Below are 56416 nucleotides of genomic sequence, written 5' to 3'. Positions count from 1 at the left end.
CTGCGGGAACAGGCGAGCCTCAATCCGCGCTCCGATGCCGTGACTCATCCGCTGTTTCGCGACGGCGACTTCTTCGACCCGCACGATCTGCTGCAGGTCAAGTACGAGATGCTGCGCGCGGTGCACATCGACAAGTGGTCCATCAGCGAAGCCGCCAAGGCGTTCGGCTTCTCGCGGCCATCGGTCTATCAGGCCCAGGCGGCCTTCGAGGACGCGGGTCTGGCCGGTTTGATCCCCCACAAGACGGGCCCGCACAGCGGCCACAAACTGACACCGGCGGTGATGGAGTTTTTGAACCGGGCGCGGGTTGCCGAGCCGGCTGTGCGAGCGGAGCGACTGGCCAGCCTGGTGCACCAGAACTTCGGCGTACAGGTTCATCCGCGCAGTATCGAACGGCAGTTCCTGCGCCAAAAAAAACCGTAACGAAACCGTCTGTGTCATTGCCGGAGCGTGCGCTGTGCAATGACGGACTGGTCTCGCGTTATGAAGATCTGAGACAACAGGCACTTGGACTGCCGTGCGAGATTCCTCGCGGTCAGGGCCTCGTGCTGTTGATGCGCAGCGGCATGAGAGCGTGGATGCAGGCATGGGCGCAGTGCGCGACCACGGTTGTACGGCGGCAGCCGCCGCCGCCGGGTGAGGCAGAGATCGTCCCCTTCAAGCTGCATCAGGAGGCGACGATGATTCTGGCTTCAATGCTTCTATATGGGCGTCAGGAGGCAACAGCATGAAGAGCGATCCTCACCAGAAGGTCCAGGCGAGTCATCTGAAGCGCAACGCCTATCTGTATATCCGGCAATCCACATTGCGCCAGGTGTTCGAGAACACCGAGAGCACCAAGCGCCAATACGCTCTGCGCCAACGGGCCGTCGCCCTGGGGTGGTCCGAGGACCGCATTATTGTGATCGATAGCGACCTCGGCCAGTCGGGCGCTTCGTCGGCGGACCGGGAAGGCTTCCAGCGCCTGGTCGCCGAAGTCGGCGTGGGGCATGCCGGCATCGTGCTTGGACTGGAAGTATCGCGCCTGGCGCGCAACTCCACCGACTGGCACCGGTTACTCGAGATCTGCGCAATCACCGACACTTTGATCCTTGATGAGGATGGCGTATACGATCCTGCCCATTTCAACGACCGGCTGTTACTGGGGCTGAAGGGCACCATGAGCGAGGCCGAATTGCATGTGCTGCGCGCACGACTGCAAGGAGGAATCCTAAGCAAGGCGAGGCGCGGTGAGTTGCAGATGCGCCTGCCCGTCGGCTTCGTGTATAACGCCACGGGCACGGTCGTTCTCGATCCGGACCAGCAGGTCCAGCACTGTCTGAGGTGGCTGTTCGACACCTTCCGCGGTACGGGATCGGCGATGGCCACCGCACGCGCTGCGCATCACCTCGAGCTGGCGTTTCCGCGACGGTGCTGCAAAGGTCCACACAAAGGCGAACTGCTGTGGGGCAGTCTCGGTCACAGCCAGGTGGTGCGCATTCTGCACAACCCGAGGTATGCCGGCGCGTTCGTCTACGGTCGCACGCATACGCGCAGGACAGTCGATGGACGCACGCGTGTGATTCGCGCCCCGCGAGACCAGTGGGATACGCTGATTCTGGGTGCCCATGCCGGTTATCTGTCCTGGGAAGAGTACGAGCAGAACCAGAAGCGTTTGCATGAGAGCGCACAGGTGATCGGAGCCGACCGGCGCCGTGGCGCGCCGCGTGAGGGTCCAGCACTTCTTCAGGGACTCGTGGTCTGTGGTCGATGCGGGAACCGCATGACGGTCCGTTATCACAGCCGCCAGGGCGGCTTGTGTCCCGAGTACATCTGCCAGCGCGAAGGCATCGAACAGGCCGAACCGGTCTGCCAGCGCATCCACGGCGCGGCCATCGATGAGGCCATTGGCGAACTGCTCGTCGAAGCGCTCAATCCGCTTGCCATTGAGGTGAGCCTGGCGGTTCAGCACGAACTCCAGTCCCGCATCGAAGAAGCCGACCGTCTGCGTCACAAGCAGGTGGAGCGTGCCCAGTATGAAGCCGATCTGGCGCAGCGTCGCTACATGCGCGTCGACCCCGAGAACCGGCTGGTTGCTGACTCACTCGAAGCGGACTGGAACCATAAGCTTCGAGCGCTGACTGAGGCTAACGAGGACTATCGGCGTCGCCGCGAACAGGACGCGCGCATTCTGACGGACGAGCAGCGCGCCGTCATCGTCTCGCTGGCGTCCAACTTCCCCCGGCTATGGCGCGATCCCGCCACGCCCGACCGGGAACGCAAACGCATGATGAGGCTGCTTCTGGAAGACGTCACCCTGAACCGCGACCAGCAGGTTACCGCACACATCCGCTTCAAGGGCGGCGCTCACCGGACCCTCAGGCTGCCGTTGCCGCTGAAATCGTGGCAACGATGGATCACCCCCGCCGCGGTGATCGAGGAGATTGACGCATTGCTCAATCACCATACTGTCCTGCAGATCGCGAATATACTGAACGAACGTGGTACGCCGTCGGGCACGGGTAGGCCCTTCAATGCAAAAATGGTCGCGCGCCTGCAGCGTAACTACTGTCTGAAGCCACGCTATGACCGGTTGCGCGAAGCGGGTCTCCTGACGCTGCAGGAGATGGCCGACGCGCTGCACGTCACGCCGACGAGCGTAAAGATATGGAACCGTCGCGGACTCATCCGCGGTCACGCCTACAGCGACAAGAACGAGTGCCTGTACGACCCACCGGGCAATAACGCGCCCAGAAAGGCGATGGGCGTCAAGCTGTCCTGCCGGCGTCGCCACCCCGACGTCGTTTCTGATCGCCGCGAGGAGGTGTAGTGTGAAGCGCAAGCCTTGTCATAAGCGTCGCCGGTGGTCCCCATCGACGGTTGTACGCCGGCGTCTCGGCAGCGCCGCCCGAAGGCAATGGAGGTGTATTGGGCGGATTCAACCGGTCGTTGCAACACCTTTGATCGAGGAGGTGTTGCATGGGACGAAGTGCAAAGCAGGTGTATCGGTTGACAGGGCGAGAAGCGATGTACTCGCCGGGTGCGCCATCACTTGGACATGTGATGGAGCGTCGGTATTGGCAACAGATCGCAACGGGCATTACAAGCGAGAAAGCAGCGGAGGCGGTAGGCGTATCTCAAGCGGTAGGCTCGCGCTGGTTCCGCTATCGTGGCGGCATGCCACTATTCATGTCGAAACCTATCGCTGGTCGATACTTGTCGTTCGCTGAGCGGGAAGATATAGCGTTGCTCTCGGTACAAGGTCTTGGGGTACGCGAAATTGCCCGGCGTCTTGGACGCAGTCCGTCAACCGTTTCGCGGGAACTCACACGCAATGCGGCAACCCGTGGTGGGTGCCTCGAGTATCGTGCTTCGGTCGCGCAGTGGAAGGCGGAACGGTTCGCCAAACGACCAAAGCCAGCGAAGCTGGCGACGAACGCACGGCTGCGCCAATACGTACAGGAGCGCCTTGAGGGCAAGGTACATGACGCTGATGGTCGTGAAATTGCGGGGCCCAGGCAGGCACCGTTCAAGGGGCGCAATAAACCACATCGCGGTGACCGAAAGTGGGTCAACGGCTGGTCACCTGAACAGATTGCCAATCGATTGCAAGCTGATTTCCCGGATGATGAATCTATGCGCATCTCTCACGAAGCCATTTATCAAGCGCTCTATATTCAAGGGCGCGGTGCGCTCAAGCGCGAGCTGGTGGGTTGCCTTCGCACCGGGCGCGCGTTGCGCGTTCCCCGAGCGAGAGCGCGTGCCAAGGCGTGGGCGCACGTCAGCGAGGAGGTGATGATTTCCAGCCGGCCTGCAGAGGTGCAAGATCGTGCTGTGCCAGGCCATTGGGAGGGCGACCTGATTATCGGCTTAAACCGATCAGCCATCGGGACGTTGGTGGAAAGATCAAGCCGCTTTACGATGCTCGTGCACTTACCTCGCGAGAAAGGCTATGGGCTAATTCCACGCACGAAAAACGGGCCTGCGCTGGCCGGCTACGGAGCTGTTACGATGGCCAACGCACTCAAGAAGACCGTGGCGGACTTGCCTGCTCAGTTGTGGCGATCATTGACCTGGGATCGTGGCAAGGAACTGTCCGATCACGCCCGCTTCACGATCGAGTCCGGCGTGAAGGTGTTCTTCGCTGACCCGCACAGCCCATGGCAGCGTGGTACGAACGAAAACACCAATGGCCTTCTACGACAATACTTTCCAAAGGGCACAGACCTGTCCCGGTGGAGTGCTCGCGAGATCCAGGCCGTTGCTAACACATTGAATACCAGGCCCCGGAAAACACTCGGCTGGAAGACGCCTGCGGAGGCCTTGGACGAATACCTAAAATCTGTTCAATAATCTAGTGTTGCGACGACCGGTTGAATCCGCCTTGACAGCCTTGATCGGAATGTAGAATCACACCGTCATGGCGTCGCTGCTGCAACGCCATGTCAAACGCCCGCAACATCAGTTCGGTGTACAGATGGTTGGACATCGCCCAGCCGACGACGCGACGGCTGAATACATCCAGCACAACCGCCAGATAGAGGAATCCTTCACCCGTGGGTACATAGGTCGCGTCTGCGACCCACAGCACGTTTGTCGCCTCGGCACTGAAGTGCCGGCGCACCAGATCAGGCGCACGCCGGGCGCCTGCGCGTGGCCGTGTGGTGCGCGGCCAGCGCCGCCGGCTTGCCCCGCACAGACCCGCCATACGCATGAGGCGCGCCACCCGCTTGCGCCCCACGTGTATGCCTTCGCGCGCGAGTTGCGCATGAATACGCGGTGCCCCATACGTGCCGCGCGAGCTTGCATGGAGCGTGCGGATATGCGCGAGCAGTTGCGCAGTGCGCATCGCTACGCGTGCGCATCGCGGGCTCCCGCACCAGCCATGTGTAATAGCCGCTCGTCGAGACGCCGAGCAGCCGTGCCATCATCGCGATGGGCCAGCGGGCCCGGTTCGCTTTCATGAATCCGTACCGCCCTTCGGTAGAATGGATCCCGTCTCCCTCGCGAACCAGGCTGCCGCGTGAGAGAGTATGTCGCGCTCCATCTTCAGTTGCCGGACTTCGCGACGCAACCGTGTGAGCTCCTGGCGTTCGGCTGTGGTCAGACCGTCATGCCGCACACCTGTGTCGCGATCAGCCTGCGCCACCCAGTTGTAGATGGTCTGTGCAGTCGGCTCGAACTCCTTTTCCAGTTCCTCCGGCCTGCGTCCGGCCTTCACCAGCCCGACCATTTGCGCCCGAAATTCCGCCGGGTACGGGGTACGATGCTTGCCCATAATCGGCACCTCCTTCTCCAAAGGATAGATGTCCGTTTTTGCGGGTCAACTTCAGACGACGTTGTCGAGGGGTTTGCGCAATCCTTAAAACGCGATCAGGGTTTGGCCGTTGTGACCGTTGAGTCCTATGCAAGGTGGACACGCAAATTTCTGGTGTGGCGGTTCGGCCAGGGAGAAGTCTGCTTGCGGGACGTTCGCGTGACCGACGCCAGCGCTTTCGTTAAGAGCGAGGCAAAGCGCATGGCGCCAGCCGCCCTGAAGAACGTTGTCACGGCACTGCGGTCCTTCCTTCGTTACGCCCAGTTTCGCGGCGAGGTTACCGCGGGACTTGCTGCAAGCGTGCCAGCGGTAGCCAGTTGGGCAAGCACACCTCCCATCCCCAGAGCCATTGCAGCCGAGCACGCGCAGCGCGCAATCGACAGCTGCGACCGCCGGAGCGCGGTGGGCCGACGCGATCGAGCCGTGCTGCTGCTTCTGGCAAGACTGGGACTTCGAGCCTGCGAGATCGTCAGGTTGACGCTGGACGACGTCGACTGGGACTGCGCTCAATTGCGTGTGCGTGGCAAGGGTGGCCGCGAGAGTCTCCTGCCATTGACCGCCGACGTGGGCGAGGCGATCGCCGCCTATCTCGAGCGCGGGCGTCCTGCCAGTCCAGATCGGCACCTCTTCCTTCGATCCCTGGCACCGATACGCGGGCTGATGGAAGGGTCGGACGGTATCGGCACGATTGTGCGCCACGCGCTCAATCGCGCCAAAGTCGACGCGCCGCACCGCGGCTCGCACCAGTTCCGGCACGCCTTGGCTGTTCGCATGTTGCAACTCGGTGCGTCGTTCCCGGAGATCGGCCAGGTTCTTCGCCATCGTAGCCCGCAGTCCACGAGCGTTTATGCGAAGGTGGATGTCAGCGCACTTCGGAAGTTGGCTATGGCCTGGCCAGGAGGTGCACGATGAACTCGATTCGAGAGGCGCTCCAAGAATATCTCGACCTGCGACGCAGCCTGGGCTTCAAGATGCACGATGCCGGTTTGCTGTTGCCCCGGTTCGTCAGTTTCATGGAGACGCGGCATGTCGAGCATATCAGCACCGGCCTCGCTCTGGAGTGGGCGCAAAATCCGTCGGTTCAACCCGCAGAATGGGCTAGACGCCTTTGCTTCGTGCGCGGCTTTGCCCGCCACCGCAGTGCCACCGACACCCGCACAGAAATTCCACCGGTCGGCATGTTGCCCCATCGGTCTACGCGAGCCAGACCTTATCTATACACGGAGGCGGAAGTACGGCGCTTGCTGGACGCGGCATTGGAGTTGCCGGTGGCGTGGCCGTCGACGCCGCTGCGGCCCAGGGTGTTCCATTGCCTCATCGGCTTGCTCAGCGTTACCGGCCTGCGTATCAGCGAAGCGCTAAACCTCGAGCTTGGTGACGTGGACCTCGAAGACGCCGTCCTGACGATTCGCGGTGCCAAGCTCTGTCGATCGCGCCTGGTCCCAATTCATCCTACCACCTGTACCGTCCTGGCTGACTACCTCAGGCGCCGCAAACAGTTCCTCGGTCGCCAGGTCTCGTCCAACGTGTTCGTCACGAGTCGCGGCACCCGGCTCGACATAGGTCGCGTTCATCGGACGTTCTACGCGCTGTCACGGCAAACGGGACTGCGTGCCGAAGGCGCAAGCAAGGGACCACGGTTGCATGACTTCCGGCATCGCTTCGCCGTTGAAGTGCTGATATGTTGGTATCAGTCTGGAGAGGATGCCTGGCGCTTGTTGCCGGTGCTGTCGACCTATCTTGGGCACATCTATGTGGCCGGCACGTACTGGTATCTGAGCGGGTCGCCCGAGTTGATGGCACAAGCGATGGATCTCCTGGAACGCCGTTGGGAGAGTCATCATGATTAGGGAGCCCAGCTTCGCCGCCTTGCTGGAGAAGTTCTTCATCCAGCGTCTGATGCACCAGCGCCAGGCCAGTGTGCATACGATCGCATCGTACCGCGACACATTCCGGTTACTGCTGGAATTTGTACAGCGACGCCTGCATAAAGCGCCATCCACTCTGGCACTGGAAGACATCGATGCGCCGCTGGTCGCGGACTTCCTCGATGAACAGGAGCAGGTTCGCGGCGTCACAGCTCGAACGCGTAACCTGCGCTTGACGGCAGTGCACTCATTCTTCCGGTATGCGGCCTTCGAGATGCCGTCACACTCAGCGCGCATCCAGCGCGTGCTGGCCATCCCGGCCAAGCGCTTTAGCCGCGCATTGGTCCCATTCCTGAGCCGACAAGAGGTCGATGCGTTGCTGGCCGCGCCGGACCAGCAGACTTGGGCAGGTCGCCGCGATCACGCTCTATTGTTGTTGGCGGTGCAGACGGGGTTACGCCTGTCTGAGCTGACCGGCCTTCGGCGCGAGGACCTGCACGTTGGCGCCGGCGCGCACGTACGCGTGTTTGGCAAGGGGCGCAAGGAGCGTTGCACGCCATTGAGCAAGAGCACCCGCGCCGTATTGGTCGCGTGGGTTCGAGAGCCACCGCGGGCCGGGAATCAGCCACTGTTCCCAAATGCGCGCGGCGGCCGGCTGAGCGCACACGGCGTCCATTACCTGCTTCACAAGTATGTGTTGGCGGCCTCGGAGAAATGCTCTTCGCTGAAGAACAAGCGCGTGAGCCCGCATGTGTTGCGACACACGACAGCGATGGATCTGCTGCAAGAAGGCGTCGACCCCTCAGTCATCGCACTCTGGCTCGGTCACGAATCGGTGGAAACCACACAGGTCTATTACCGACAGTAGATCGTTATGTAGAGTAGCAACGTCAAACGCATCGTGAGAAGGCATCAGGTTTGAACAACTGCACATAAAATTTCATGATGGGCTCCTGGCGGCCATCGGGATCGCCTTTGTGAGGAGCTCGATCATGGAGAAGTCAACCCATCAAGTTTCAAGCCACCTGCCGTTGCAGCAGTTCGTTGCTGGTGCCGTGGGCGAACTGGAGAGGCTTCATTACAGCAGACGAACGCTCGCGCGCTATCGCGCAGTCTGGCGACATCTCATCGCGTTTTGTCACGAGATGAGCCTGGAAGATCAGTATTCGTACGAGCTGGCTGAACAGTTTCGCACTGCGTATCAGATGTATGAGGGTGAGTGCCTGAACTCACGGCAGGGGTGGCGACGGCATATCGTGTTTGCCCTCAAGGTTCTGGAGGATTTTGCGCGTGACGGACACATTGAGCGTACCGTCACCGACATGCAGAAGATCCAGGTCCCGGCGCCCATGAGCACGACATTGCGCGACTATGAACTGTACTGTCGAGATCGTCGTCATCTTCGCACAACGACCCTTCGCGAGCGGATGCGGGAGATCGCGATATTCGCGGATTTCCTTGGTTCAAGGAATATCACGTTTTTTGACCAGATGCCGCCGGCCGATCTCTGCGCATTTGTGACCTCGCAACATCGCCTGGCGGCCAAGTCCGTCTCACGGATCGTTTCCGATGTGCGTGGTTTTCTGCGCTTTCTTCTGCTGCGAGGAATTCTGCAGCAGGATCTCAGCCATGTATTGCCGGTGGTCCACGTTCCCCGCGATGCGACTGTTCCATCGGTCTGGGATCCGGAACTTGTGATCAGGTTGCTCGAAGTCGTCGATAGAACCTCGCCCAAAGGCAAGCGCGATTACGCGATCCTTCTGCTTGCCTGTCGCCTCGGATTGAGAGCGAGCGACATTCGGACACTAACCATCGACGATCTGAAGTGGGAAACGGCCACAATAGAGGTTAAGCAGTCGAAGACCCTCGCACCTCTTTGTTTGCCATTACCGGAAGAAGTCGGCGAAGCCCTGATTGACTATCTGAGATCGGGCCGTCCTCAATCGGGTCATCGAGAAGTGTTTCTCACGTTGAATGCGCCTTTCCAACCCTTCTGGGAGGCTACTAACCTGCATCACATCGTCAAGCATTGGAAGGCCCTCGCCGGGATTCGTTTCCGGACTCCACAACGCCATGGTTTGCACTCGCTACGCCACACACTCGCGACACGACTGCTTCATGAACAGACGCCGTTTCAAGTCATCAGCGACATCCTGGGGCATGCGACGACGGCCTCGACGTTGATCTACGCGAAGACCGACGTGGAAACCCTGCGCACTGCCGCGTTGAACACCGAGGAGATGCGCCATGTCTAGTAGCGCATTCAAGGGGCAGTTCCGGAGCGTTGTCGGCTCACTTATGGAACAGTTCGTCCAAGAGAAACGGGCGTGTGGTTATCGATATGATGAGCAAGCCCGCTTGCTGGCATGCTTTGACCGCTTCCTGAGCGATGAAGCGCTATCCGAATGCGTGCTGCCGCGCTCGATCAGCCGCAAGTGGCTCGCCAAACAGCCCCACGAGAGTAAGAGCACCCACGATCATCGTATCTGCGCAGTTCGCCAATTTTCCCTGTTCATGTGCCGGCTGGGATATTCTGCTGACGTGCCGGATCGATCGCTGACGGCAAAGCGCTCTGACAGTTTCTCGCCACGCATTCTGACCCACGCCGAGATTCAGCGGCTGTTCCAGGCGGCTGACCAGCTTACACCGACCGCACGATCCCCAATGCGGCATCTCATTATGCCGGAAGTGCTCCGGCTCCTGTATGGCTGCGGCCTGAGGGTGGGCGAGGTGCTGCACCTGCGCGTGGCCGACGTTGACCTTGTTCGGGGAATCCTGACGGTGCGTGAGGGCAAATTTCGAAAGGACAGGCTCGTTCCCCCAGCCTTGCCCCTGGTACAGCGCCTTCGAACCTACGCGCAAGTCATGGGCGATCGCCCGTCCGATGCCTACTTCTTCCCTTCGCCATCCGACGGCCCGTTGAGCCACCCAGCCGTCTACTGGCTGTACCGGGAGCTGCTGTTGCGCTGCGGGGTCCCGCATGCCGGCAGGGGCAAGGGGCCGCGCTTACATGATCTGAGACATGTTTTTGCCGTCCATGCGTTGCTGCGGTGGTGCCAGGAGGGAGCCGACCTCAATGCGAAGCTCCCGGTGCTGGCGACCTACATGGGCCATCGCTCCCTCGCTGGAACGCAGCGCTATTTGCATCTGATCGCCGAGCTGTTTCCGGAGATCACGGCGCGCACCAGCGCTGCCTTCGGTGATGTCATCCCGCGGAGGAACGGATCATGAAACCGACGGATTTCTCCGTGCTCGTGACCAGCTTCCTGACGCACCATCTGGCCGCGCAGCGCAACCTAAGCCCCAACACGATCAAGGCCTATCGCGACGTGTTCACCCTGCTGCTGCGATTCTGTCGAGACGTGCAGGGAATCGCACTGGAGCGTCTGTCTCTGGCACAGATCGACGTACCGCTGGTCGAGGCATTCCTTGATCACCTGGCCAATGACCGGCACGTTTCGGTCAGCACACTGAATCATCGTCTCGCGGCGTTGCACGCGTTCTTCCGATACGTACAATCGGAAGAACCCGAGCGCCTGCTCCAGTGTCAGCAGATCCTCGCGATCCCGCTACGGCGACAGCCGCGCGCCAGTGTCGGTTACCTCTCCAAGGAATACCTTGCACAGCTTCTCGCACAACCGGACCTGCATACGTCTGAGGGCCGCCGGGATGCAGTGATGTTGAGCGTACTTTATGATACCGGTGCCCGGGTACAGGAGTTGATTGACCTGAACGCCGGGGACGTGCGCGTGGATCCTCCATCGCAGGTGCGGCTCATGGGAAAGGGCCGAAAGCTGCGCGCCGTGCCCCTGATGGACTCGACCGTCGAACTGCTACGCCAGTATCGACGCGATAACAACCTCGATCGCCCTGAACATGCCGACAAACCACTCTTCCAGAACCGGCAAGGCACACGGTTATCGCGCTCGGGTGTGCGTTATCTTCTGCAAAAGTATGTGATTCCTGTACGGCGAAGTCACCCCGAATTCACGCAGCGGGTGAGTCCTCACAGCCTGAGGCACACAAAGGGAATGCACTTGCTGCAAAGTGGCGTCCCGCTCGAGATCATCCGCGACTTCCTGGGGCACGTCGATGTGAAGACAACTGAGATCTATGCTCGCGCAAATCTTGAGATGAAGCGCAAGGCTCTCGAGAAAGCCACCGACGGTGCACCGCTTCCAAAGATCCCATCCTGGCAGCAGAACAAAACGCTGCTCGAATGGCTGCATTCGCTGTAGGACTGCGGAGGTTACGCACGCCGTTTTTTGGAATGCGGGCCTCCACATCCTGCCCAAACTTTTATGTAGAGTTCCGACGACGGGAAACCTTTGCTATCGCGAGCGGGATTCAACACTGCACATAACAACTTTCGGCCGGTAATACCGCGCCGTGGTCGCCATGCTGCGATGTCCCATCAGCAACTGGATCCGGCGGACATCGGCACCGGTTTCGAGCAGGTGCGTGGCGAACGCGTGCCTCAGCGAATGGGGTGTAACGGGTTTCGTGATGCCGCTACGCTCACGTGCAAGCTGGCATGCGTCGCCCACGGCATGGCGGCTGATGGGCCGCCCCGGAATGCTGCCTGGAAAGAGCCAGTCCCGCGGGTGGGCGTCCTGCCAGTACAGTCGCAGGACCTCAAGCAGACGCGGCGAGAGCATTACGTAGCGGTCCTTACGGCCTTTGCCCTGACAGACACGGATCATCATCCGCTGGCTGTCGATATCGGTGACCTTCAGATGCACGACTTCGGAGACACGCAGGCCGGCCGCATAGGCCGTCATCAGGATGGCACGCTGCTTCAGGCTGGGAATCGACTCGAAGAAACGCGTGACTTCATCGAAGCTGAGGATGACCGGAAGCTTCACGGGCCGCCTAGGCAAGGGAAAGTCCTCGTCGCTCCAGTCGCGTCTGAGCGAGATTCGATACAGGAAGCGCAGCGCGCCGACGGCCAGTTGCACGCTCGCTGGCGCTAGCTTGCGTTCGTTGGTCAGGTGGATGATCCAGGCTCGAATCTCGTCGGGGCCGAGCACCTCCGGTGAACGCTAGAAGTGTCGGGCGAAACCGGAAACCTGCACGAGATAGGTCTTCTGCGTGTTGAGCGCAAGGTTGCGGATCTGCATGTCGTGCAGCATGCGTTGGCGCAGCGGCGTCATGGCGAGCCTCCTGGAACAGTGGATCGAATGCCCGGTCGGGCATCTCTATCCGGCTCCTGGTGGCCTTCTCGCCAATTCGCTGTGGTTTGGCATCAGGTAACCGCACGAGGCGAACGCGAGGCACTGACCCTTGCTCTCCTCCCACTACCGCGTCAGCGGTTTAGTACAATCCAATCTATTGACTGCAGTCAATAGGCTGGAAAGCACCGTTCGATATCTCGGGACTGAGGTCGACGATGCCCTCGAAATATCTGAGCAAACTGAAATCTGACATCGGGACGTGGCTGCGCGACAGGTTGCTCGCCGCCAGCCGCGCATGCGCCACGGCTAAACCGCGCTTTTCGACCAATATCCGTCATCCGCCGCTAAGTTCGCTGGCTCCGTAGCTGGAACGCCCGATGCGCCATGGCCTACCTCGCTTTGTTGCCGGTGGGCGCCGCAAAGCGCAAGCGGCTCAGAAAAGAGACAGCCCTGCACGTCCGGTCGGCTATCATGCCAATCCTCTCCGAAGTAGCCCCTTATGATTTCCGTCCGTAATCTCACGCTGCGCCGCGGCGTTAATGTCGTACTCGACAGCGCCTCCGTCACCTTCGCCCCCGGCGAAAAAATTGGTCTTGTCGGCCGCAATGGCGCCGGTAAGTCGTCTTTCTTCGGCCTTCTCAACGGCACGCTGCACGAAGACGGCGGCGAGTTCTCGATTCCCGCTGCGTGGAAGATGGGCCAGGTCGCGCAGGAGATGCCGGAGACCGAGCAGAGCGCGACGGACTTCGTAATCGAGGGTGACACCGTACTGTTGGCCGCACAGGCCGAAGCAGCCGCCGCCGAAGCCAGCGACGACGGCATGCGCATGGCCCACGCCTATATGGCCCTGCACGACGCCGGTGCACACGATGCCCCCGCACGCGCCCAAGCGCTGATCCTGGGCCTCGGCTTCAGTGCTGCGCAGCTTAGCCAGCCGGTCAACAGTTTCTCCGGCGGCTGGCGCATGCGACTGCAACTGGCGCGCGCGCTCATGTGCCCGTCCGATCTGCTGCTGCTCGACGAGCCGACCAATCACCTCGACCTCGACGCGCTGGTCTGGCTGGAAGCCTGGCTCAAGCGCTATCAGGGAACCCTGGTAGTGATCAGCCACGATCGCGAGTTCCTCGACGCGGTGACGCAAGTGACGGTGCACGTCGACAACGCCAAGCTCGTGCGTTATGGCGGCAACTACAGCAAGTTCGAAGACATGCGCGCTGAGCAGCTCGTGTTGCAGCAGGCCGCGGTGGCCAGGCAGGCGGACAAGATCGCTCACCTGCAAAAATTCATCGACCGTTTCAAGGCCAAGGCCTCGAAGGCGAAACAGGCGCAGAGCCGGGTCAAGGCGCTCGAACGCATGGAGAAGATCGCACCGGTGCTTGCCGACGCGGAGTTCAACTTCGAGTTCAAGGAGCCCCTCAACATCCCGAACCCGCTGTTGTCGATGCTGGACACAAGCTTCGGCTACCCCGCGCCGACCGGCGCACTGCCGGGCACGCCGCCCACAATCATCGTGCGGGGCATCAACCGATCCGTACTGGCCGGGCAGCGGATCGGCATCCTCGGTGCCAACGGCCAAGGCAAGTCCACGCTGGTGAAGACGGTGGTGCACGCGCTAGCGCCGATTGCCGGCGAAATCAGCGAAGGCAAAGGCCTGAACATCGGCTACTTCGCACAGCAGGAGCTCGACGTGCTGCGCCCGCTTGACACGCCGATGGAACACATGATCCGCCTTGCAAGGGACACGCCGGCTCACTTGCGCGCCCCCGGCCAGAGTGGAACCGAACAATCGCTTCGCACCTTCCTCGGCACTTTCAACTTCAGTGGCGACACGGTCCATCAGGCGGTTAGCACTATGAGCGGCGGCGAAAAGGCGCGGCTCGTGTTGTGCATGATCGTGTGGCAGCGCCCCAACCTGCTGCTGCTCGACGAGCCTACCAACCACCTCGACCTGGCCACACGCGAAGCGCTAGCCATGGCGCTCAACGAATTCGAGGGCACGGTGATGCTGGTCAGTCACGACCGGGCCCTGCTGCGCGCGGTATGTGATGAGTTCTGGCTGGTCACGGGGGGCGGCGTCGAGCCCTTCGACGGCGATCTGGACGATTACCAGCAGTTCCTGCGCGACGAAGCCCGTCGCATGCGCGAGCAGGCTGCCGCGGAGCAGAAGGTCATCGCCTGAGTTACCTCCAGGCGGGCGGCGGGCGTTGCATGGCAGGCGAAGCGCGGACGTTCGCCAACGTCTTCAGCATGCGTGCGGACAGGCCGCGCTCCAATGCAAGATTCGGCCAAAGCCGCCGGTCGCCGATCAGCCGCTGTGCGGCGGCTCAACGTCGCTTCACTGACGTTCAAAACGGGTACGGGTCAACGTCGACATTCGCAAATGCGAATGAGTCATTTCGACCCCAATCAGCCGCTCGACACGATGGGCCGGCAACGGCCATTTCTAGGGGCGGAGCCGACGTTCGAATGCCCCTCGACGCCCTTATCGAGCATCTCCAGAAAGCTGATCAGGCTGGTGACGGAACACCGTGTTTCTCTTCGCCGTCAAGCCCTTTGGCAACGCCGTCTTTCAAGAACGCCGGCGATGATTGGCAATAGGTGTTCGGGTGTCGGGCGGCCATGCGGGCCTGGTCCGGGTCGCCTGTTTAATTGGTGCATACCTGGACCGTAGCAGTCTAACTCCCGGATGAAAGCGGTCTCGACCTCATCAATTTCGTGAGGTCCTGCATTACACAGCAGGGTGCACACAACTCTTCGACCACCCAGAACGGCATCGCGCAAAGCTTCATGAACCGCACGCCCCTTGATGCCGGCTAATACCTGAGCCGTTCGCTTGGCGTAATGTTGTAACCGTCGCTTGCTGTCGAAGGATTGGCCAACATAGCTGCTTACCTGGACACCGTCCGCGTTCAGGATTTCAAAGAAGTAGATCAGACCCGTTGAGCAGTCTACGTCGTTGGTTCGATATTCAAACGTCGGAATCTCTAGCTGAGACAACGCTCTGCGCTGTGCGGCACCGGCGAGCGACCCCGCGTCCTTCGCCGATTCGATTACAGAAGAGCCGAACACCTCGTCGCCGTCATCTTCCGGCACGCCTTCCTCGAAACGCAGGATTTCCTCAGCTACAGCCTCGGCAAACGTTTCTGCGTCTAACATTTCGCCGGAACGCACCAAGGCGTCCGAAGAGTTCGAGAAGGAAGCGAATACCTACGTCGTCAACATTGTGCCGACTTACGCAATGATTCGCAGCATCATCAACTCGGAAGAACTAGCCAAAGACTTCGGCACCGAGTTGTTCTTTTAGCGCACTTGGATCAGGAAAATTTTACTGGACTGCCTCGCTATCGCAGGGGAAGACGCGAAGTACACGTTCGCCCGCGGCAGCTTCGAGTTCGCCAGAGGCGTTGCACGAGAGATTCGGAAGTCGTCGATGGACATTGCGGAGAACATCACTGAAATTCTCACGTCGATCAAGGCGAAAGCTGGAAAGCTGGGCGAGTTCGGACTTGTCCTTGAGAAGGAGCTTCGGGCGGCCGCGGAAGCGGATGCTTTGGAACATCACACGTCCGAGATTGCAAAAACAGGCAAACAGTTTGTCGTTCTCATAGACGATCTTGACCAAGGGTGGGATAACTCTGAACTCGCCAACAACCTTCTGCTAGGCCTGCTGTCTGCGTCCGCGTACATCTCCGCCAAGATTCCGAACCTGTACTGCTGCGTTTTCCTTCGCGAGGACGTCTACTCGATCCTTGTTTCTAAGACGCAGCATGCAGACAAGTATCGGAACATTGAACGGATCAAGTGGGACAGGAACGGGCTCATCTCCATCCTTAACGAACGTATCGCTTATAACCGACGCGAGCATGAGGCCGAGCCAGCGATAGATCTTTTTCATTCGGTCTTTCCCGAGATGGTTGGAACCACCTACGCTGACAACTGGTTGATCGAAAGGACTCTGTCTCGCCCTCGCGAGCTGATACAGCTTGCGCGTAACTACACAAAGTCTGTGAGCGATGACAAGCCGAGCGACACGGCGCTAAAGAACTCAGAGATCATCTACTCGTCATGGAAGCTGCAAGACGTGTGCAGCGAGTACTCAAACCAGTACCCTAATCTCCTGACTTTGTTCAACACCTGGAAGGCCATTTTCAATCGACACAAATACTCTTATAAAAAGACAGAGATCGTCGATAAGTTGGAGACGCTTCTTTTGGAAGTCGCGATCAATGAAACGTGGCTGAACGAGATCATGTCTCACAAGCATCCCGAGATCGAGCTGCTTCTCGTACTTTACGAGATCGGAGTTGTTGGTGATTACGTCGCTGGGGGGTCTGGAGGCGGCGCGAAGGTCTATTACTCTTTTGCTGATACGCACGAACCACGTTTCGATGAGGTCCACTTCCATCCGTGTTTCAGGAAGGGTCCGAACATGGTAGAGCGCATCCGGAACTAGCGGGCGCGTTGTCTCGAATAGTGACTCACGCGCAGAGCATTCACTCGCCACACGAAGCAGTCGTCGATAAGGAGCGGCGACGTCGGCGACGCGTACGTCGGCTACATGGGGGCCCAACGGTCACTCGACTGGCCCCCATTCCGATGCGGCGAACGACAGTTTGTGGCCGAGCGGCGACATCCTCGAAGACCTTCACATTCGGACGATCTTCGGGGGACATTGAGCATGGTTACCGGCCTGCGCTCAGTTCCTGCTGTCGCCGCACTCGCGCGTCCTCCTCAAAACGTGTCTCTTCGAGTTCCTGCGGCACGCCATCGAGGTCCACACGTCGCGTGTCGACCTCGATGCGGCCGGTCAGTTCGGCATCGACATGCAGCCGGCCTGCTTCGAAGAGCGTCCAGATCTCCGTGCCATAATTTGCGGTGAGTATTTGCGGGGCAAATCGCCCGAAGTACGCGGCCAGGTTGTCGACGTCACGCTTGAGCATCGAGGCGGCTTCATTGTTGCCGGCTGCGTCGACGAGCCCGGCGGACAGCACCCGATCCGAAGCTGTCTATCGATCGCAGAAGATCAAGTGGCCGGTATGCGAAGGCGGATTCAACCGGCCACTGGGTGCAGATCAGAGCCGGTTCCCCATGCGGAGGTTACGCGGGACGCCTGCCTGGGCACTAGACGGCCGCTTCAGCATAGCTGCCCGGCAGTTCCCGGTCAGTACCGCTTTTTCGGCGGCAACGACCGTTTGATCTGCTTGCGCAGGCGTGCCGCTGCAGCAGCTTTTTTGCGCTTGCGTTCTGCGGTAGGTTTTTCGTAGGCTGTCCGGGCACGAAGCTCCGGAATCAAGCCGGTGCGCTCGATCGCGCGACGGAAACGGCGTATTGCAACTTCCACGGGCTCGTCGGGTTTCAGAATTACGGTAGTCAATTTTTTCCTTGGTTGAGCGCTCGCCGGGTAACTGCTGCCGCGGCAGGCGCACTATGAAGACATCTCTTGTTCGTCCGATCTCACCTCGATCGTGCCACCGTGTGCCGCGGCTATTTAGCAGCGCTCGTGGCACTGCAAGATCACCGACGCTTCGAAGCCTCCTTCTTCAGCTTCTTCGCGTCCTTCTTTTCCTTCGGCGTCCTCGTGGCGACTTTCTTTTCCGTCTTCTTGGCGTCATGGGCTTTGCTCACGATGGCCTCCTTTTATGTCGAATTTGACAGTGTACGACGCAACGCCCCTTTCGGCAGGCATGGGTTGACTCGAAAATACGCCGAGGCGCTCGCAATTAGGTCGCGTGCCTGCCGCACGGTTGCCCGGCCGGTCGACATAAAGCGGGACTGAAATCAACGTGGAAGCACCGAGGTTCGCCGGATCGACGTGCGGTTCGATTTCGATGCGGTTAGGGTAATGGCCGCTCGGCTCGTCAATGAGGACGTGCTGGCTCGTCACGAAGAATAGTCGCCTCTCTCGGGAAGAAAAAACCGCTCGGGCTCGTCACCATCGTATCCTGCGGAACGTATGCAATCGTATAGCCGTTAGCAGCATTGAGAATCCATGAAATTTTCCTGCCCGTTTGGCCTTATCTCGATGCAACCCGAAAAGCGTAATCGGCGGCTCTCGACGGTGGTCCCTCAGATCACTCTGGAACCGCAATATCGCCCTTCACGAGTTGCCAGCCGTACACCTCGGCAAAATTCTTCGCGCTCTGTGGATCGTCGAATAGAGGCATGTCCGGGCAACCGCAAAACGGATAGATAACCCGCTTGTCGTAAAGGCGGGTCACCTTCAAGGTCGGAACGGCGCCATTTATCGTCCGGCGGGACGAGGCGACGACCTCATAGTTCTTCTCGCCTAGCATAGATGCTGCATTCACGTTTCCTCGCGCATTGGACCGTATCGCCGTTCGCTCATAGATCACGCATAGACTGCCCGTCAACCTCGCCATCAATCAGGCGCTCCGCATAGTCGTTGGATGCCATGCGCGCCTCGCCCGCATCGCCAAACGGCGCACGATGTGGGATCCGAAATACGCGGCTGGCCGTCAGTGTGTCGTGGGTGCCTCGGCGGCATATCCTGACGGCAGCGTCAAAGCCGGCATCATAGTCGAATGACCCAACGGCCTCCCGGGGAATGTGGGAATAGACGAGGGGATAGATCTCCAACCCTCTGTAAGTTCTGACGTACTCGCTCATGATGTAGTCCAAAGGTGTGAGCCATGACGAGAAGTAGCCGGGGACCGCCCGGCGTGTGGCAAATGGGCGATTGCCGCAAACGAAATGGCGACGCAGCGCGCCGCGGAGTTCGGGATGGAGCAACTATCGCAGCGGCGCAGCTAGCGGAATCGGCGTCCGGAGAGGGAATATCGCTTCCTCTTGAACGAGGAGAGAGCTGACCAGCAGTAGACCCACACCGCGTAGCTGATGATGTCCGGCGGAAATCGATAGCCCTTGAACGAAATCGGCGCCTCGGCCGACAGCAAAACGGAAACGGAAGCTTTCTTCATGCCCCATTATATTCGTCGACCCCGGCGCCAACTTGACAATACCATCGACGCAACTGCAGGAAACGATCACGCACATTCGTCAGTTCCCCGCTAGCGGTCATGCGCCTGCCGAGCTTGAGGGCTTCTTCGAGGACGGTTTCCGGCAAGGACTTTCCGGCAAGAACTGGATCATTTATCAGGTCCGCGACGAGACCGTTTTCGTTCATCTCGTGGTCGACGCTCGACGCGACCTGCCCTCCCTCCTTCAGAGAATCGTGCTTCGGCTGATGTAACGGGGCAGGACGCCCGCCTTGCGTTTCACACGCATTACATGCGCGCGCTGCGCGCCCGACTCAGGAAGCCGCCGGACCCGTGCGAAACCCGAGAATGTCCAGCACATGCGGCGCGCGTGCAAGGGGTATGCTAATCAGCATTCTCTCCGGCTAACGGCCTTCCCTCGACAATCGCCAATGAACCAGAACAAACAATGGAGCATCGACGACATCACGCCTCAGCACGGCAGACGCGCCATCATCACGGGGGCCAACAGCGGCATCGGCTATCACGTCGCTGCAATACTGGCTCGCACAGGCGCGGAAGTCGTACTCGCCTGCCGTGACGAACAGCGCGGCGCCGATGCCCTGTCCCGTCTGCAGAGGGAACTGCCCGCCGCCCGATTGCGGCTTCAACGACTGGATCTCGCAAGCCTTGCTTCGGTGCGCGCCTTTTGCGATCGCGAACTCGCGCAATGCCGGCCGCTCGACATCCTCATCAATAATGCGGGCGTCATGGCGCCCCGCCGACGCCTCGAAACGGTCGACGGCTTCGAATTGCAGTTCGGCACCAATGTACTCGGGCATTTCGCCCTGACGCGCCTGCTGTTGCCTGCGCTCGAGATGGCGGCAGGAGCGTCTGCCGAGCGGCCGCGCGTGGTCACGGTTGCCTCTATCGCACACAAGACCGGGCGGCTCGACTTCGACGACCTTCAGGCAACCCGTCGTTACCGTCCGATGACCGCCTATCGACAGTCGAAGCTCGCCAACCTCATGTTCGCGTTCGAACTCGATCGCCGGTTGCGCGCCGCACGATCGCGCGTGATGTCCGTTGCCGCGCATCCCGGCGTCGCCAATACGAATCTGTTCCGTGCCGACCATTTTGCCGCAAGCCCGATCGTCCGCTCTGCGCTAGGCGGACTGATCGATATCTTGTTCAACAGTGACCAGACCGGCGCGCTTTCCACGCTCTATGCCGCAACCGCGGCCGATGTCGTCGACGGCGGCTACTATGGTCCGCTCGGATTGTTCGAAACACGTGGTCGAGTCGTGGGACCAGCGAACGTCGCCAGTCAGGCAAGAAACGGAACCGATGCAAGACGCCTCTGGCAGGCCTGTGAATCGCTGACTCGAACAGCGACCGGATAGCGCATGGATCGCGGAACGCGGGAAACACTAACCGCGAGATACGGATTACTCATTCAACCATGACCGCACCCCGGCTCGCGCTTTTCTTGTATCTGATCGCTCGATGGCGAACTCCGACGCAGATAAAAAGCGCCGACCGGTTTGCACTCGAACTACCGGGGCGCAACGCGAATCCTGTCGCGTCGAGCCCCCGATATCCCCTGCAGTGCCTCCACGCGTTGCCGTGTTTATTGTGGTGCGTCACCTTCGCGATGCACCGGCTGCGTCTGCTTCAGGCTCTTCGCGAGGCGCGAGGCCTGCAGATAGCCGGGATTCGCGGGCCGCTTCAGATAACGCCCGGCTCCGCGCCGCGCGCGCAGGTCGCCGTCCGCCCACACGAGTTCGCCTTGTGAGACGGTGTGTGTCGGCACGCCGCGAACCGTCATCCCTTCGAACACGTTGAAGTCCACGTTCTGATGATGCGTCTTGACCGATATCGCGCGCGTGGCCTCGGGATCCCAGACGACGAGATCGGCGTCGGCACCCACGGCCACCGTGCCCTTGCGCGGGTACAGGTTGAAGATTTGCGCCGCATTGGTGGAGGTGACGCGCACAAATTCGTTCGGCGTGAGCCGGCCGGTGTTCACACCTTGATCCCACAACACCGCCATGCGATCTTCCACGCCGCCGCAACCATTCGGAATTCTCGTGAAATCATGGCGGCCCATGGCTTTCTGCGAAGCGCAGAACACGCAGTGGTCGGTTGCGGTGGTGTGCAGCAGGCCGCCCTGAAGCCCGCGCCAGAGCGCGTCGCGATGCTCCTGGGTACGGAACGGCGGACTCATCACGTGGGCGGCGGCGCGCGTCCAGTCCGGGTCGCGATAGACCGACTCATCGATCACGAGATGCCCCGCGAGCACTTCGCCGAATACGCGCTGCCCTTCGCCGCGTGCGCGCGCGATCGCCTCGAGCGCGTCTTTCGCCGAGACATGCACGATGTACACCGGCACGCCGAGCACCTGCGCGATGCGGATAGCGCGATTCGCTGCCTCGCCTTCGACTTCGGGTGGCCGTGAAAGCGGATGCGCCTCGGGCCCCGTGAAACCGCGCGCAAGCAACTGGCGTTGCAACTGGAATACGAGCTCGCCGTTTTCCGCATGCACGGTAGGCAGCGCGCCCAGTTCGAGTGAGCGCGCAAAGCTGTTCACGAGAATCTCGTCGTCGGCCATGATGGCGTTCTTGTAGGCCATGAAGTGCTTGAAGCTCGATACGCCATGCTCGTTCACGAGGAGTCCCATGTCCCGATGCACGCTTTCATCCCACCACGTCACCGCCACGTGAAAGCCATAGTCGGAAGCGGCTTTCTCTGCCCAGCCGCGCCACTCGCGAAAGGCGTCCATCAGCGGTTGCTTCGGGTTGGGGATGACGAAGTCGATGATCGATGTCGTGCCGCCCGCAAGCCCCGCCGCCGTGCCCGTGTAGAAGTCGTCGCTGGCGGTCGTGCCCATGAAGGGCAGCTCCATATGCGTGTGCGGATCGATGCCGCCAGGCATCACATATTGGCCGCCGGCGTCGACCACGGTCGCGCCCGCAGGCGCGTCGAGGTTCTCGCCAACGCTCTGGATCACGCCGTGTTCGCAGAGCACGTCCGCACGCCAGCTCTTGTCTGCATTGACGACGGTGCCGCCTCGAATCAGGATCGCCATGATGCCAAGTCTCCTTCAGTTGAACATTCACGCTTGAAACGCTCACGCGCTCGCAACACGTGGGCGCCGGCTCTTGCCGAGCTTCATCATCACGCCATAGACGAGCGCCGCAATGGCGAGCCCCACGAACCACGCATAGGTGTAAATGCTTTTGAACGCATCGGGCACGGCGGCAAACGCATTCGGGAACGCGACATTGAGAAAGCCCGGCAGGTTCGGCAGCACGCCTGCGATCAGCGCGATCACGGCAGCCGGATTCCAGCCGTTCGAGTAGGCGTATTCGCCGTTTTCCTCGAACAGCTGGGCCGTGTCGAGGCGTGTGCTGCGAACGAGAAAGTAGTCGACCATCAGGACGCCGGCCACAGGCCCGAGCAGCGCCGAATAACCGACGAGCCACGTGAAGATGTAGCCCTGGGTGGTGGCAAGGATCTTCCACGGCATCATCACGATGGCGATACCCGCGGTGATGAGACCGCCCGTCTTGTACGAGATGCCCTTGGGCCAGAGGCTCGAGAAGTCGTAAGCTGGCCCGACGAGATTCGCGGCGAGATTGCAGCACATCGTGTCCAGTGTGAGGATGATGAGCGCGATGCCCACACCGACGCCCTCCATGCGACTCGTGAGGTCGATCGGGTCCCAGATCGCCCTTCCGTAAATCACAACCGTTGCCGAGGTCACGACCACGGAGACCACCGAGAGCAACGCCATCGGAATGGGCAGGCCGATGGCCTGGCCCACGAACTGGTCTTTTTGCGTTTTTGCGAAACGCGTGAAGTCGGGAATGTTGAGCGCGAGCGTGGCCCAGAAACCCACCATGGCCGTGAGGCTCGGCCAGAACGTCGCCCAGAAGAGGCCCGCCTTCTTGCCGCCGGCGGCGAACTGCGACGGTTGCGACAGCATCGAGCCCACGCCGCCTGCCTTCGAACATGCCCACCACACGAGCACTGCGCACATCACCACCTTGATGGGCGCGGACCAGCTTTCGAGCCAGCGGATCGAATCGGTGCCGTGCAGGATGAAGTACAGCTGGAACACCCAGAAGACGAGGAAGCAGCTAGCCTGTCCGATCGAAATGCCGAGCCACGGCAGTGCGTCGCCCACCAGCGCGTTGTGCGTGAGGATGTTGACGAGCGTGTAGATGGCGCTGCCGCCAAGCCATGATTGAATGCCGTACCAGCCGCACGCCACGACGGCGCGCAGCATGGCTGGCAGCTTCGCGCCCTGGGTGCCGAACGACGCTCGCACGAGCACCGCATAAGGAATGCCGTACTTCGTACCCGCATGACCGATCAGCAGCATCGGCATGAGCACGATCAGATTGCCGAGCAGCACGGTTAGCACGGCCTGCCATGGCGCCATGCCCTGCTCGGTAAGGCCGGCGGCGAGCATGTAGGAGGCAATGTTCATCACCATGCCTACCCATAGTGCCGCGAAGTGATACCAGCGCCATGTGCGCTGCGCAACGCCGGTGGGCGCGAGATCATCATTGTATAGCTCGCTTTCGGCGCGGCGCGCATTGGCGTCGACTGCAAAGGGCTGGCTCATGAGGTGGGTTCTCCGTGCTTGTCGTGGGTCCGGCTCGATCCGGCTTCGAAATGTCAGGCGGCTTTCGGGTCGGCGACACGCGCCGGGTTGTTCGGGTGCGTGGTCCAGTTCTCGTAGCGCTCGCCCGAATCGACACGCTCCATCGTGATGCATTGATCGACCGGGCAAACATGCATGCATAGATTGCACCCGACGCAGTTCGCATCGACCACCTCGAAGTGGCGCTTGCCGTCGCGCGTGGCGGTGATCGCCTGATGCGAGGTGTCTTCGCAGGCGATATGGCAGAGCCCGCACTCGATGCAGCGGTCCTGATCGATACGCGCCTTGATGTCGTAGTTGAGGTTCAGGTATTGCCAGTCGGTGACGTTCGGCACGGCGCGGCCGCGAATCGCGTCGAGGCTGGCGTACCCTTTGTCGTCCATCCAGTTGGAAAGGCCGTCGATCATGTCGCTGACGATCCGGAAACCATAGTGCATCGCCGCGGTGCATACCTGCACGCTGCCCGCTCCCAGCACGATGAATTCCGCGGCGTCGCGCCAGTCGGAAATGCCCCCGATGCCAGAGATGGGCAAGCCTTGCGTTTGCGGGTCGCGCGCAATCTCCGCGACCATGTGCAGTGCAATGGGCTTCGCGGCAGGACCGCAATAGCCGCCATGCGTGCCCTTGCCGTCCACGGTGGGCAGCGGCGCCATGACGTCGAGATCGACACCGACGATCGAGTTGATGGTATTGATGAGCGAGACGCCGTCCGCACCACCCTTCATCGCCGCGCGCGCGCCGTGACGAATGTCGGTGACGTTCGGTGTGAGTTTCACGAGGCAAGGCAAGCGCGTGCCTTCCTTCACCCAGCGGGTGACCATTTCGATGTACTCGGGCACCTGACCCACCGCCGCGCCCATGCCGCGCTCGCTCATGCCGTGCGGACAGCCGAAGTTCAGCTCCACAGCATCCGCGCCAGTGTCTTCCACCTGAGGCAGAATCCACTTCCAGTCGTGCTCGTTGCAAGGGACCATCAGCGAGACGATGAGCGCCCGGTCGGGCCAGTCCCGCTTCACCTGCGCGATTTCCTTTAGGTTCACGTCGAGCGGCCGGTCGGTGATGAGCTCGATGTTGTTCAGACCCGCCATGCGCTGGCCGCGCCAGGTGGTGGCGCCATAGCGCGAGCTTACATTCACCACGTGCGGGTCGAGCCCGAGCGTCTTCCAGACCACGCCGCCCCAACCCGCCTCGAAGGCGCGATTGACGTTGTAGGCCTTGTCGGTGGGCGGCGCGGAAGCGAGCCAGAACGGGTTGGGCGATTGAATGCCGGCAATCGTGCAGCGCAAGTCGGCCATGATGCGACTCCTTCGTTTTATCTGGATTCGGTGTAGCTATCACGCGGCTCAGGCGGCCTTGGCAGACTGACTCGCAACGAAGCGGTCGATCGCATGCGCGGCAAGCTTGCCGTCCTGCACGGCCTGGACGGTCAGATCGGTGGCGCCGTGGCCGGCACAGTCGCCGCCTGCGAAAACGCCCGCAAGGGACGTGGCGCCGTTCGCATCCACCGCGACGCGCCCGCCTTCCTCGGTGAGTTGCAACCCGTCGAGGCCTTCGGGTAACAGCGTTTGGCCAATTGCCTTCAGCACCATATCGGCCTCCACGCGCACGATCTCCCCAGTGCCGCGCAATGCGCCGCTCATATCGAGCCCGGTGCGCTCGAATTCCACGGCCCGCACCTGCGTGTCGCCGACGATTCGCAGCGGCTTCATCCACTCGGCCAACGTCACACCCTGGCTACGCGCGAATTCCAGTTCGGCCCAGGTGGCGCTCATCTGCGCCGCGCCGCGACGATAGGCGAGCGTCACTTGCTCCGCGCCCAGCTTGCGGCTTTGCACGGCGGCGTCGATTGCCGTATTGCCGCCTCCGAGCACCACCACCTTGCGACCGACGGGCACGCTGGCCAGATCGTCGGCCTCGCGCACGCGCGCGATGAAATCCACGGCATCGAGCACGCCGTCGAGCAGTTCGCCTTCGATGGAGAGCGTATGCGTGCCGCCAAGGCCCACGCCGATGAAGACCGCGTCATACGCCGCGCGTAACTCCGCAAGCGTCACGTCATGCCCCAGTCGCTGGCCCTGGCGCAGTTCTATTCCGCCAACGGAAAAAAGCCAACGCACTTCGCGCTGCGCGTAGTTGTCGACGGTCTTGTACGCCGCTATGCCGTACTCGTTCAGGCCGCCCGGCTGTTCGCGCGCGTCGAAGACGCTCACGCGATGCCCGGCAAGCGCGAGCGTGTGCGCGCAGGCGAGACCCGCGGGACCCGCGCCGACCACGGCAACATGACGGCCTGTCTCGCTGGCGCGCTTGAAGAGCGCAGGGGCACCGGCGGCTTCGCGGGCCATCTGGAAGTCCGTGGCATGACGTTGCAGCGCGCCGATCTGAACGGGCTCGCCATCCTGATGATTTCTCACGCAGGCGCCTTCGCAGAGAATCTCGGTCGGGCACACGCGTGCGCACATGCCGCCCAGCGGGTTCGCGCTGAGGATATCGCGCGCCGCGCCCTTGAGATTGCCGTTGCCGATCTTGCGAATGAAACCGGGAATGTCGATGCCCGTGGGGCACGCGTTCACGCAAGGCGCGTCGTAACAGTAATGACAGCGGTCGGCGGCGATCACGGCCGCATTCGCGGAAAGCGGCGGCGCGACGTCGGCGAAATTGCAGCCCAGTTGCTCGGCACTGAGACGGCCTGGCGCGATGCCGTTGGCGGCATTCGAGGTGGTCTGGGACATCCGGATGCTCCTTGCGAGGCAAAACACGGGTCCGCCGGCCGCGTGCGTGACGTGCGCGGCCGGTAGGTGGGAATCGTTGGAAAGACAGCGCGGCGCTGAGACCGCTTGCGTTCGATCGAGATTGCGTCAGCCGGGCTCGCTCGCGCGTTCGAGCATGGCGTGCAGCAACACGTTCGCGCCGGCTTCGATCCATTCGATCGTGGCGTCCTCGACTTCGTTGTGGCTAATGCCGTCGATGCACGGTACGAACACCATCGAGGTCGGCGCGACCGTCGCGAGATAGCACGCGTCGTGACCTGCGCCCGAAACGATGTCGCGATTCGAATAGCCGAAGCGCTCGGCCGCCGCGCGCACGGACTTCACGCACGCCTCGTCGAACGGCACGGGCGCGTAGTAGAAAATCTGCTCGACGTCGGCTTCGAGCTTGCCCTGTTCCGCGATCTTCGCGATGCCTTCGCGCAGCTCGGCGTTCATCTGCGCCAGCACCTCGTCCTGCGGATGGCGAAAATCGATGGTGAAGAACACGCGGCCCGGAATCACGTTGCGCGAATTCGGATGCACCTGCATCATGCCGACCGTCGCGCACGCGAGCGGCGCATGACGCAGGCCGATTTCGTTGACGAGCTGCACGACGCGCGAGGCGCCCAGCAGCGCGTCGCGGCGGCGCGGCATGGGCGTAGGCCCTGCGTGCGCCTCCTGGCCTGTGAGCACGACTTCGTACCAGCGCTGACCTTGCGCGTCGGTGACCACGCCGATCGTCCTGTTTTCGGCCTCGAGTATTGGCCCCTGTTCGATGTGCAGTTCGAACGCCGCGTGAATCTTGCGGCCGCCGCACGGCAACGCGCCCGCGTAGCCGATGCGCTGCAATTCCTCGCCGATGGTCTTGCCGTCGACGTCCTTGCGCGAGAGTCCGTACTCGAGCGCAAACACACCCGCAAATACGCCCGAGGCGACCATCGCCGGCGCGAAGCGCGAGCCTTCTTCGTTGGTCCAGATCACCGTTTCAACAGGGCGCTCGGTTTCGATGCCGTAATCGTTGAGCGAGCGAATCACTTCGAGGCCGCCGAGCACCCCATAGATACCGTCGAAGCGCCCACCGGTTGGCTGCGAGTCGGCGTGCGAGCCGGTCATCACGGGCGGCAGGTCGTTGTTGCGCCCCGCGCGGCGCATAAACACGTTGCCCATCTGATCGACACTGATCGTGCAGCGCGCCTCTTTCGCCCATTGCACGATGAGATCGCGGCCCTGCTTGTCGAGGTCGGTCAGCGCCAGACGGCACACGCCGCCTTTGGGCGTGGCGCCAATCCTGGCCATCTCCATCAGGCTGTCCCACAATCGCTGACCGTTCACGTGGATCGCGGTCGTCAGCGCGGCTTCGCTTACTGCGTTCATGCGTGTTCTCCTGTCCGTGCTTGTCAAACGTGCATGCATGCCACCGTGTTGGGGCGCGAAGGACCACGACGGTGCACGTCTCGATGGCACTGCGCTGCCCCTGAAACCCAGCCCTTCGAATCCTGTCCGATTGGACAGGTTTTAGACGAGAAACTTCGCGAATTCAATGCGGAGTTACGAGCGAGAAGCGTGCCATTGATGCTGCAGCGCGTGAAAAAAAACCAGGCGTCCGTGCTGCGCGTTTCTCCTGATGTCGGTGAATTCGCGGCGCACTTGCATCGTGGCTACAATGATTCCGGCATGCGCGCGGCGCCGCCGCGCTCCTTTTCTCTTCCGAATGGACCGAACATGCGCGACGACGAACCCACCACGCGAGCCGCGCCCCTCGCGACGCGCGGCACCGTGCAGGCGCAACGAGCCGCCGACACATCGCACAAGCCACAGCGGCGCAAAGCCTCCATTCGTGCGTCGAATGAATCCCATCTACTCGCCTGTGCCGAAGCCGTGTTCGCCGAACGCGGCTTCGAAGGCGCGAGCACGGCGCTGATCGCCGAGCGCGCGGGTTTACCGAAGGCGAATCTGCACTATTACTTCCCGACCAAGCTGGCGCTGTACTGGCGTGTACTCGACGATGTGTTCGAGGAATGGAACGCCGCCGCCAACCTGTTCGATGCAAGCGACGATCCGGTCGAGGCGATTGGCGGCTACGTGCGCGCCAAGATGGCCCTGTCACGGCGCCGCCCACTTGGATCGAAGGTGTGGGCCAACGAAATAATCAGCGGGGCGCTGCACATGCAAGAGATCCTGCTCGAACGCGTGAAGCCGTGGATGGACACACGCGTGAAGCTGATCGAGCGATGGATAGCCAAAGGGTTGCTCGCGCCCGTCGACCCTCGGACGCTCCTCTTCATGATCTGGGCGACCACGCAGCACTACGCCGATTTCGAGGCTCAAATATGCGCGCTCTCGGGCAAACGCGCGCTCTCAACGAAGCGCTTCGAGGCTACGACGGAAGAAGTGGTGAGCATGATCCTGCGGGCGAGCGGAGCGCGATCGCCGGTCCGATGAATCGTTTAGGGAGTTTCCCTGATGACGTCATTGTCTCGTTGCCCCGGTCGCTGTTTTCCGCGTTAATGTAAGCGCTAACATGTCCAACAAGCGGCAATACCCAGCCGGCTTTGCAGTAAGGTTGTCGCTTTCATGTACCGAACGGCATGAACGGCTGAAAGCTCAATGACGGCGTTGAGTCCAGAGGCGGCGCGAGTACTCAAACGTCTGAATCATCCGCTCGCGTTCCGTGCAAAAATCTGGTCTCGCCGACTTGGATATCCCGCCAAGCGCCCTATACTTGAAGAGAGCCGCGCGGAAGCCGGCCCCTGATGCAGAAGCGGACGAGAAATCGTTCATTGGGGCGCGGTAGCGGGGCCACGGAAACGCCCGTGTGAATAACACGGGCGTTTTCTTTTTTGTGCCCCGATCGTGCAGCTTTGGAAAGTGACTGGCTGGTCACGCCCGTTGATCAGCGGTCTTGCCTTGTGTCCCAATCCCGGAGCACGAAGATGGTGGCACGGGCTGGGCATATGCGGGTCTTATTTCGAGATGGATTTCGTATCGCCCGCCCGAACACACCCACTTGTGAACTTCGCGGGGCGGCGGGCCGTCATGCCCGTCCAGTTCCTCTCCGAGCCGGTGGTAATGGTCTTCGCCAGGCTTCCTCGCTTCGGCCAGGAGTGCCTTAACCACCGCTCGCGCCCTTCCCTCTGGTTGGTGCACGATGAGCGGGACACGTGCACCAACCCAAACCAATCGCGACCCACACTGGATCACGGGTAGACAAGTACCAGCGTCTACGCCAATGTAAAAATCGTTGCCGGGCAAGGACTTCCTGCCAACGTCCTCTGCCTGGCACAGTTGCTGCAAGCATGAGCTCAAACTTGTATTCAAGATTGAACTCATGCTTCCCGACGCCTTCTTCAAGGTTCGAGCGCTGCTCGAATCCGACGCCACCAAAAGCACGACGCCTCGCGACATCGTCGACACGGTGATCGCCCGGATCGAAGCCTCCTGTCGCCCCGAAGTCTGGATATCGCGCGTGAGCTTCGGCGCATTCGTTGCCCACGTGCCGGCGCCGCTCGGCATCGGCAGCGTGCAGACAGCCGATGGACTCATCGTCAAGGGCTTTATCAGCGAGCCCTCGGCGGTCGCACCAGGCAGCGGCGCACACGACATCACTGCATTCGGCGGCTGGCGTGCATGGCTCGCAACGGCGGCCGGAACGCAAGCCCAATCCGATCGGCAATTCTGAATATATGCATTGAACTCACGAGGAGTCCAACCATGACAAACCGTCGCGATTTTCTCAAGGGCGCTGGCGCCCTCGCCCTCGGCAGCACGCTCCCATTCGACCTCGCTTTCGGTGCCGAGCCGCTTACGGTCGGCGTCATCTACGTCGGTTCGCGCGGCGATTACGGCTACAACCAGGCACAAGCGCAAGCTGCGGCTGTCATCAAGAAGCTGCCGAACGTGAAGGTCGTCGAGGAAGAAAACGTGCCCGAGACCGTCGCCGCCCAAAAGACCATGGAAGCGATGATCGAGCAGGACGGTGCGACGCTCATTTTCGCGACCTCGTTCGGCTACTTCGATCCCCATGTGCTGAAAATGGCAGCCAAATATCCGAAGGTTCGCTTCGCCCACTGCGGCGGTCTCTGGAAGAGCGGCAATCCGGCCAACATCTCCAGCTACTTCGGCTATATCGACGAATGCCAGTATCTGAACGGCGTCGTGGCAGGCCATGCGAGCAAGACGAAGAAGCTCGGCTTCGTCGCGGCCAAGCCTATTCCGCAGGTGCTGCGCAACATCAACTCATTCACGCTGGGCGCGCAGTCGGTGGATCCGTCGATCGCCACGCACGTGATTTTCACGGGCGACTGGTCGATGCCGGTGAAGGAGGCGGAGGCCGCCAACAGCCTCGTCGATCAGGGCTGCGACGTGCTCACGTGTCACGTGGACGGACCCAAGGTCGTGATCGAGACAGCCGAGAAACGCGGCGCGATGAGCTGCGGTTACCACGCAAGCCAGGCGGCGCTGGCGCCGAAGGGCTATCTGACGGGCGCCGAATGGGACTGGGCGACGCCCTACAAGCTGCTCGTCACAAACGCGCAGACGGGCAAGCCGCAGCCGAACATTCTTCGCGGCGGTCTGCGCGAAGGCTTCGTGAAGATGTCTCCGTATGGCGCGAAGGTGACACCCGATGCCCGCACGCAAGCCGACACAGTGAAGGCGAAGATGGTCGCGGGCGACTACGTCATCTTCAAGGGACCGATGAAGGACAACAAGGGCGGCAGCGCCATTGCGGCCGGCACGAGCTACGCACAGACCGATATCGCGCTCGAAAGCATGAATTATCTGGTTGCCGGTGTGGTTGGCCAGATCTGACGGCCGTAAGCGTCCTCGCCAGGAGTCGTGATGTCCGCATCCCTTTCTCCCGCTCGCGGGCCGTCGCGAAGGCTGCCTGCAAGTCTCGCGCGCCTGCTGCTTGCGCTGTTGCCTGCGTTGCCGACAGTATGTGCAATCGTGGCAACTCTGGCGATCTTCGGCATCTTCCTGCTCGTGCAGGGACAGCCGGCCATCCAGGCCCTTGGTCTCATTGGTGAAGGTGCGTTCGGCTCGTCGTTCGCATGGCAGAACACCTTGCTGCGCGCCGCACCGCTCATGCTTACGGCTCTGTGCGTCGCGCTGCCTGCCCAAGTCGGCCTGATCGTGATTGGCGGCGAGGGCGCGCTCGCGCTGGGCGGGCTCGCGGCCGCCGTCGTGCCGCAGTGCCTGCCGCAGGCTACGCCGTGGATCGTCGCGACGCCGCTGATGGCGATTGCAGGCATGCTCGCGGGGGGCCTGTGGATCAGCGCAGTGGGCGCAATGCGTCAATGGCGTGGTGTCAACGAGACCATCAGCAGCCTGCTGATGTCGTATATCGCCATCGCCGTTTTCAAGTTTCTCGTCGAAGGGCCGCTGCGCGATCCCGCCAGTCTCAACAAACCGTCGACGCTGCCCCTCCCCGACGCCATGACCATCGGCTCGCTGCCGGGACTCGACGTGCACTGGGGCCTCTTCTGGGGCGTGCTCGCGTGTCTCGCTGCCTGGGTGCTCGTGCGCCAAAGCACGCTCGGCTTCGCCATGCGCGTAACGGGTGGCAACGTGCACACGGCGCGCCTCGTCGGCCTGCCCGTGGGCGGGCTCGCGCTCACCGCCTGCGCGCTAGGCGGCGCATCGGCGGGACTTGCCGGAATGTTCGAAGTTGCGGCCGTGCAAGGCAGCGCGAATGCGTCGCTGCTCTCGGGCTACGGCTATGCGGGCATCCTTGTCGCGTTCGCGGCACGCCAGAATCCGTTCGCCGTGATCGTGTGCGCCCTGATGGTCGGCGGCATCGAGGCGAGCGGCAGTCTGCTGCAACGTCACCTCGAGCTGCCCGACGCCGCCACGCTCGTGCTGCAAGGGCTGCTTTTCGCGAACCTGTTGGCCTGGGAGGCACTTGCTCCCCGTCTTGCCGCCTGGCGCGTGAAACTTCAGGCCGTCGCGCTCGACACCTCGTCTGCTTCACTGGAACGTACCCGCCATGTCTGACCTTCATTCGCCCGCTGCGGTACTGCTGATTTCGCTCTTTGCGGGGGCCATTCGCGTGAGTACGCCCTATCTGTTCGTGAGCCTCGGCGAGTGCCTCACCGAGAAAGGCGGCCGCGTGAATCTCGGTCTCGAAGGCATCCTGGTCTCCGGCGCCATGTGCGGCTATGCGGGCTCGTATCTCTCGGGTTCGCCGTGGATCGGCGTGCTCGCTGCGGCGGCGGCCGGTCTGGTGCTCGGCTGCCTGCATGGGCTGGTCTGCTCGCTGCCGCGTGTTTCCGATATCGCGTTCGGCATCGCGCTCATGCTGTTCGGCACCGGCCTGGCGTTCTATCTCGGCAAGCCGTTCATCGAGCCGCAGGCAGCGATGCTCCCGTCGATCGATCTCGGCGCGTGGGCCGCCTCGCAGCAAGTGCACAACGCGCTGCATATCAATCTGCTCTTCGTGATTGGCGTCGTGCTTGCCGTCGCTTTGCAGTGGGGACTGCGCTCGATGCGCTGGGGCATGACGCTGCGGCTCGTCGGCGAGAACGCCGAGAGCGCGCGTGCAATGGGCTATCCCGTTACGCCGATACGCGTCATCGCGACGGCGGTGGGTGGTTTCTTCGCGGGCGTGGGCGGTGCCTATCTCTCGCTCGTCTATCCCGGCAGCTGGAACGAGGGACTGTCGAGCGGGCAAGGCCTGATGGCCGTCGCCCTCGTGATCTTCGCACGCTGGCAGCCGCTGCGCTGTCTTTGGGCCGCGCTGCTGTTTGGCGCTGCCGGAGCGCTTGGCCCCGCCCTGCAGGCAATCGGCGTGACCAGTGGCTATTACCTCTTCAACGCCGCCCCTTACGTGCTGACGCTCGCGCTCATGATCATCAACTGCAGGCCGGACCGCACGCTGGCGGGCGCACCCGGCGAGCTGAGCCTGACGCGCTGAGCGCGGACAGCTTCCGACCGACCGAATCCAGAATCGCCCGCGCTCGCGTAGCGTGCGGCCGGAGAATCAACATGACCCGTACCATCGAAGCCCGTCCCTATTCCTGGCCCTACGACGGGAACCTGCGCCCCGACAACACGGCGCTCGTCATCATCGACATGCAGACCGACTTCTGCGGTTACGGCGGCTACGTCGACAAGATGGGCTACGACCTCTCGCTCACGCGCGCCCCGATCGAGCCGATCAAGCGCGTTTTGGGGCCGATGCGCGAACTCGGCTTCACGATCATCCACACCCGTGAAGGGCATCGGCCGGATCTGTCCGATCTGCCGGCGAACAAGCGCTGGCGCAGCCGCCAGGCGGGCACGAACGGCCTTGGCATCGGTGACATGGGCCCGTGCGGCCGGATACTCGTGCGCGGCGAGCCGGGCTGGGAAATCATCGACGAACTCGCCCCGCTGCCGGGCGAAATCATCATCGACAAGCCTGGCAAAGGCTCATTCTGCGCGACGGACCTCGAACTGATCCTGCGCACGCGCGGCATTGCGAATCTCGTGCTCACGGGCATCACGACGGATGTCTGCGTCCATACGACGATGCGCGAAGCAAACGACCGCGGCTTCGAATGCACGTTGCTCGCGGACTGCTGCGGCGCGACCGATAAGGGCAACCATGACGCTGCGCTGAACATGGTCCTGATGCAGGGCGGCGTGTTCGGCACGGTGTCCAGTTCGGCGGCGCTCGTCGCTGCCCTGGAGCAGTGACCATGATCACCGCGACACGCGCGCTCGGCGTCGAGGTAATCGGCGCGAGCAAGTCGTTCGGGACGTTCCGCGCACTCGATGACGTTTCGATCAGGGTTGCGCCCGGGACGGTTCACGCGCTGCTCGGCGAAAATGGAGCAGGCAAGAGCACGCTCGTGAAGGGGCTCGTGGGCTACGGCCCGCTCGATCGCGGCACGATTGTGGCCGATGGAAGCGAGGTGCGCATCGCATCCCCGCGCGATGCGCAAGCGCTCGGCATCGGCATGGTCTATCAGCATTTCACACTCGCGGCGGGGCTCAGCGTCGAGGAGAACCTGCTCCTTGCGCGCGGCAACCTGTCATGGAAGATCGACTGGGCGGCCGAGCGCAACGCGCTCGACGCCTTCATGCGCCGCATGCCGTTTCGCCTCGAACTCGATGCGCCGGTCTCGTCACTCGCGGCGGGAGAAAAGCAGAAGCTGGAAATTCTCAAGCAGTTGTATCTGGAGCAGCGCTTCCTGATTCTCGACGAGCCCACCTCCGTGCTCACCCCGCAGGAAGCCGACGAAGTGCTCGGCCTCATGCGCACGCTTGCCTCGCGCGGTGACCTCACGGTGCTGATGATCACTCACAAGTTCCGCGAGGTAATGGCCTATTCGGACAACGTCACGGTATTGCGCAAGGGCCGCTTCGTCGGCACCTGCGCGGTGGCCGACACCGACCGCGACCGGCTGGCCGCCTGGATGATGGGCAGCGACGCAAGCGCGCAAACGCGTGAGGGCGCCGCTGAAGACACCGATGAGTTCAGGCTTGCGCGCCGGCCGCACTCGCCCGACGCTCCGGTGCGGCTCTCGCTATCGAGCCTTTCGGTCGTCGACGAGCGTGGGCACGCTGCCGTGCGCGAGGCGTCGCTGAGCGTGCGCGCGGGCGAGATCCTCGGGCTTGCGGGCGTCTCCGGCAACGGTCAGAAGGAACTGATCGAAGCGCTCGTCGGGCAGCGCAAGGCCCAGTCGGGCGCGATGGCCGTGGAAGGTTCGCCCTATGCCGCGACGCGCGAAGAGATGACACGCATGCGCGTGTTCGCCCTTCCCGAGGAGCCGCTGCGCAATGCTTGCGTGGCAGGCATGAGCGTGGCCGAGAATATGGCGCTGCGGGATTTCGACCGCGCGCCGCTGCGGCGCGGCGGATGGTGGCTCGATCGTCGCGCCATGCGCTCGCGCGCCGAGCGGCTGATCGCCGAATTCGACGTGCGGCCTCCACTGCCCGAGCGCGCCATCGGCTCGCTGTCGGGCGGCAACGTACAGCGCGCCGTGCTGGCTCGCGAGCTTGGGCACGCAGTGAACGTGCTGATCGTCGCGAATCCTGTGTTCGGACTCGACTTTGCCTCCGTCGCGGACATCCACGCCCGCATTCTCGCGGCGCGCGATGCCGGTGCGGCCGTGCTGCTCGTCAGCGAAGATCTCGACGAACTGCTGGAGCTTGCCGACCGGATCGTGGTGATGGCCGAGGGACGTCTCGTCTACGAGACTGCAGCAAACGAGGCGGATCGAGTGGTGCTTGGGCGTTACATGGCGGGCCATGGCGACGAAGGCAGGCCGCAGACGGCTGAGCCGGCGGAGCTGCACGCAAGCGCCTGAGCGGCGCGCGAACGATACACAACGCAAACGGAGAAATGTCGCGATGACAACCATCGCCAGCGCAAAGCCCGCGCCGTTCACGTTCGACGCGCGTCATACGGCGCTCATCGTGATCGACATGCAGCGCGACTTCATCGAGCCGGGTGGCTTTGGCCAGGCGCTCGGCAACGACGTATCGCTGCTTTCAGGCATCGTGCCGACCGTCGCGCGGCTGCTCGCGCATGCGCGCTCGGCGGGATGGCAGGTCGTGCACACCCGCGAATCGCATACACCCGACCTCTCCGACTGCCCCCCGGCCAAACGCATGCGCGGCATGCCAGATGCGCGCATTGGCGACGAAGGACCGATGGGCCGCATCCTCGTGCGCGGCGAGCCCGGCAACGCGATCATCGACACGCTCGCGCCGATCGATGGAGAACTCGTCATCGACAAGCCCGGCAAAGGCGCTTTCTACGCAACGCAGCTCGGCGAGGAACTGTCGATACGAGGCATCACGCATCTCGTGTTCGCGGGCGTGACGACCGAGGTCTGCGTGCAGACTTCGATGCGCGAGGCCAACGATCGGGGCTACGAGTGTCTACTGGTCGAGGACGCGACGGCAAGCTACATGCCGGCGTTTCGCGAAGCGACGATTGCAATGATTCATTCGCAGGGCGGCATCGTCGGCTGGACCGCTCCACTCGACGCCCTGCTGGGGGCAGACTGATGACGATGGAAGTGAACCGGCCCGAGATCGTCGCGCAGGTCGCGGCAGCTTTCGAGGCTTACGAGCGAGCGCTGGTCGACAACGACGTCGAGACGATGAACGCCCTGTTCTGGGACGCACCCGAAACAGTGCGCTATGGCATCGCCGAAATCCAGCATGGTGGCGACGCGATCCTCCGCTGGCGGGAAACCTGCGTGCCGGTGCCCCCCTCGCGGCGCTTGCACCGCACCGTGGTGACGACGTTTGGCGGCGACTACGCGACGGTGAGCACTGAGTTCACGAGCGACACCACGCCTTTGACGGGCCGCCAGATGCAGACCTGGGCGCGGCTGCATGAGGCGAACGATATGTTCGGCGGCTGGACGATCGTGGCGGCGCACGTGAGCCTCATCGAGCCCGTTTAAGGGCGGATAATAGGGAGTTGGCCCCCGTCGCCCACCATTGCACCGACGCGCCGCACCACTCTCGACGTTTATCGATACCTGACTCATGGACGACTTGACCGAAGCCGCCGCCGAAGCACCCGCAGCATCCGGCACGAAGGTGACCTACAGCGCAAACCCCCTCGCCGAGCAGGTGTATCAGCTCATCAAGCAGGACATCTTCAGTTTTCGACTGTTTCCCGGCGACCGCTTTTCCGAAAACGACATTGCCCAACACCACGGCGTGTCGCGCACGCCGATGCGCGATGCGCTGTTCCGTCTCGCGCGCGAAGGCTATCTTGAGGTGGGGTTCCGGCGCGGCTGGAAAGTCTGCGATATCGACTTCAATCAACTCGACCAGTTGTATGACCTGCGCATCGTTCTCGAACTGGCGGCGCTCGAGCGGCTCTCGGGAGCGCCACACGATGCGATGGATGCGTTGCGAGCCGTATGGTGCGTTGACGAACGGGAACGCGAAAGCCGTCCGGCCACGATGTTCGTGCTCGACGAGGGCTTTCACCGCGGCCTCGTGAGTGCTGCCGGCAACAATGAGATGCTGCGCGTGCACAACGAAGTGACCGAGCGCATCCGCATCGTGCGGCGGCTCGATTTTCTCAAGGCGCATCGCACGAGCGCGACGTACGACGAGCATTCGGCGATGCTCCATCTCATCGATCGCGGCAAGTTTGGCGAGGCTGCCATCCTGCTGCGCGCTCACATTACGCAAAGCAAGCTCGAGGTGCGAAAGATCACGCTGTCGATGCTCGCGACTGCGCGCGACGAGAAGCTGCCCTTCGTCAGCTAGAGAGTGCCTTTCCGGGGCTTTGGTGCAACTATCTGGCGCGGTCTCCGGGCACAGCCTTCAGCCTTCATGTCTTCGAGGCGCCCTTCAAGGGGTAATCGTACTTTCCATGCGGAATTTGGCATTCCACCCCGGCGACTACGAGGAAGTCGAAGATCCGAGGGCTCGTCGGTACTTCGCGGTTCGTCGGTTGAGGCTAGCTGCTCGCTCGAGTCCCAGCCGACAGCCGGCAGGTTTCGACTTCTCAGTGAATGCGCGCGAGGTTACGAAGGAGCGAATCGCCGTCCTGCGTCACGCGAGGTCGCACTGCCCCGCCGGCAAGCCTCTCCATGGTGACGAGCTGACGTTCAAGCAGCGTATCGAGTTCTTCCCGCTCGGCAATGTGGTCAGCCGAATCCCTGACCAGCATCAATGTCGCAAATTCATGGGCGCTGAGCATGCTTGCCTCCTGATAGCTTGAGTAGGTGCTGTATGGATTGTGTTGGCTGAAGCACTCGCTTTTGACGTCGCCTGCCGATGGCGCGCTCGCTGCAATGGCGCGGGGAGTTGATGGTAGGGGGAGCGCAGCGGCGCGGCAATCCAGGGTCGTCCCGCATATTGGGTCGATTGGGGAGTGCCGCACTGCAACAGATGCGGTGGCGATCACGCAAAAACGGGTTTCGGCACGCTGGAGATCGGGAGGATCATTGACGTGGCCGTTCAGGCTGTAAACCGCCTTTTCGAGTTGAGCCAGTTCGGCCGCCAATGACTACAATTTAGGGATAGTCGCATTCCCCAAGGAGGCTGCCATGGCTCAATCAATGATCAGTTTTTGGGTTGGCCTTGTGGTTCTCGTTGTAGTTGCATCGGCCTTGTCCAGGCGCTACAGGCACGATCACCCGGGAGAGAGCCTGAGTCAGTGGCTCGACACGCATCATATGAGCTGGATGCATCGCAAGCATTAGCTGGCGGCGCGGGCTGACGCCGAGGAGCGCACCATGGCCTTCACCCTCACCTCACAAGCTTTCCACGAAGGAAGCGAGATTCCTCGGCGCTACACCTGCACGGGCGCGGACGTCTCCCCGCCGCTCTCGTGGTCCGGGGTACCCGCCAACGCGAAAAGCCTCGTGCTGATCGTCGACGACCCCGACGCGCCCGACCCGGCCGCGCCACGGATGACATGGGTCCACTGGGTGCTTTACAACATCCCGACGACGGCTCCTGGTGTTCAGGAGGGCGTCACTGCGGGCGCGCTTCCGGCAGGCACACTTGAAGGCACCAACGACTTCCATCGCACCACGTATGGCGGCCCATGCCCGCCCACTGGCCGTCATCGGTATTTCCATAAGCTCTACGCGCTCGACACCGTGCTGCCCGATCTTCACAAGCCCACAAAGGCGGCGTTGGAAAAGGCGATGCAAGGCCATGTCGTGGCGCACACCGAACTGCTCGGCACATTCAAGAAGTAACACGCAGACCCCTGGACGCTACTTGTCCGGGATTGTCGATTCCGCGTCGATGACAAGAAGCGCATCCAGCAGCTTGAGAAGGAATTGCAGCGCAAGGAGAAGGCGCTGGCCGAAGCGGCTGCGCTTGTGATTCTGAGAAAAAAGTCCAGGCGATCTGGGGACGTCCGCGCCGAATCTGGTGAGGGCTATTGCATATGGCTCGTCACTACATGGCCGCGCGGCCCTCTCCTACCCCAAGTCCAAAAACTCTCTGTACGGCGTCAATTCGCGAATTTACGTCGAGCTTTTCGAAGATATTTTTCAGATGCCACTTGACCGTCTCGGGTGCCAGTTTCAACGACCGGCCGATTTCCTTGTTCGAAAGACCGCGGGCAACGCACTCGAGTACCTCAAACTCCCTCGCACTAAGAACATCCGGTGACAGCGGCACGGCCTCAACATGCGCGGGCGACGCAGCCGGTGAATTGCCGAAGGCATCAAAAGCTGTAAGCAGCCTGTCGACATACGCCGTTTCTGCCGTAGGAACATTCGCTGAAGCCAAGCGAAATTGCTGTAGCAACGCGCGCACGGGTGGCCCCTCATCCACGAAGCTGTTAATCATGCCGCTCTGCCTTCCGAGCCGTAGCGCTCGTTCGAGCGCACCAAGCGCCTTTTCGGACGCTCCACATTGCGCGAGCGCGCATGAGAACAGCAAGGAAACCACAGCCTCCGAATAGCGCCTGCCCGTAGCAGCCAGAGTATCAAGCAAAGGTGTGAGAAGCGTGACGGCTTCATCTGCACGATCCCCGGCGATCAGTACGCGAGCCTGCAGGAGACAATAGCTCGTCCAGGTGTCTACCGCGCACCCAGTCCGCCCTTCGCACATCATTGGCACGCTCTTGCTCAGTTCGTCGGCGATCTGTCTCGCTTGAGCAACGTTGCCTTCTACAAGGAGCAATCTTACCGTTTCGGCATCCAGCGCCAACTTCAGACGTAGCCAGTGTCGGGTTACGGCGGCCTGTCGACCGTCTTCGAGAATAGCCAGCGCCGAACCCATCTCCCCGTCGCGCCACAGCAAGCGTGCTGCAGACAGTATATGGCGCATCAAACCAGTTAGCGGCGAGGTTTCCAGTGCAGCGGTCGTGCGGCCCGCGATCATCCTCCGCGCTTCAGGCAGTTCGTTGCACTCATAGTAGATCGCAGCAAGGCAACTGGCCGCCCAGGTTGCGCAGGATGACGAGTGGCCCCATGCTTTTTCGATGCGGTGGAACATCGCCTCAAAAATTCGCCTTGATTCAGACAGCTCGCCATGCATAAATGCAGCAACACCGAACGACGAGCGTCGAAACATATCCGAGTAGTCGGGCTCCTGACCCTGTTCAACTCGCTCGCCGACGGCGTCGCGTATTTCACGTATCTGGTCGAACCTACCCCTGTGCATCAAGCCGAAGAGCTGCGCGAATTGCGCACAGCGCTGCACCCACGGCGCTGTAGGCGCCATTGAGGCTTGAGCAGCACGCCCTAGTGCGAGCGCCCGCTCGCTTTCCTCCACCATGGTGGCGATCAGTGCGGTGACCGCGTTGATCTCCGCCAATGCCGCTTCCTCTACCATGCTGGTATCCTTGCGACGCCCGCGAAAGAATTCGTTGTTAACAGCAGCAACCTCCCTTGAGGCGGCGTCCGGCTGAATCGAGAACACGAGCGCCCATGCTTTCGTCAGGCGCAAACGAAGCCGTTTCTGGATGACATCCGGTGGCAGTTTTCCGATCCATCCTAGCAACGTGTTCAACTCACCGCGCTCGAGCATCTCCGTCGCACAGTTTTCAACCCACTGTGCCGCCTGCTCGAGTTCGCCTGCAGCCAAGGCATGTCTGACTGCCTCGGGCCAAAGACGTGCTCCTGCAAACCATTGGGACGCACGACGGTGCAGCAACGGGACGTGTTGCGGCATCTGGCGAAGAAGGCGCCGACGAAGTGCGTCGGACAGGAGCGCATGATAGCGGTACCAGTGCCGTGTTTCATCCAGCGGCCGGATGAACACGCTGTGCCGCTCGAGCCAGTCGAGTTCGCCCCCGCTTCCACTTCCCTTGCCCATGATGGCATCGCACAACTCAGGGGCGAGTCGTTCAAGAATCGACGTGTACAGCAGAAACTTCAGCATATGGAGCGGCAGATGTGCGAGCACGGTATCGTTCAGGTACGAATCGATTCCGGAGCTGACTCCGACCAGCGCACCGGCGACCTTGGCCGCATCGCCCACATCGCGTAGCGCAAGAGCAGCAAGTTGCAAGCCAGCGACCCACCCCTCCGTTGCCTCGTTCAGCAACTCAACACTGGTCCGGTCAAGCGGCACGGTGCCTGTCCGGTCAAAAAATGCCTGCGCATCGGCGATCGAAAAACGGAGATCGTCGACATCAATACGAACTAGTTCCTCTGGAGCTCGAAACTGACCAACTATCAAGGCCGGTTCACCTCGCACCCCGAGCAGGATATGCATGTTCTCGGGGGCATAGCGAAGCAGACGGGAAGTAATCGCAAGAACTGGTTTCGCAGTCAGACGGTCGGCGTCATCCAGCACGAGGAAAACGCGCCTGCCGGATGCAGCGATCCCGTTCAGGAGTAGTGAAATGACCGTTCTTATAGGAGTCAGCGGATCGTTATTAAGGATCTGTTGCGCTTGCGAGGCAATTTCCGTCGAGGCCCTGGCGAATGCGGCCACCAGGTAAGCGCAGAACTGCTGCGGATCATCGTCTTCTGCGTCGAGGCTGAGCCATGCAACAACATGCTTTCGCTGCGACAGCGCTTCACACCAACCAGCAAGCAATGTCGTCTTGCCGAACCCCGCCGGGGCGGTCACGACGGTGATGCTGCGAACCGGCTGCTTACGCAACCACTTAAGCAACACGGATCGTTGCACGCAGCCAGACGGAAGACGGGGCGGGAGCATCTTGGTCTGAATCAGCGACACGCTCCATGGGCGATCGGTACTGTCTGAAGACGCATGCATGTTTGTCCTCTACTGGCCCCCAATCGAGAAATAATAGCGCGAAATTATGCCAGCGCTATTGCTGCGACGGTTCTGTTGCAATGGCGGAAGCTGGGATGCTGCGGGACCTAACAGAATGATGTGGACGGCCATGAAGGCGCTGAGTCCGGCGGTAGCCGAAGTGCTGAAGCGGTTGCACTATCCGCTCGAGATAATGTTGGTGTGCGTGCGTTGGTACGTGGCCTACCCGCTGAGCTTGCGCAATCTCGAGGAGGTGATGGCCGAACGCGGGATCGCGGTCGATCATTCGACCGTGCATCGGTGGGCCATCAAGCTTCTGCCAGTGCTTGAAAAGACGTTCCGCCGCTGCGAGCGCCCGGTCGGCAAGAGCTGGCGGATGGACGAAACCTATGTGAAGGTCCGGGGCACATGGAAGTATCTTTACCGCGCCGTCGACAAGACCGGCAACACGGTTGATTTCCTGCTGCGAGCCAAGCGGGACAAGGAAGTGGTCCGACGGTACTTCGAGAAGGCCGTCGATCAGAATGGCGCGCCCGAAACCGTAACCATCGACAAAAGCGGTGCCAATCTGGCCGGGCTGCACGCCGTGAACGCCGAGCGTGAGACGCCCATCAAGATCCGCCAGGCCAAGTATCTCAACAATATCGTGGAACAAGACCATCGGGCGATCAAGCGACGTACCCGACCCATGTTGGGATTCAAGGATTTCAGTTCTGCCCGCATCTTGTTGAGTGGCATTGAACTCATGCATATGATCGCCAAGGGGCAGATGAGAGACTCCGGCAAACTCAAGCCATCGGCCGCCCGGCAATTCTACTCGCTGGCGATGTAAGCAATCCTTCTCACATCGCAATCGTCCGCCAAAATCGCCTTACCGCGACAGAACCGCTGAAACTGCGCATCGGGGGCACGGACTGCGCGTCTTGTGCATTGAAGATCGAGAACGCGATGAAGGGGCTGCCAGTCGTGTCCGACATCAACGTTAGCTACGGCCAGGAAAGCCTGACCCTCGCATTCGACGAGGACCGCACGTCGCTTGCCGCGATTGAGGCCAAGTCTCATGCGCTCGGCTTCACGCCGGTTGGCGGTCCCGTCAGTGAGCCGACTGGTGCCTCCGAGGCCGGCCGTTCGTCGTGGTGGCGCCCGAAGGCTCGTGCCCGGGTCCACACCTGCCCCACTCCGTAACAGGCGGCCCCAAGCATGCCAACGAAGAAACCGACTGGCCAGTTGGAGACATAGGAGAGGGCGATCGATGTCCACACCGTGACGAGCGAAATTCCAACCGACATGCATATCGCAAGAATCGGCCGGTCAGTCAGCGAGCGGGCCGCAGCCGCGGGTCCAATCATCAGGCTGAACACTAGCAGCGCGCCCACTACCGGGAGCGCCATTGCCGTCGCAAGCGCCAGGATGCTCATGAACGCAAGTTCCATCGCGCGGCTCGATACGCCTCTCGCCTTCGCCAGATCGGGCGATACCGAACTGAGCAGGAGTGGCCGGAAGAGCACAACCGCAACCGCAATCGAGAACCCGCTGATCGCGGCAACCGGCGCGAGATCGGTGTTGCTCACGCCCAGTACTTCGCCGAAGAGAAGGGCATAGACCGCTTGTGAATACCCGCTCGTCATGCTCAGGAACAGCGCCCCGAAGCCTAGCAGCGTGACGAGGCACAGGGCGGTTGCGACTTCGTGTCTTCCGCGCCGGCTCAGCCAACTGATTCCGATCACGCCGAGACCAGCGAAGACGATCAGGCCGAAGAGCGGATTGATACCGAGCAGGCTTGCCGCTGCAGCACCCGGAAAGGTGCCGAGCGGCAAGGCGTGCGCGGCGAACGAGGCGCCTCGAATCACCACGAAGAAACCGATGAATCCGGCGACCGCAGCCACGATGCTCGCCACGATCCACGTGTTGGTCATGAAACTGGAGAACATGGTCAGGCCTCACCCGGTTCACGGGCGTTCAGGGCGATCCGCGCGCCCGTTGGGGGCTTCCGTGCAGGTCCGGCGCGACCTGTGATGACATACAGGGCGAAGATAAGCGTCACCACGAAGAAGCTCACTGGCCAGCCGTGCCCGGGGGTCCAGTAGTAGCTGTCGTACGCGAGGAGGATGCCACCCCAGGTCGTGCCCAGGCCGATTAACGCGGACAGACCCGTGGCCCAGCCTGGCCGCTTTGCCACCCTCAAGGCGATCGCCGCCGGACCTATCAGGAGTGCGGTCGACAGGATGGCGCCGACCGTAATAGCTGATAGGGAAACGGCCAGCGCCAATACCAGCAGGTGCAGGAATCCGACCGTCCGTACCCGCACGCCCATGACCGCAGCCAGCTCTGGGTCAACGGAGCTGAGCAGCAAGGGACGATAAAGCACGCCCGCGGCAATCAACGCCCCCGTGCCCACCGCCAGTGCGAGCGGAATGATCGATGCCGGAATCGCGAACATTGATCCGAACATGACGGTGATCGCCGCTCCAGTCGTGCTTTTCGATGTCACGTCGAGGTAAAGAAACAGCGCGGCAAGGCCAAGCCCCGCGCCCAGCACGACGCCGGTCACAAGATCGCGCTCACGGGCGCGGCGCACCCGCACCAGTTCGATGCCGCCCGCTGCCATGACCGCCATGATGAGAAATCCCAGCAACGGGTTGATGCCGAGCAGGAACGACGCAGCACCGCCCGCGCTGCTCACATCGGCCAGCGCGTGGCCGGCGAAGGACTGGCTCCTCATGACGGTGAATACGCCAATTACGCCGGACACGACTGCGGCGCCGCCGCCGACTACCATCGCGGTATGCACCGGTTCGCTGCTAAAGAAGCCCGGTTCAAAGATGAGGGTGAGCAGGGAATCCATCTTGAATCAGGGAACCTGCACAATGTGGGCGGGGTCTCGCCGAACGGCGGCAAGCATTTCGGCCTCGGTGCCGGCGGCAATCACCAGCACGCGGCCGTGCACGCGGACGACATCGATGTGATAGCCGTACAGTCTGCTCAGGACCTCGGTACGCACCACTTCGTCCGTCGCCCCGCTCGCTGCGTGGCCATTGGCGAGGTAGACGATCCGGTCCATCACCGGCAGCAAGGGATTCATGTCATGCGCCGAAAGCAGGACCGCAAGCCCGTGCTCGACGCTCAGGCGGCGCAACAGCGCGACAATTTCGGCGACGCTGCGCATGTCGAGGTTGGCCAGAGGTTCGTCCAGCAACAGCAGCCGCGGACGGCGAACCAGAGCGTGTGCGATCAGTACCCGCTGCTGCTGGCCTCCGGACAGTTCCCCGATGCGCTGGTCCGCGAAAGGCTCTGCATCCACGGCTTTGAGCATCCCGTCGACCGCCTCGCGGCGTTTTTTCGACGGTAACGGCAAGCCGAGCCTGTGGCCCTCGAGGCCGAGCGACACCAGATCCCGCGCACGCATCGGGAGGTAGGGGTCGAGCGCGATCTTCTGCGGGACGTAACCCACCGAGGTCAGGCTGCGCGCACCATTGATCCTGATGCTACCTGCACTCGCTACCTGGAAGCCGAGGATCGTACGCAGCAGCGTGGTCTTGCCCGAACCGTTCGAACCGATAAGGCCGCAGAACTCTCCCGCTTCCAGACTGAAACTCACCTCATGTAGCACGCTGTGCCCCGGGAAAGAGACGCTCACCCGGTCGACCGCAAGGACCTCGTTGCCAGGGCACATGCCGCTCACTGCACAGCCTGCAAGGTTTCGGTGGACACTTTGGAAGTCACTGCCTTTTCCAGCGCATTGACTTCCGCCAGCATCCACGACTGGTAAGTAAAGCCGGGGGTTGGCATGGTCTCGTAGACGCCGACCACCGGAATACCATTTTTCCTGGCCAGATTGAGGAACGATTGTGTGAGCGCATCCGTGACCTGCTGGTTGTAGACGAACACCTTGACCTTGTGGTCCGTGAACAGGCCGTTCTGTTTCGTCACGTCCTGCGGAGAGGGATCGGTGCCGTTCATAATCGCCGCCTGCAGGCTGAAGGGTGTGGCGATATCGGTGCCGACCGCTTCGAGCATGTAGTTGGCGACCGGCTCCGTCACCGCGACAGGCGTTTTCGCGTAGTGCGCCTTGAACGATGCAATTGCAGCCAGCCACGGCTTGAGTGATGCGTCGAACTTCTTCACGTTGGCTTGAAAGTAGGCTGCCTGCGCAGGGTTCAATGCGGAAAGGTCCGCTGCCACTGCCTTCGCAACCGCCGGCATGGTTTTCGGGTCGTACCAGAGATGCGGGTTCGGCGTGCTGTCGGGCAGGCCGAGCAGGTGTTGGGCGTCAATGACCTTGCGTTTGTTGTTGGGCGCGGCTGCGATGATCTTGTCGGCCCAGGCGTCGTATCCCACGCCGTTCTTGACGATCAGATCGGCGGAAGCAAGCTGCGCTGCCACCTTCGGGTTGACCTCGAACGTGTGTGGATCCGTATTGGGATCCGTTTCGATCGCGCTCACCTGAACGTACTTGCCGCCGATCTGGGCGATGACGTCGGCGTACTCGTTTTCGACACCGATGGCGTTGATTACACCGGCCGCTGCTGATGCCGCCATGGCGCTTCCCTGATGCACGGCAAGCAGTACCAATGCAGCCGAAAGGCTACCGATGGGCTTTAGTGCGGCGCGCCAAACAAACCGGTCTGGCTGTCCTGAACTCCAGGATGCGCGGTGCTGAACGGAGTTGCAAAGCCTGGCGGCGATTTTTTTCATTGGCGTTCCTGGCACGAAAAATAACAATCCGATAGGATTAGATACGTTATAACATAACACTGGCGGTGTCCAGCGTTCCCAGCAGACAGACTGGCCGTCCCGGAGCGTGGCATCAGCGAAGCGGGCTGTCACCGCATGGGGGCATCTCGACCGTAACCATTTGCTCAGCGCCCGGGCACCTCGACGGGCGAACATGCTTGAGCGCGTGCCGCTCACAGGAGAATGCAATGCAAGATGCAACCGGCTTCCAGCGTATCCCGACGACCATCCTGACCGGCTTCCTCGGCGCCGGAAAAACGACCTTGCTCAACCGCATCCTGACCGAGCATCACGGCGGACGCGTTGCGGTCATCGAAAACGAGTTCGGCGAAGCGGGCATCGACAACGAATTGCTGGTGCAGGACGGTAACGAGCAGATTGTCGAAATGAACAACGGCTGTATCTGTTGTACGGTGCGTGGCGACCTGGTGCGCATTCTTTCGACGCTCGCCGCGCGACGGGAGACAGGAGAACTCGCATTCGAGCGGGTCATCATCGAGACAACGGGACTTGCCGATCCGGCGCCCGTCGCGCAAACGTTCTTTGTTGACGATGTCGTGCAGGAGAAATACCTGCTCGACGCCATCGTGACGGTGGTCGACGCACGGCATGGCGGCGAGCAGCTCGACGAACATCACGAAGCGCAGGAGCAGGTCGGATTCGCGGACCGTATCCTCGTATCCAAGGTGGACCTCGTTGGCGAAGAGCAGGCGCAGCAACTGATGCGCCGGTTGCGGCAGATGAACCCGCGCGCGACGATCAGGCCGGCACATTTTGGCGAGACGGACCTGAAGCAACTGCTCGACATCCGCAGCTTCAGTCTGGATGCCATTGTCGACATCGAGCCCGATTTCCTTGAAGACGTTTCGCACGAGCATGACGACGATGTGACGTCCTTCGTCTACCGCACTACTGCGCCTCTGGATCGGGACAAGCTCGAGGCGTTCTTCAGCGCCACGGTTGCGATCTATGGTGCCGCGATGCTGCGCTACAAGGGTGTGCTGAACCTGGCGGGTGTCGACCGTCGCGCAGTGTTCCAGGGCGTACATATGATTTTTGGCGCGGATATCGGTAAGTCCTGGGGCGCGAATGAAACGCGCGAAACCCGGATTGTTTTCATCGGCAAACAGTTGCCACATGACCTTATCAAGGCGGGCCTCGACAACTGTATGGTTGGCGAAGTCCTGCAGAACTGACACGAAGGATCGCGCCTGCTTGCCGCGCACCCGCCTCGGCCAGCAGGCTGGCCGTGTCGATTCATGCGATCTTCTTCACCACGTTTGAGGCTCCACTTTTCCCATGCACAAGCTCCCCGTCACCGTACTGTCCGGCTTTCTCGGCGCGGGCAAGACCTCGCTCCTGAACCACGTCCTGAATAACCGCGAAGGCAAGCGGGTGGCCGTAATCGTGAACGATATGTCGGAAGTCAACATCGACGCTCAGCTGATTCGTGACGGCGGCAGCCAGCTCTCGCACATCGACGAAAAGCTCGTCGAAATGAGCAATGGTTGCATTTGCTGCACATTGCGCGAGGATCTGCTGATCGAGATCCAGCGGCTCGCGCGGGAGAAGCGCTTCGACTATCTGCTGATCGAATCCACGGGCATATCCGAGCCCTTGCCGGTGGCGGAAACCTTCACGTTTCGCGACGAACAAGGTCACAGCCTCTCGGATATCTCTCGCCTGGACACGATGGTGACGGTCGTCGACGCCTATAACTTTGTGCGCGACTACGGTTCCCACGACTTCCTGGCGGATCGCGGCGAAACGATGGGTGGGGAAGACCGCCGCACCGTGGTCGATCTGCTGACCGAGCAGATCGAGTTCTGCGACGTGATCGTGCTGAACAAGACGGACCTTGTGAGCGCAAGCGAGTTGGAGTTGCTCAAAGGCGTGCTGCGAGTGCTGAACGCCCGCGCGAAGATCGTCGAAAGCCGCTTTGGCCAGGTGCCGATCGGGCAGGTTCTCGATACCGGCCTGTTCGACTTCGAAGCCGCTGCGCAAGCGCCTGGGTGGCTCAAGGAGATGCGCGGCGAACACATTCCCGAAAGCGAACAATATGGCATCACCAGCTTCGTCTACCGCGCGCGCCGTCCGTTTCATCCGCAGCGTTTCTTCGACTGGATTCAGAGCGAGTGGCCGGGCGTCGTGCGCTCGAAGGGGTACTTCTGGCTGGCCTCGCGCAACCATGCAGTCGGCGAATGGTCGCAAGCCGGCGCGGTCTCGCGTCACGGACGCGCCGGGACCTGGTGGGCGGCCGTGCCCAGGCACGCCTGGCCGCAGGAGCCCGAAGCACAGGCTATCATCCGAAGCCGCTGGCATGAGCGTTTCGGGGATCGTCAACAGGAGCTGGTTCTGATCGGCACCGGAATGGACGAGGCAGCCTTGCGCGCGTCCTTTGATGCCTGCCTGCTAAGCGAGGACGAACTGGCCCGTGATGAAGTCGCGTGGCACAAATTTACCGACCCGTTCCCTGAGTGGACGCAGTAAGGTGTGTCCACCCGGGCAGTAACCTGGCACCATGCATACTCAATCGTATTGAGGTACTTCGCCTGCCTGGCGCCAGGCACTCAGGCGAGCTCGACCGGGCCGTGGTCGTCGCAATGATCGCCGTGCGGATGGTGCAGGTGGCCGTTGACCAGGTAGTCGACGTGATCGCCATGCGGTACCGCTTCGTGGCCGCATGCCGGCCCGTGGACATGTCCCGACTCATGACCGCCGCAGTTCGAAGTACATTGATCCGGATTTTTTGCGCTCACCTCCAGCCGGTGTTCGTCCACGTGATCGCCATGGGGATGGTGCAAGTGGCCATCGTGCAGATAGTCAGTGTGATCGCCATGCCTGATCGCAGTGTGTCCGCAGTTCGGACCATGCTGATGGTCATGATGGGCATGATGCGGTTCGTTGCAGGTGCTCATAGCGGTGCTCCTCGACTCACGTGATAGTGAACGCATGACGTGGGCTTCGCGGCGTGCCCCCAAATGGGCAACGGTTAATCCGGCCAGATGTTAAAGCGATCCTCCTTACGCACGCCGAAGTCAACGCCCCTTTTTTCCGTCTAGATGATGCCATACCCCCGATGAAGTCAACGCGTCTATGCTTTAATTAACCGGCGCGGTGGGTTCGATAGCCGCAAAACATCGGGGCTTGCCTTGCAGGTCAGTTGCAAAACGCGTCATTCCTCCTTCGGTGGCTCATCAAATTCGGATGGCGGATGCTCACACTCGTGTTCAGCCACGTCGCTGATGACACGCTTTACGTGCTCGTCAGTTGCTACACAGAAAATCTGTTTTCCGCACCGATCGGCGCGCAGCACCCGGGCTGCTCGCAAAAGCCGCAGGTGATGGCTGACGAGCGTTTGCGCCAAGCCATATTTTGCCGCGATGTAGGAAACGCACATCGGCACGCGAAGGCATGCTGCAATTATTTTCAGGCGGGTCGGATCGCCCATCTGCCGGAACATCTTTACCCGTTCCGCGACCTGGTCGTCGGTCAACTCGGATGCCTGCATTTTTGCATTCCAAAGAGTCACGTCGCCAACAGATGACGCACCGCCGCATGCACGGAAATGCCACGGTTGCCCGTCTCCTGCCAGGGGCCATCGGGATATCGAAGTCGACCAATGGTTCTCGACACATTAACGTGGCCGGAACCCAGGCGCGACGAAAAGGCTATGTACGAAGGGTCAAATGGGGCGATTAGCTATCCGCAACCGAGCGATGGCGGCTGCACCATCAAGATAGCCCTTCCATCGGAGCCAGGTCGAACGGCCGCGACGGGTTGGCGGATTCAACCGGTATGGTTCAGATAGCGTGAATACGGTCCTTCATCCAATCCCCACAGTGCCAGCCAGGCCGAAAGCACCGGCCCGGCTAGCAATGGCGGAAAAAGCCCTGAGCGCGAAGCGGACTTGAAGCGGACTTCATCGCGAGGCTCGGTGGCCGTTGGAGGAGAGTCAGGCCTGGAAGTTGAAATGGCCTTGGGTGGCGTTATGACCCGTCAGGTTGAGGTCGACCTTGAGCAGAGGGTTTTTCATCCGGTAAGCGCTCGCTTTGCTGATGATCGCCGGGGAGCATGGTGTCGTCGAGATGGAATTACCGAGAAGCACCGCGGGGGCGCCGCTCGGACTCCAGTACGGCTCGAGTTCCGCATGAATGTCCACGCCAATATCGAGTTTGCCTTTACCGCCCTGAAGGTCGAAGATAATGGGCGCGCGCTCGATCGAGACGATTTTTCCATACATATGGGCGAAGTCGGCCAGCGGGCCGCCGCGCTCGCCCCGGTAGACGCTGGAGAGCGCCTCAAACTGGACATCGGTGGCCCGGTCATCGATGTACACGGCTACCTGCCAGTTGCCCTGCAGGATATTGCCAGGAATGAAGGTGGCACAGGCCACCGTCAATCCAGAGACCTCAATGTCATCGATCGAGCCCTTGTCGAAGTGGTGGGCGATCGCGGCGCAACAGCTGCCATTGTCGGCGTCCTCACCTATGCAGCAAGGGCAAAGTACGTTGCAATTACACACTTCCAGAATACTGCCGTCGAGTTTGTAGCTCACGTTAGCCTCCTTGCGCCTTTACACGCCTCGCGCCGTCACCTCGCCTTCAACGGCTACTGGCATCAAGAATAGACCATTGATGCTGGCCTGAAAGGCGCGGATTCACACTACGGGCGTTCATTGGCGCGAACTGCCGGCTCTCGATCATTAGTGAGCCTGATCCACGTTCGTCGAAGCGACGGACTGTCGGGGTTCGGATACCCGGGTGATGCGAGCGATGGCTCTAACGTAACCAGGCCTATTCGCCCGAGGGCGCCGTGTGGCCAAGCACGCCGGCGGCCGCCAGTACCGCCAGCATGGCGACGGCTTCGACGGCCAGCAGACGGTCGAAGCCGCGTTGCGCGTCAGGGTAAGCGGGACCGCCATCTGCCGTCGCGGCCTGCGAGCGCGGCAAGTGGATCATCCGGTTGTAGCCGCCCAGCGGCACCGCCAGGGTGACGCACACGAACTTAAACGCGAGCGGGCGTCCATACGGTACGCTGAGTAACGGGGCAGTGAGGTGGGCCGTATCCTGCGTCACGTTATAAATGGGCTCCGTATGGCAGCAGGCCGAGACTGCCCGGTGCGGACAAAACGACTGAAAGTGACGTTCGCGAACGTCACTTGTTGGCCGGCGGATTCACGTAGCGTCGCTCGCAGCATCTGAAGCACGCGGCGCATATTCTTCTCACACGATGCTGTGTCCGGCCAGCAGCCGATCACGTCAGGAAAAAGTATGCCTGCTTCTTCCTGGTGACCGGACGCCAACGCGGCACGAGCCAATCGCAATGATCGCGTGCCTGGCGCGTCCCGGTGGGCCTGTTGGTCAACCTGGCGAGCGCGTGGCTGCTCGGCGACCATCACGGGCATGGTTACGAAGACGAGGCGCAGAAGATCTTCGCTCCGTCCGGTGTGTTTGCCGTTTCCATCTTCGAAGATGGCATCATGCGGTGCTCCGGCGCTTTAAGGGGTTGTCCCATGTCACGGTCGAGGTCCAGCCTGCTCAAGCGGTGGCGTGATCCACGATGCTACTGGCGCCACACACTTGTATGCCAGGAAACCTTGCGTTGAGCGTGCATAGGGATTCTGGTCGTAGCCGGTTATTGACCAGCTGAACGCGGTGGTATGCGTGGAACTTCGGGCGGCGACAACAAGCGCTCCCCCGGGCGAATCTGGCCGGAATCTCCGACGTACGTTCGACTCTATCTGTTGAAAACACCGTGGGTGCGCGGGCTCGTTCGCGGCCTCTTCAGCACCGTCGCGGGCGCCTGTCGTCAGGTCTCGTCGGCCAATTGACGCAGATCGTGCACAAATGCGTCGACCGGATCGTCGTCCGCACCGACCAGGCGCGCGTGCCCTTTCGCATCGAATATGTAGATCGCCGAGCTATGGGTTACCTCGTATCCACCGTTCGCGCGGGGCTTGTCAGCCTGGTACGCGACGCGATAGCGTTGCGCGAGCGCCTTGATCGCGCTCTCGGAACCGGTCAGGCCGACGTCGTGCTTTGCGTCAAACGCATCGACATACGCATGCATCACTGCGGGCGTGTCCCGCGCCGGGTCGACACTCACGAACAGGACCTTCACATGCTGTGCGGCGCCGCCAAGTTGATGCGTCACTTGGGCCAGTTTGGCCAGCGTCTCCGGGCATACGTCCGGGCAATGCGTGTAGCCGAAGTAGACGAGTGTGACATCACCTGCCAGGTTCGCCTGGCTAATCTGCTTGCCGGCGTCGGAGGTCAGCGCGAAATCCAGATCGGGCAAATGCCCCTGGACGTCCGTGAGCTTCCATGGCTCTTCATGGTGGCAGGCGGCAAGTGAAACAGAGAGCGTTGCGCCGACAACGAGACGCACACAGCGATCAAAGAATGGGGGCATGGATTGGTGCGGCATTGCCGTCGCAAAGATCAGGATTGGGAAGTACAGTCTATTGCGGAGAGCTTTCATTCGTCTGCCCACGTAGTGCCTCATCCGCTTTTCAACTCTCAACGACAAGGCTCCATTCGAGGTTTTGTCGCATTAACGCGGTCAAGTAAAATGCGTCGACCGCAACGCATGACAACCATGATGGCAAAGACGAAGACGCCGCGCAAGACGCTGCCCGCTGGCATTGGCAAGGTACTGAAGCGGCTGCACTACCCGCTGGACGTGATCCTGCTGTGCGTGCGGTGGTACGTGGCGTACTCACTGAGCCTACGTAACCTCGAGGAAATGATGGCTGAGCGGGGTATTGAGGTGGATCATTCGAGCGTGCACCGGTGGGTTATCAAGCTGCTGCCGGTGCTTGAAAAAGCATTCCGCCAACGCAAACGGCCTGTGGGCAAAAGCTGGCGCGTCGATGAGACCTACGTCAAGGTCAAAGGCAACTGGAAATACTTGTACCGTGCCGTCGACAAGGCGGGCAACACTGTCGATTTCCTGCTGCGCGCCCATCGCGATAAGGCTGCAGCTCGCCGCTACTTCGAGAAAACGATTGAGCAGAACGGCGAGCCCGAGACAATTACCGTGGACAGGAGCGGCACCAACCTGGCTGCGCTTGAAGCGCTCAATGCCGTGCGTTTAACACCGATCAAGGTCCGTCAAAACAAATACCTGAACAACGTCGTCGAGCAGGATCACCGTGCCATTAAACGCATCATCAAACCGATGCTGGGGTTCAAGGAATTCCGCTGTGCGCGCATCATCCTGTCTGGCATAGAGATCGCGCACATGAACCGCAAGGGGCAGATGTGTGACGACGGCGTCGCCTCGACTGCAGCCGAGCAATTCTATTCTTTGGCAGCGTGAGTAGTCCTACTCATATCAGCTTTTGCTCAAGCTGCGATTGTTATCGCGACAGAACCCAGTCGCCGGATCCTGGCGATCGAATCATTCGCGCCGCTTGTCCTGGAGCCGTGATCTTGCGGCTTCAATTGACTGGTGCAATTTCGCCTGTAACTGCTCTCGTGGCGGCAGCACAGTCAGATACTCTGCGACATGGATACCGCTTTTATCGAGTTCGAGCAGCTCGATCTGCTCCTGCTTCTTGCCTGCACACAGGATAATGCCGAGCGGCGGTTCCTCGTCTGGCTCCTGTTCATGTTTCGCGAGCCAGCGCAAATAAAGCTCCATCTGACTCTTGTATTCGGCCTTGAACGCGCCCAGCTTGAGTTCGATTGCAACAAGCCTTCGAAGCTTGCGGTTGTAAAAGAGAAGATCAATGTAAAAATCGTCGTGATCAATCAGCAAGCGTTTCTGACGAGCCACAAACGTGAAACCAGCACCAAGTTCGAGAAGGAACTGCTCCATCTCTCGCAGGATCGCATCCTCCAGATCCTTTTCGAGGTAGTGATCGTTGAGACCAAGAAAATCCAGCACATACGGGTCCTTCAGCAACGCGTCGGGAGGCACACGTCGTTCGTCCCTCAGCATCGCGAGATCCCGCCGGATTGCGTCTTCGGGTTTCCGCGAGATTGCACTGCGCTCAAAAAGCATTGAGTCGATGCGCTCCTGCAACTGCCGCGTGGACCAGCGTTCGACACAGGCAAGCTCAATATAAAAATCACGCTTCACCGGGTCGTCGATGTAGATCAGCGTCTTCAGGTGCGTCCAGCTCAATTCTCTCCGCACTGCGGAGACAATCGCTTCGTCGGCAAAAACCTCCGCAAGACGCATGCAGTGGCGCAACTGCTTGTCGCTCCAGCCGCGCCCGTATTCGGCGGTAAGCTGACGCGCCAACGATCCGATCACCTGTTGCCCGTACTCCGCGCGGGCGCCTCGCAATACCTCTGCCTCAATACGATGCCCCACCTGCCAGTACAGCAGTGTCAGTTCTGCATTGATCGCAACGGCGGCCCGTTCGCGCGCCGAATCGATCAGCTGTCGGACTTCGTCAAGCAAGGAGGAAGGCGTAAGGTCGTTCATACTTTCATGCTCAGGTGTGCGGCTACCGCCGCGTTAAAACTGCCCGCGGACGGCCCAATCTGTCTTCAAACCCGTCACCGGGGCTTGCGCCGGCGAGCGTCCGAATTGTCTCCGCAGTGCGGAGACAATTACGGATACCTGTTCGGCCGCGCGGCCGTCTCCTCGCCCGGGCGAACCGTCCGCCCCCGGGTCGCATCTCGCGAATGATTGCAGGACGACTGCCCGATGTGACCATTCGCGGCCTCGCTCACCGATCAACGGTGCTGCACTTTCCGTGTCGCCATGTAGGTGTCGAACAGGCCCGCATGCAGCCGGCTGAGCTCCTGGCGCAGCCCGATGAGTTCATGCTGGTCGCCTTCGTGCTCCCGGCGCCGGATCTCCCCGAGCAGGGCCGTCGCGCGCGATGCCGCCTGGTCACGCTGTACGCGCGCCTCACCTAACCTGCCGGCGAGCGCCGGCTTCACCAACAGCAGCCATGCCGGAAACCAGGAATAGTCGTCGACCTCGCCGGTGCCAGGGAATTCGGCATCGAAGCGCCGGCGCAGCGCGTCCAGCGAAGCATCACCCAAGGTGGGCAACAACGCCACGAACCTCGCCGGCGCCAGCCACGCCAACTGCGCGAGCAGCGGCCACGCCGCATCCAGGCCAGCCGCCCGGTAGCGTGCCTCGGTCATCCACGCAAGCGGTGCCGGGATGCGCGACCAGGACTCGATGGCTTCGACTGCTTCAATCGCAGCCGCCCCGTCGCCCGCCAGAAGCCACAGCGGCACGGCGTGACTGTCCGCGTCGGCGGTACGAAACGGTAGCGATTCAGCCCGCTGAGCAAGCGCTCGCCAGCACGGCGTGAGCCACGACTGAACATTCTGCGCGGGCAGCACCCGCCGGGCGGCAAGT

Annotated in this window: 54 protein-coding genes and 4 pseudogenes (2 of these 58 cut by a window edge); 32 read left to right on the top strand and 26 right to left on the bottom strand. The window is 61.5% G+C overall.

All coding sequences use genetic code 11. The features are described 5' to 3' along the window. The 4 genes from OKW27_RS05775 to OKW27_RS05760 all read left to right on the top strand — a co-directional run. Nucleotides 1-423: the 3' portion of a helix-turn-helix domain-containing protein gene (locus OKW27_RS05775; RefSeq protein ID WP_090812729.1), read on the top strand. Its footprint begins 39 nt before the window's first position; only the last 423 of its 462 coding nucleotides appear in the window; its start codon lies beyond the left edge, outside the window; it ends in the stop codon at nt 421-423. 11 nt (nt 424-434) lie between these two features. Then, complete coding sequence (locus OKW27_RS05770) at nt 435-731, top strand: hypothetical protein (RefSeq protein ID WP_176079011.1); 297 nt, start codon at nt 435-437, stop codon at nt 729-731. Next, on the top strand, nt 728-2809 hold the full coding sequence (locus OKW27_RS05765; protein WP_429332267.1) for a recombinase family protein: 2082 nt from the start codon (nt 728-730) through the stop codon (nt 2807-2809). The genes OKW27_RS05770 and OKW27_RS05765 overlap by 4 nt, the downstream gene beginning before the upstream one ends. A 149-nt stretch (nt 2810-2958) precedes the next feature. Beyond that, complete coding sequence (locus OKW27_RS05760; protein WP_167368848.1) at nt 2959-4332, top strand: IS30 family transposase; 1374 nt, start codon at nt 2959-2961, stop codon at nt 4330-4332. 1 nt (nt 4333) lies between these two features. On the opposite strand, the gene OKW27_RS05755 is transcribed toward OKW27_RS05760, so the two are convergent. Next, the gene (locus tag OKW27_RS05755) at nt 4334-4873 is read right to left on the bottom strand and encodes an IS3 family transposase (protein WP_429332860.1); all 540 of its coding nucleotides are present in this window, start codon (nt 4871-4873) and stop codon (nt 4334-4336) included. Nucleotides 4874-4939: 66 nt separating this feature from the next. Continuing rightward, a complete protein-coding gene (locus OKW27_RS05750) occupies nt 4940-5257 on the bottom strand; it encodes a transposase (RefSeq protein ID WP_429332808.1) in 318 nt (105 codons plus the stop codon). Nucleotides 5258-5455: 198 nt separating this feature from the next. Here OKW27_RS05750 and OKW27_RS05745 point away from each other — a divergent pair, with 198 nt between their 5' ends. From OKW27_RS05745 to OKW27_RS05720, 6 genes are all read left to right on the top strand, one after another. Further along, entirely contained in the window at nt 5456-6208 is a 753-nt protein-coding gene (locus OKW27_RS05745) for a tyrosine-type recombinase/integrase (protein WP_429332807.1), read from the top strand. Further along, nucleotides 6205-7146: a tyrosine-type recombinase/integrase gene (locus OKW27_RS05740; RefSeq protein WP_429332806.1), complete on the top strand. Its 942-nt coding sequence runs from the start codon at nt 6205-6207 to the stop codon at nt 7144-7146. Before OKW27_RS05745 ends, OKW27_RS05740 begins: the two co-directional genes overlap by 4 nt. Next, nucleotides 7139-8032, top strand: a complete 894-nt coding sequence (locus OKW27_RS05735) for a tyrosine-type recombinase/integrase (protein ID WP_429332805.1) — start codon at nt 7139-7141, stop codon at nt 8030-8032. The genes OKW27_RS05740 and OKW27_RS05735 overlap by 8 nt, the downstream gene beginning before the upstream one ends. 124 nt (nt 8033-8156) lie before the next feature. Continuing rightward, on the top strand, nt 8157-9419 hold the full coding sequence (locus tag OKW27_RS05730) for a site-specific integrase (protein ID WP_429332804.1): 1263 nt from the start codon (nt 8157-8159) through the stop codon (nt 9417-9419). Beyond that, nucleotides 9412-10395, top strand: coding sequence for a tyrosine-type recombinase/integrase (locus tag OKW27_RS05725; protein ID WP_090812759.1), 984 nt, complete (start codon nt 9412-9414; stop codon nt 10393-10395). Before OKW27_RS05730 ends, OKW27_RS05725 begins: the two co-directional genes overlap by 8 nt. After that, nucleotides 10392-11402, top strand: coding sequence for a site-specific integrase (locus tag OKW27_RS05720; protein ID WP_090812760.1), 1011 nt, complete (start codon nt 10392-10394; stop codon nt 11400-11402). Before OKW27_RS05725 ends, OKW27_RS05720 begins: the two co-directional genes overlap by 4 nt. 93 nt (nt 11403-11495) lie before the next feature. Here OKW27_RS05720 and OKW27_RS05715 read toward each other — a convergent pair whose 3' ends face one another. Continuing rightward, on the bottom strand, nt 11496-12194 hold the full coding sequence (locus OKW27_RS05715) for a tyrosine-type recombinase/integrase (protein WP_429332803.1): 699 nt from the start codon (nt 12192-12194) through the stop codon (nt 11496-11498). Nucleotides 12195-12837: 643 nt separating this feature from the next. Here OKW27_RS05715 and OKW27_RS05710 point away from each other — a divergent pair. Beyond that, nucleotides 12838-14517 (top strand): ABC-F family ATP-binding cassette domain-containing protein, encoded by a 1680-nt coding sequence (locus OKW27_RS05710; RefSeq protein WP_429332802.1) that lies wholly within the window; start codon nt 12838-12840, stop codon nt 14515-14517. Between the two features lie 365 nt (nt 14518-14882). Here the strand turns inward: OKW27_RS05710 and OKW27_RS05705 are convergent, their stop codons facing one another. Beyond that, nucleotides 14883-15509: a hypothetical protein gene (locus OKW27_RS05705; protein WP_429332801.1), complete on the bottom strand. Its 627-nt coding sequence runs from the start codon at nt 15507-15509 to the stop codon at nt 14883-14885. A 142-nt stretch (nt 15510-15651) separates the two neighbouring features. Here OKW27_RS05705 and OKW27_RS05700 point away from each other — a divergent pair, with 142 nt between their 5' ends. Further along, on the top strand, nt 15652-16791 hold the full coding sequence (locus tag OKW27_RS05700) for a P-loop ATPase, Sll1717 family (RefSeq protein WP_429332859.1): 1140 nt from the start codon (nt 15652-15654) through the stop codon (nt 16789-16791). 229 nt (nt 16792-17020) lie between these two features. Here OKW27_RS05700 and OKW27_RS05695 read toward each other — a convergent pair. The 5 genes and pseudogenes from OKW27_RS05695 to OKW27_RS05675 all read right to left on the bottom strand — a co-directional run. Then, a pseudogene (locus OKW27_RS05695) lies at nt 17021-17311 on the bottom strand (PA4780 family RIO1-like protein kinase); the annotation flags it as partial. Nucleotides 17312-17499: 188 nt separating this feature from the next. Further along, entirely contained in the window at nt 17500-17712 is a 213-nt protein-coding gene (rpsU, locus tag OKW27_RS05690; RefSeq protein WP_090812766.1) for a 30S ribosomal protein S21, read from the bottom strand. Between the two features lie 697 nt (nt 17713-18409). Beyond that, entirely contained in the window at nt 18410-18631 is a 222-nt protein-coding gene (locus OKW27_RS05685; RefSeq protein WP_184040877.1) for a DUF6723 family protein, read from the bottom strand. Nucleotides 18632-18680: 49 nt separating this feature from the next. Continuing rightward, nucleotides 18681-18965, bottom strand: coding sequence for a hypothetical protein (locus OKW27_RS05680; RefSeq protein WP_429332800.1), 285 nt, complete (start codon nt 18963-18965; stop codon nt 18681-18683). 206 nt (nt 18966-19171) lie between these two features. Beyond that, nucleotides 19172-19276: pseudogene (locus tag OKW27_RS05675) on the bottom strand (IS6 family transposase); the annotation flags it as partial. 32 nt (nt 19277-19308) lie between these two features. On the opposite strand from OKW27_RS05675, the gene OKW27_RS05670 reads away from it, so the two are divergent. After that, nucleotides 19309-19548, top strand: coding sequence for a type II toxin-antitoxin system RelE/ParE family toxin (locus OKW27_RS05670; RefSeq protein WP_429332799.1), 240 nt, complete (start codon nt 19309-19311; stop codon nt 19546-19548). 18 nt (nt 19549-19566) lie between these two features. Continuing rightward, nucleotides 19567-20676 (top strand): oxidoreductase, encoded by a 1110-nt coding sequence (locus tag OKW27_RS05665; protein WP_429332798.1) that lies wholly within the window; start codon nt 19567-19569, stop codon nt 20674-20676. 227 nt (nt 20677-20903) lie between these two features. On the opposite strand, the gene hydA is transcribed toward OKW27_RS05665, so the two are convergent. The 5 genes from hydA to OKW27_RS05640 form a co-directional block, all read right to left on the bottom strand. Then, nucleotides 20904-22361 (bottom strand): dihydropyrimidinase, encoded by a 1458-nt coding sequence (gene hydA / locus OKW27_RS05660; RefSeq protein WP_429332797.1) that lies wholly within the window; start codon nt 22359-22361, stop codon nt 20904-20906. A 42-nt stretch (nt 22362-22403) separates the two neighbouring features. Continuing rightward, nucleotides 22404-23906 (bottom strand): NCS1 family nucleobase:cation symporter-1, encoded by a 1503-nt coding sequence (locus OKW27_RS05655; RefSeq protein WP_429332796.1) that lies wholly within the window; start codon nt 23904-23906, stop codon nt 22404-22406. Between the two features lie 53 nt (nt 23907-23959). Next, entirely contained in the window at nt 23960-25240 is a 1281-nt protein-coding gene (preA, locus tag OKW27_RS05650) for an NAD-dependent dihydropyrimidine dehydrogenase subunit PreA (protein ID WP_187613982.1), read from the bottom strand. Nucleotides 25241-25288: 48 nt separating this feature from the next. Then, nucleotides 25289-26674, bottom strand: a complete 1386-nt coding sequence (locus tag OKW27_RS05645; RefSeq protein WP_429332795.1) for an NAD(P)-dependent oxidoreductase — start codon at nt 26672-26674, stop codon at nt 25289-25291. 126 nt (nt 26675-26800) lie between these two features. Further along, the gene (locus OKW27_RS05640) at nt 26801-28066 is read right to left on the bottom strand and encodes a Zn-dependent hydrolase (RefSeq protein WP_184054146.1); all 1266 of its coding nucleotides are present in this window, start codon (nt 28064-28066) and stop codon (nt 26801-26803) included. A gap of 348 nt (nt 28067-28414) precedes the next feature. On the opposite strand from OKW27_RS05640, the gene OKW27_RS05635 reads away from it, so the two are divergent. The 10 genes from OKW27_RS05635 (at nt 28415) to OKW27_RS05590 (ending at nt 37918) form a co-directional block, all read left to right on the top strand. Continuing rightward, nucleotides 28415-29134 (top strand): TetR/AcrR family transcriptional regulator, encoded by a 720-nt coding sequence (locus tag OKW27_RS05635; protein ID WP_090811902.1) that lies wholly within the window; start codon nt 28415-28417, stop codon nt 29132-29134. 799 nt (nt 29135-29933) lie between these two features. After that, nucleotides 29934-30371: an allophanate hydrolase-related protein gene (locus tag OKW27_RS05630; RefSeq protein WP_429332794.1), complete on the top strand. Its 438-nt coding sequence runs from the start codon at nt 29934-29936 to the stop codon at nt 30369-30371. 32 nt (nt 30372-30403) lie between these two features. Then, a complete protein-coding gene (locus OKW27_RS05625) occupies nt 30404-31501 on the top strand; it encodes a BMP family ABC transporter substrate-binding protein (RefSeq protein ID WP_184033153.1) in 1098 nt (365 codons plus the stop codon). 30 nt (nt 31502-31531) lie between these two features. After that, nucleotides 31532-32686 carry an ABC transporter permease gene (locus OKW27_RS05620; RefSeq protein WP_429332793.1) on the top strand — a complete coding sequence of 385 codons (1155 nt, stop codon included), beginning with the start codon at nt 31532-31534 and terminating at the stop codon, nt 32684-32686. Further along, a complete protein-coding gene (locus OKW27_RS05615) occupies nt 32679-33605 on the top strand; it encodes an ABC transporter permease (RefSeq protein WP_429332792.1) in 927 nt (308 codons plus the stop codon). The genes OKW27_RS05620 and OKW27_RS05615 overlap by 8 nt, the downstream gene beginning before the upstream one ends. Nucleotides 33606-33676: 71 nt before the next feature. Next, on the top strand, nt 33677-34369 hold the full coding sequence (gene biuH, locus OKW27_RS05610) for a biuret amidohydrolase (RefSeq protein ID WP_090811211.1): 693 nt from the start codon (nt 33677-33679) through the stop codon (nt 34367-34369). Between the two features lie 2 nt (nt 34370-34371). Beyond that, nucleotides 34372-35985 carry an ABC transporter ATP-binding protein gene (locus tag OKW27_RS05605; RefSeq protein ID WP_429332791.1) on the top strand — a complete coding sequence of 538 codons (1614 nt, stop codon included), beginning with the start codon at nt 34372-34374 and terminating at the stop codon, nt 35983-35985. Between the two features lie 43 nt (nt 35986-36028). Continuing rightward, entirely contained in the window at nt 36029-36691 is a 663-nt protein-coding gene (locus OKW27_RS05600; RefSeq protein ID WP_429332790.1) for a cysteine hydrolase family protein, read from the top strand. 5 nt (nt 36692-36696) lie between these two features. Continuing rightward, nucleotides 36697-37095, top strand: a complete 399-nt coding sequence (gene hpxZ, locus OKW27_RS05595; RefSeq protein ID WP_429332858.1) for an oxalurate catabolism protein HpxZ — start codon at nt 36697-36699, stop codon at nt 37093-37095. Between the two features lie 85 nt (nt 37096-37180). Beyond that, the gene (locus tag OKW27_RS05590) at nt 37181-37918 is read left to right on the top strand and encodes a GntR family transcriptional regulator (protein ID WP_260330550.1); all 738 of its coding nucleotides are present in this window, start codon (nt 37181-37183) and stop codon (nt 37916-37918) included. 241 nt (nt 37919-38159) lie between these two features. Here OKW27_RS05590 and OKW27_RS05585 read toward each other — a convergent pair whose 3' ends face one another. After that, nucleotides 38160-38354, bottom strand: coding sequence for a hypothetical protein (locus OKW27_RS05585; RefSeq protein ID WP_184054110.1), 195 nt, complete (start codon nt 38352-38354; stop codon nt 38160-38162). Between the two features lie 538 nt (nt 38355-38892). Between OKW27_RS05585 and OKW27_RS05580 the strand changes: the two genes are divergently transcribed. Together OKW27_RS05580 and OKW27_RS05575 are read left to right on the top strand one after the other, a co-directional pair. Next, nucleotides 38893-39363 carry a YbhB/YbcL family Raf kinase inhibitor-like protein gene (locus OKW27_RS05580; RefSeq protein ID WP_090811205.1) on the top strand — a complete coding sequence of 157 codons (471 nt, stop codon included), beginning with the start codon at nt 38893-38895 and terminating at the stop codon, nt 39361-39363. Between the two features lie 51 nt (nt 39364-39414). After that, a pseudogene (locus tag OKW27_RS05575) lies at nt 39415-39513 on the top strand (transposase); the annotation flags it as partial. 55 nt (nt 39514-39568) lie between these two features. Here OKW27_RS05575 and OKW27_RS05570 read toward each other — a convergent pair. Further along, a complete protein-coding gene (locus OKW27_RS05570; protein WP_429332789.1) occupies nt 39569-42310 on the bottom strand; it encodes a LuxR C-terminal-related transcriptional regulator in 2742 nt (913 codons plus the stop codon). 169 nt (nt 42311-42479) lie between these two features. Here OKW27_RS05570 and OKW27_RS05565 point away from each other — a divergent pair, with 169 nt between their 5' ends. Then, complete coding sequence (locus OKW27_RS05565) at nt 42480-43181, top strand: IS6 family transposase (RefSeq protein WP_429332857.1); 702 nt, start codon at nt 42480-42482, stop codon at nt 43179-43181. Between the two features lie 116 nt (nt 43182-43297). After that, nucleotides 43298-43363: pseudogene (locus tag OKW27_RS05560) on the top strand (hypothetical protein); the annotation flags it as partial. A gap of 44 nt (nt 43364-43407) precedes the next feature. Here the strand turns inward: OKW27_RS05560 and OKW27_RS05555 are convergent. From OKW27_RS05555 to OKW27_RS05540, 4 genes are read right to left on the bottom strand one after another with little or no spacing between them, the layout of a single operon-like run. Beyond that, on the bottom strand, nt 43408-44265 hold the full coding sequence (locus OKW27_RS05555) for a metal ABC transporter permease (protein ID WP_429332788.1): 858 nt from the start codon (nt 44263-44265) through the stop codon (nt 43408-43410). 17 nt (nt 44266-44282) lie between these two features. Beyond that, nucleotides 44283-45194, bottom strand: a complete 912-nt coding sequence (locus OKW27_RS05550) for a metal ABC transporter permease (RefSeq protein ID WP_429332787.1) — start codon at nt 45192-45194, stop codon at nt 44283-44285. A 6-nt stretch (nt 45195-45200) separates the two neighbouring features. Then, nucleotides 45201-46022 carry a metal ABC transporter ATP-binding protein gene (locus OKW27_RS05545; RefSeq protein ID WP_184059204.1) on the bottom strand — a complete coding sequence of 274 codons (822 nt, stop codon included), beginning with the start codon at nt 46020-46022 and terminating at the stop codon, nt 45201-45203. A 5-nt stretch (nt 46023-46027) separates the two neighbouring features. Further along, on the bottom strand, nt 46028-47044 hold the full coding sequence (locus OKW27_RS05540) for a metal ABC transporter solute-binding protein, Zn/Mn family (RefSeq protein ID WP_429332786.1): 1017 nt from the start codon (nt 47042-47044) through the stop codon (nt 46028-46030). A gap of 227 nt (nt 47045-47271) precedes the next feature. Here OKW27_RS05540 and OKW27_RS05535 point away from each other — a divergent pair, with 227 nt between their 5' ends. The 3 genes from OKW27_RS05535 (at nt 47272) to OKW27_RS05525 (ending at nt 50025) form a co-directional block, all read left to right on the top strand. Continuing rightward, nucleotides 47272-48279, top strand: coding sequence for a CobW family GTP-binding protein (locus OKW27_RS05535; RefSeq protein ID WP_429332785.1), 1008 nt, complete (start codon nt 47272-47274; stop codon nt 48277-48279). 103 nt (nt 48280-48382) lie between these two features. Beyond that, nucleotides 48383-49573 carry a zinc metallochaperone GTPase ZigA gene (gene zigA / locus OKW27_RS05530; protein WP_184071862.1) on the top strand — a complete coding sequence of 397 codons (1191 nt, stop codon included), beginning with the start codon at nt 48383-48385 and terminating at the stop codon, nt 49571-49573. Between the two features lie 101 nt (nt 49574-49674). Next, a complete protein-coding gene (locus OKW27_RS05525) occupies nt 49675-50025 on the top strand; it encodes a hypothetical protein (protein WP_208524380.1) in 351 nt (116 codons plus the stop codon). 233 nt (nt 50026-50258) lie between these two features. On the opposite strand, the gene OKW27_RS05520 is transcribed toward OKW27_RS05525, so the two are convergent. From OKW27_RS05520 to OKW27_RS05505, 4 genes are all read right to left on the bottom strand, one after another. Further along, nucleotides 50259-50594: an ArsR/SmtB family transcription factor gene (locus OKW27_RS05520; RefSeq protein WP_429332784.1), complete on the bottom strand. Its 336-nt coding sequence runs from the start codon at nt 50592-50594 to the stop codon at nt 50259-50261. A 444-nt stretch (nt 50595-51038) separates the two neighbouring features. Next, complete coding sequence (locus tag OKW27_RS05515; protein WP_184071866.1) at nt 51039-51641, bottom strand: DUF1326 domain-containing protein; 603 nt, start codon at nt 51639-51641, stop codon at nt 51039-51041. A 238-nt stretch (nt 51642-51879) separates the two neighbouring features. After that, nucleotides 51880-52161 carry a CopD family protein gene (locus tag OKW27_RS05510; protein ID WP_429332783.1) on the bottom strand — a complete coding sequence of 94 codons (282 nt, stop codon included), beginning with the start codon at nt 52159-52161 and terminating at the stop codon, nt 51880-51882. 733 nt (nt 52162-52894) lie between these two features. After that, the gene (locus tag OKW27_RS05505) at nt 52895-53497 is read right to left on the bottom strand and encodes an SCO family protein (RefSeq protein WP_429332856.1); all 603 of its coding nucleotides are present in this window, start codon (nt 53495-53497) and stop codon (nt 52895-52897) included. 186 nt (nt 53498-53683) lie between these two features. Here OKW27_RS05505 and OKW27_RS05500 point away from each other — a divergent pair, with 186 nt between their 5' ends. Then, the gene (locus OKW27_RS05500) at nt 53684-54406 is read left to right on the top strand and encodes an IS6 family transposase (protein WP_429332855.1); all 723 of its coding nucleotides are present in this window, start codon (nt 53684-53686) and stop codon (nt 54404-54406) included. A gap of 81 nt (nt 54407-54487) precedes the next feature. Here the strand turns inward: OKW27_RS05500 and OKW27_RS05495 are convergent, their stop codons facing one another. Next, nucleotides 54488-55522 carry a PDDEXK nuclease domain-containing protein gene (locus OKW27_RS05495; RefSeq protein WP_429332782.1) on the bottom strand — a complete coding sequence of 345 codons (1035 nt, stop codon included), beginning with the start codon at nt 55520-55522 and terminating at the stop codon, nt 54488-54490. Between the two features lie 254 nt (nt 55523-55776). Then, nucleotides 55777-56416, bottom strand: the 3' portion of a protein-coding gene (locus OKW27_RS05490) for a hypothetical protein (protein ID WP_090811179.1). It continues 272 nt past the right edge of the window; 640 of the gene's 912 nt are visible here — the last part of the coding sequence; the start codon falls outside the window, past its right edge; the stop codon is at nt 55777-55779.

Source organism: Paraburkholderia sp. 35.1, from assembly GCF_050436525.1.
Lineage (GTDB): Bacteria > Pseudomonadota > Gammaproteobacteria > Burkholderiales > Burkholderiaceae > Paraburkholderia > Paraburkholderia tuberum.
Note: the sequence above shows the minus strand (reverse complement) of the source record. Positions and strands in the feature narration are given on the sequence as shown.

Bases quoted from the DNA above. Each gene is read 5' to 3' on its own strand.
- OKW27_RS05765 (WP_429332267.1), top strand. From the start codon at position 728: ATGAAGAGCGATCCTCACCAGAAGGTCCAGGCGAGTCATCTGAAGCGC.
- OKW27_RS05760 (WP_167368848.1), top strand. From the start codon at position 2,959: ATGGGACGAAGTGCAAAGCAGGTGTATCGGTTGACAGGGCGAGAAGCG.
- OKW27_RS05750 (WP_429332808.1), bottom strand. From the start codon at position 5,257: ATGGGCAAGCATCGTACCCCGTACCCGGCGGAATTTCGGGCGCAAATG.
- OKW27_RS05740 (WP_429332806.1), top strand. From the start codon at position 6,205: ATGAACTCGATTCGAGAGGCGCTCCAAGAATATCTCGACCTGCGACGC.
- OKW27_RS05735 (WP_429332805.1), top strand. From the start codon at position 7,139: ATGATTAGGGAGCCCAGCTTCGCCGCCTTGCTGGAGAAGTTCTTCATC.
- OKW27_RS05730 (WP_429332804.1), top strand. From the start codon at position 8,157: ATGGAGAAGTCAACCCATCAAGTTTCAAGCCACCTGCCGTTGCAGCAG.
- OKW27_RS05725 (WP_090812759.1), top strand. From the start codon at position 9,412: ATGTCTAGTAGCGCATTCAAGGGGCAGTTCCGGAGCGTTGTCGGCTCA.
- OKW27_RS05720 (WP_090812760.1), top strand. From the start codon at position 10,392: ATGAAACCGACGGATTTCTCCGTGCTCGTGACCAGCTTCCTGACGCAC.
- OKW27_RS05710 (WP_429332802.1), top strand. From the start codon at position 12,838: ATGATTTCCGTCCGTAATCTCACGCTGCGCCGCGGCGTTAATGTCGTA.
- OKW27_RS05685 (WP_184040877.1), bottom strand. From the start codon at position 18,631: ATGCTAGGCGAGAAGAACTATGAGGTCGTCGCCTCGTCCCGCCGGACG.
- OKW27_RS05680 (WP_429332800.1), bottom strand. From the start codon at position 18,965: ATGAGCGAGTACGTCAGAACTTACAGAGGGTTGGAGATCTATCCCCTC.
- hydA (WP_429332797.1), bottom strand. From the start codon at position 22,361: ATGGCGATCCTGATTCGAGGCGGCACCGTCGTCAATGCAGACAAGAGC.
- OKW27_RS05655 (WP_429332796.1), bottom strand. From the start codon at position 23,906: ATGAGCCAGCCCTTTGCAGTCGACGCCAATGCGCGCCGCGCCGAAAGC.
- preA (WP_187613982.1), bottom strand. From the start codon at position 25,240: ATGGCCGACTTGCGCTGCACGATTGCCGGCATTCAATCGCCCAACCCG.
- OKW27_RS05645 (WP_429332795.1), bottom strand. From the start codon at position 26,674: ATGTCCCAGACCACCTCGAATGCCGCCAACGGCATCGCGCCAGGCCGT.
- OKW27_RS05640 (WP_184054146.1), bottom strand. From the start codon at position 28,066: ATGAACGCAGTAAGCGAAGCCGCGCTGACGACCGCGATCCACGTGAAC.
- OKW27_RS05635 (WP_090811902.1), top strand. From the start codon at position 28,415: ATGCGCGACGACGAACCCACCACGCGAGCCGCGCCCCTCGCGACGCGC.
- OKW27_RS05625 (WP_184033153.1), top strand. From the start codon at position 30,404: ATGACAAACCGTCGCGATTTTCTCAAGGGCGCTGGCGCCCTCGCCCTC.
- OKW27_RS05620 (WP_429332793.1), top strand. From the start codon at position 31,532: ATGTCCGCATCCCTTTCTCCCGCTCGCGGGCCGTCGCGAAGGCTGCCT.
- OKW27_RS05615 (WP_429332792.1), top strand. From the start codon at position 32,679: ATGTCTGACCTTCATTCGCCCGCTGCGGTACTGCTGATTTCGCTCTTT.
- biuH (WP_090811211.1), top strand. From the start codon at position 33,677: ATGACCCGTACCATCGAAGCCCGTCCCTATTCCTGGCCCTACGACGGG.
- OKW27_RS05605 (WP_429332791.1), top strand. From the start codon at position 34,372: ATGATCACCGCGACACGCGCGCTCGGCGTCGAGGTAATCGGCGCGAGC.
- OKW27_RS05600 (WP_429332790.1), top strand. From the start codon at position 36,029: ATGACAACCATCGCCAGCGCAAAGCCCGCGCCGTTCACGTTCGACGCG.
- hpxZ (WP_429332858.1), top strand. From the start codon at position 36,697: ATGGAAGTGAACCGGCCCGAGATCGTCGCGCAGGTCGCGGCAGCTTTC.
- OKW27_RS05590 (WP_260330550.1), top strand. From the start codon at position 37,181: ATGGACGACTTGACCGAAGCCGCCGCCGAAGCACCCGCAGCATCCGGC.
- OKW27_RS05585 (WP_184054110.1), bottom strand. From the start codon at position 38,354: ATGCTCAGCGCCCATGAATTTGCGACATTGATGCTGGTCAGGGATTCG.
- OKW27_RS05580 (WP_090811205.1), top strand. From the start codon at position 38,893: ATGGCCTTCACCCTCACCTCACAAGCTTTCCACGAAGGAAGCGAGATT.
- OKW27_RS05565 (WP_429332857.1), top strand. From the start codon at position 42,480: ATGAAGGCGCTGAGTCCGGCGGTAGCCGAAGTGCTGAAGCGGTTGCAC.
- OKW27_RS05555 (WP_429332788.1), bottom strand. From the start codon at position 44,265: ATGACCAACACGTGGATCGTGGCGAGCATCGTGGCTGCGGTCGCCGGA.
- OKW27_RS05550 (WP_429332787.1), bottom strand. From the start codon at position 45,194: ATGGATTCCCTGCTCACCCTCATCTTTGAACCGGGCTTCTTTAGCAGC.
- OKW27_RS05545 (WP_184059204.1), bottom strand. From the start codon at position 46,022: ATGTGCCCTGGCAACGAGGTCCTTGCGGTCGACCGGGTGAGCGTCTCT.
- OKW27_RS05540 (WP_429332786.1), bottom strand. From the start codon at position 47,044: ATGAAAAAAATCGCCGCCAGGCTTTGCAACTCCGTTCAGCACCGCGCA.
- OKW27_RS05535 (WP_429332785.1), top strand. From the start codon at position 47,272: ATGCAAGATGCAACCGGCTTCCAGCGTATCCCGACGACCATCCTGACC.
- zigA (WP_184071862.1), top strand. From the start codon at position 48,383: ATGCACAAGCTCCCCGTCACCGTACTGTCCGGCTTTCTCGGCGCGGGC.
- OKW27_RS05520 (WP_429332784.1), bottom strand. From the start codon at position 50,594: ATGCAGGCATCCGAGTTGACCGACGACCAGGTCGCGGAACGGGTAAAG.
- OKW27_RS05505 (WP_429332856.1), bottom strand. From the start codon at position 53,497: ATGCCCCCATTCTTTGATCGCTGTGTGCGTCTCGTTGTCGGCGCAACG.
- OKW27_RS05500 (WP_429332855.1), top strand. From the start codon at position 53,684: ATGATGGCAAAGACGAAGACGCCGCGCAAGACGCTGCCCGCTGGCATT.
- OKW27_RS05495 (WP_429332782.1), bottom strand. From the start codon at position 55,522: ATGAACGACCTTACGCCTTCCTCCTTGCTTGACGAAGTCCGACAGCTG.